The sequence below is a fragment of the Acinetobacter sp. N1-1 genome, from assembly GCF_056711485.1.
This window is the reverse complement of record NZ_JBWXUO010000012.1, coordinates 1,902,307-1,959,977: the sequence shown is the minus strand read 5'-3', so window position 1 is coordinate 1,959,977 and position 57,671 is coordinate 1,902,307. Positions and strand designations below refer to the sequence as shown.

The window sequence follows — 57,671 nt, the reverse complement described above, 5'->3', positions numbered from 1 at the left end:
ATTTAAATAATTTACCTGTTGTCCCATTTAAATTAAGTGGCAATGAAGTGGGTGATGTTGTTTTAGCGATTGGTAATCCATTTGGAGTTGGTCAAACAGTAACACAGGGAATTATATCTGCGCTCGGTCGCTCAGATTTAGGTATAAATACTTATGAAGATTTTATTCAAACAGATGCTGCAATTAACCCTGGTAACTCAGGTGGTGCATTAATTGATGTCGCAGGAAATTTAATTGGTGTGAATACTGCAATTTTTTCTCAGTCTGGAGGCTCACTCGGAATTGGTTTTGCTATTCCTGCAAAGGTTTGTCAGCATGTCTTTAATTCTATTTTGAAAGATGGAAAAGTTATTAGAGGGTGGTTAGGGCTAAGTTTGGCACCACCAACATATAATGATGATGTGAATACTGTGCCTAATGGTGTTGTGATCGCAAATATTTTACCAAATGGGCCAGCGGCACAAGCTGGGCTTGAACATGGTGATCGAATTGTTAAAGTAAATAATACAGCGATTAATTCTGCATCACATTTAATAAATTATGTTGCATTGCAAGCACCAAATACGATTGTAAAAGTTGAGATTATTCGAGATAACCAACCTTTAACATTAGATGTTGTTGTAGGTGAGAGAGCGCCACAAAGAAACACCTCGCAATATATTCCTTTGCCAAAATCTTCGCGTTAATTTAATTATAATATATGCTCATTAAGAATGATGAGCATATAAATTATTGTGATGCAGTTTCCAAAAATATAAAATAATTAAGGTTGATTTAATACTTTGGTGTATTCTTTTGTAAAGAAATATAAAAAATGCTTTTATTCATTTAAGACTTAGATAATATTTATAAATATAAAAATGGTGTAAATCATCATTCAAGTAGAAAAAATTGCAATATAACAATTAGCTTTAATGTAAATCTAGGAAACAGTAAGTTTATGTCTAATAAGCAAATCTACCAACTGACAATAACAACTTTGAATCATCCTTATGCAATTACAAAAAGTGCGGAAACACTTAAAGCATTTTATGTAAATGAGCAGCAGGAAGTAGAGTGTTCTGATAAAGAGTATAAGATTTTACTTAAATTAATATCAATCAGTGATCGTGATATTGCAAACTGGCATAATAACTGTGCGCGTATCAAAAAGCTTCTGTCAAAAGAAAATATACCTTATATATTTGATATCCAACTATTAGATATTCACAATGTTACGAAATATAAGAAAACAGTATTGAATACAAGTATACATAAACAACAAGTATTTGAAGGTGAATATCATTTTACTCAGCAAGATGAGGATTTTTTCTTGCAAATGTATAATGCAAAAGCGTCTTAAAATATTTTACTTATAAAAAAAGCCAGTTATAACTGGCTTTTTTTATTGGAAAAAATTAACTCTCGACTTGAATGCCTGCAACAAGCCAGTCTTGTTGTGAGTTTATAGGTTTTACAAAGTGCCAAATTTCGGAGAATGGTTTAGGTGAGCTATTTAGGTCTTCTGAAACCATACCAGTAAAGCGTACACTTGCAATATATTGACCGTTTTCAGTTGCAGTATCTGCAAGTGTTGCTGTTAGGTTTTCGAACTCCGCAACATCTTGTTCTTGATTTGCCATAACATCTTGGTACATAGAGTTATACAGATCATTCGTAAGATAACGGCGAATCTCTTCAATGTTCTTTGCACTGTTAATAGACTGAATATGATTGAAACGCTGGCGAGCAACGCGCAAAAATGAAGCTTGTTCAGTACCATCAGGTAATTGATTACCATTGTTTGTGAAAGGAGCTTGAGTATTCATACTTGTTCCACCGTCAACATTTTGTCCAAAAATATTGGTGTTGTTATCATTTGTTGTAGAGTTTGATCCAAATGATGAACCACCATTATTGTTTGGTGAGTAAGGATTATTATTACTCTCTAATTTTTTTTTTGCGCTCATTTTACGGAAAATGAAGAATCCTGCACCTGCAATTAAAATAATCCACAACCATGGTAAACCACCTGATTTTTTCTCTGCAGGTTGTTCAGCTTGTTGTTGCTGATTATTATTCTGCGTTGCAGTTGCATCGTTTGCACTTGCTGTACCAGTATTTGAAGCATTGCCATTATTGGCAGGAGCTGCATGGTTATTATCTGCAAGCGCATGTGTTGCAAGCGCGCCGACAGCAGCACCTGCGGCACCTGCAGCTACCATCTTACCAATACCTGAACCTTTTTGTTGCTGTGGTTGAGGTGCTGTGTTGTTGTAACTTGGGCTAGGCTGTGGTCTAACACGTTGTTGTTGCTGAATAGACTGACTTGGTGCGACTGAACGTTGCATGCCTTGGCTTCTGCCACCACCTGCACGTTTTGCATCGACCAACGGCGAAACCACCAAAGTTGCCATTAAAATACTTGCAACTAAGCCACGTTGGCGTAATTTCATTAATTTTTCCTATAATTAAAAATTAAAGTGAGTAGGTTATATTTATGAAGGCAAAGTAAATAAAATTCAATAGCTAATCGTAAATTTTGTTAGTAGAAATGAAACAATATTTTGAAAATATTATTATTAATTAAGGTTATATAAATAGTTTAAAAAATAAAATTATATGTTTTAAATAGTTTTTGTGTTGTGCTGTATAGATGGCTATAAGAACTATATGTGTCTATACAGCGTGTTTGTGGGTCTATTTCAAGAAGCCGAAAATAAACTTTAATGTCATTTTTCGAGTTGTAGCGCTTCAGCAAGTGCTTCGTGTAGTCTTGCAACAGCAATTACTTTTACACCACGAATAGGTTTTTGTGGTGCATTTGCTCTTGGAACAATAATATATTCAAAACCATGCTTTATTGCTTCTTTTAATCTTTCTTGTCCGTTAGGAACTGGGCGTATTTCTCCTGAAAGTCCTACTTCACCAAAAACAGCTAGTTGTTGAGGTAGTGCTTTACCTCTTAAACTTGACGCACATGCAAGTAGCACAGCAAGGTCGGATCCTGTTTCAGTAATTTTTAATCCACCCACAATGTTTACATATACATCTTGTCCTGTGGTTTGAATACCACCATGTCTGTGCATTACAGCAAGGAGCATATTAAGTCGGTTTTGATCTAATCCTAGAGAAACGCGCCTTGCTTGGCCATGAGCATCATCAACGAGAGCTTGTACCTCAACCAAAAGTGGGCGTGTTCCTTCACGACTAATCATTACAACAGAACCAGGAATGGCTTCATCATAACGACTGAGAAAAATGGCAGATGGGTTTGAAACCTCTTTTAACCCTTTGTCTGTCATACCAAAAACGCCGAGCTCATTTACCGCACCAAAACGGTTTTTTACTGCACGAATCATACGATAGCGTGAGTCGGATTGCCCTTCAAAATATAAAACGCAATCTACCATATGCTCGAGTACTCGAGGCCCTGCAAGAGCACCTTCTTTAGTAACATGACCAACAATAAAAAGGGCTGTACCACTGTTTTTAGCAAAACGAGTAAGAAGTGCAGCAGACTCACGAATTTGGGATACGCCACCAGGTGCAGACTGTAAGGTTTCGGTATAAAGCGTTTGAATTGAGTCAAGTATAGCAACGGCAGGGCGTTCTTGTGCCAGCACTTCACAGATACGTTCTACGCATGTTTCTGCCATTACTTTAAGATGGGTTGTTGGTAAGTCTAGTCGTTGAGCACGTAAAGCAACTTGAGATAATGATTCTTCGCCCGTTACATATAAAGCTGAGCGTTGGCTATTTGCCATATAAGTTGCAGTTTGTAATAAGATAGTAGATTTGCCAATGCCAGGGTCACCGCCAATGAGTACTACAGAACCAGTGACAAGTCCACCACCAAGTACTCTATCAAATTCACTAATACCTGTAACAAGCCTTGATTCTTGTGAGATAGAAACTTGATTTAATGTTGTAATATTTGATGCTTGACCTGCATAGCCACCACTGACTTTAGGGCGCGCACGATGAGGTATTGCCGTTTCTAAACGAACTTCGAGTAAGCTATTCCATTCACCACACTCGCCACATTGTCCTGCCCATTTAGAGTGATCTGAACCACATTGTTCACAGCGATATACGGTTTTAACTTTACTCATATAACTTTTTTACTCAATCTTGATACATCTTTTTCAGGTGCAGAGTATAACGAAAAATGTCAGATAGTTTTCAGTTTTACTTTTATTTCTAGCATATTCAATTAAGTGAAATTGCGTAAATTTTCTAATTTGATCAGTAAAATAAGAGAATTTTAGACTTTTTTAAGTAGAAATTATGATTTTATTTTTATTTTTTGACGAAATTACGGTAAGTTTGCTCAATTGTTTTTAAAAGCTATTAAAAAATGTCTGATCAGAATATTAATGGTTCTCATCACAGTGGAGAATTGCAGAAGAGTTTATCAAATCGACATCTACAACTGATTGCAATTGGTGGTGCGATAGGAACAGGACTTTTTATGGGCTCAGGAAAAACGATTTCTTTAGCTGGCCCATCTATTTTATTTATTTACATGATTATTGGTGTGATGGTATTTTTCGTCATGCGTGCTTTAGGTGAGTTGCTACTCTCTAATTTAGAATATAAATCATTTATTGATATTACGACAGATCTTATAGGCCCTTGGGCAGGCTACTTTATTGGCTGGACATATTGGTTGTGTTGGATATCAATAGGTATTGCAGATTTATCAGCGATTATTAACTATCTGCAATTTTTTAATAATGGGGTGCCATTTAGCCCTCAAGAAAGTGCATTTATCTGTGTTGCATCTATTTTCTTCATTATGGGACTGAATTTAGTTACCGTGAAGCTCTTTGGGGAAATGGAATTTTGGTTTTCTCTTGTTAAGATTGTTGCAATTGTCGTACTTATTGCCGTGGGCTTGTGGATGGTCTTTATCGGCTTTACATCGACTTCTGGTGATATTGCATCATTTACACATTTATGGAATAACGGTGGTTTATTTCCTAAAGGCTTAGATGGATTTTTAGCAGGCTTTCAAATTGCAATGTTTGCTTTTGTTGGTGTGGAACTGGTCGGAACAACAGCTGCCGAAACGCACGACCCAGAACGTAATTTACCAAAAGCAGTCAACTCTATTCCTGTGCGTATTATTATTTTTTATGTTGTATCGCTCATGATAGTGATGTCTGTAACACCGTGGAATCATGTCAATCCAAATATGAGCCCATTTGTTAGCCTGTTTAGTCAAGCAGGTATTGCTGCTGCAGCAATTATTATGAATTTGGTAGTGCTTTCATCTGTAATGTCATCAATGAATAGTGGTGTTTTCTCAACGAGCCGTATGCTGTTTGGTTTATCTAGAGAAGGGCAAGGGCCAAAACTATTTGGAAAGTTGACTTCACGTCATGTTCCTGCCAATGCACTTTATTTTTCTGCACTGTGTTTACTTGGTGGTGCTGCATTACAGTATTTTGTTCCTGATACAGTGAAAGCATTTACTCTTGCAACCACACTTTCAACCGTTTTATTCATTTGTGTCTGGTTAATGATTATTTGGAGTTATATTATTTATTATAAGACACGACCACAACTTCATGCACAGTCGAAATTCAAAATGCCAGGTGGGTTATTTACCTGTTGGATTGTGATTTTATTTTTTATCACGATGTTATATGTATTGTCACTTGAGCCCGATACATTTGAAGCATTAAAAGTGAGTCCAGTGTGGTTTATTATTTTATGTATTGGTTATTTCTTTTTAAAACCAAGAAAATAATATTACCATTTTAAGATATTTAAAAAGACATTAAAGCTGAAATCTAAGATTTAAAAGCCTTTTGCATCAATGTATACTGCATTGAACGATGATAAAAAGGTAAGGTTATGCGCAGTCTAATAGGCGTAATGAGCTTAGTGGTATTTGTGAGTTTAACGGGCTGTGGTCAAACTGGTGCATTACAGCTTACGAGTGATCCACATTTAGATAAAAGACCTAAGTATTTACTTTGGCACAACAAGCAAGGTGATGTGAAAGCAGATGAAGCATCTAAAGCAAATTCTGAATCATTAGCAACACCAAGATATTAATTTTAAAGGATTTTATGATGACATTTAACCGCATTCAAGGGGTTTTGCATGCTGAGCACTGCTCTTTAGAGCAAGTTGCACAAGAGTTTGGTACACCGTTATATGTATATTCTAAAGCTGCTTTTGAAAAACATTATAATGAGCTAGATAAGGCATTCTCTTATATAGACCATCAAATTTGCTATGCAGTAAAGTCAAACTCTAATTTAGCGGTTTTAAATGTACTATCTAAGCTTGGAGCAGGGTTTGATATTGTTACAGGTGGTGAGTTAGCACGTGTACTTGCCGCAGGTGGCGATCCCAAAAAAGTTGTTTTTTCAGGTTTAGGCAAATCTGAAGCAGATATTCAAAAGGCGTTAGAGGTTGGTATTGCATGTTTTAATGTAGAGTCACATGCTGAACTTGACCGTATAGAAAAAGTAGCTGCAAAGCTGAATGTCAAAGCTCCAATTTCATTGCGTGTAAATCCTGATGTAGATGCCAATACACATCCATATATTTCTACAGGATTAAAAGAAAATAAATTTGGTATTCAAAGTGATGCTGTATATGAAACATATACATATGCAAAACAATTACCACATCTAGAAATTATTGGTATTGATTGCCATATCGGTTCACAGCTAACGGAAACGCAACCATTTGAAGATGCTTTAGCTCGTTTGATGGTGATGATTGAAGAGTTGAAAAAGTTAGGTATAGAGCTTAAGCATATTGATATTGGTGGTGGTTTAGGTGTTGTATATAAAGATGAAACACCACCTACAGTAGAAGAGTTTGCTCAAGCATTAAAGCCTGCTTTAGAAAAACTGGGCTTAAAAGTGTTTATGGAACCGGGTCGTAGCATTAGTGCAAATGCAGGTGTACTTTTAACAAAAGTAGATTTATTAAAGCCAACGAGCCATCGTAATTTTGCGATTGTCGATGCTGCAATGAATGATCTTATTCGTCCGTCATTGTATCAAGCATGGATGGATGTTCAGTCTGTAACTGAGCCTAAAAAGTCGAAATCTAAAGTTTGGGATATCGTAGGCGCAATTTGTGAGACAGGCGACTTTCTAGCAAAAGACCGTAAACTTACTTTAAAAGAGAATGATACGCTTGCAGTGTTTGGTGCAGGCGCATATGGGTTTGTCATGAGTTCAAACTATAATACGCGTGGTCGTGCTGCCGAGGTGATGGTGGAAGGTCATAAAGCGCATTTGATTCGTGAGCGTGAAACGATTGAGTCATTGTGGGAAAGAGAACGTTTATTGCCTGAGGAATAAAAAGTGTTACTTGAATTTACAAAAATGCATGGTCTTGGTAATGACTTCATGGTGGTGGATCTTATTAGTCAAAAGGCTGAATTAGATACTCTAACCATTCAGCGATTAGCAGATCGGCATTTTGGTATAGGCTTTGATCAGCTTCTTATTGTTGAAGCACCAGATTTACCTAATGTTGACTTTAAATATCGCATTTATAATTCAGATGGCTCAGAGGTAGAGCAGTGTGGTAATGGCGTACGTTGTTTTGCAAAGTTTGTCCATGACCGTAAACTTACACGTAAAACAAAAATTCGTGTTCAAACCAAGTCGGGTATTGTAGAGCCTGAACTTGGTCCGAATGGTTGGGTGCGTGTAAATATGGGTATGCCTAAGTTCTTGCCGAATGAAATTCCTTTTGAGGCTGAAGAGCAGGAAGAGCTTTATGATTTGTCATTGGCAGATGGCTTAATTGTAAAAATTGATGTGGTGAATATGGGGAATCCACATGCAGTGACGGTTGTTCCTGATGTGCTTAATGTAGATGTACCGTTGCTTGGTCCACAAATTGAAAGGCATGTGCGTTTTCCTCAACGTGTGAATGCTGGTTTCTTGCAAATTTTAGATGAAAAGCATGCACGTTTACGTGTATTTGAACGAGGTGTTGGTGAGACACTGGCATGCGGTACAGGTGCATGTGCAGCAGCAGTGAGTGCCATGCGCCGTGGTCTTCTTGCAAGTGAGGTTGAAATTGAGCTTGCAGGTGGGCGTTTGCACATCGCTTGGAAAGAAGGCGGTGTTGTTTGGATGACAGGTCCAACAGCAACCGTTTATGAAGGGCGTTTAGACTTACGCTATTTCCAAGGTTAAGTTAAATACATTTAAAAAAGCACTGTTCTACAGTGCTTTTTCTTTGAGTTAGGGAAATACGTGTGGATACAGTATGGCATTGGTTAGAAAATTGGTTAATTTCGCGTAGAAATCAGAACCAATCTATACAGACAATTCAGGCATACTCAAGAGATGTCACAGATTTCTTAAAGTTTTGTGAGGCAAAAAAGCTAGATATTTATGCGATTGAAACATCGGATTTACGTGAGTTTTTAACTTTTAAAGTTGAACAGGGTCGTTTAGGCCGGAGTAGTTTACAACGTCAACTCAGTGCAATTCGACAGTTTATGAAGTGGGTGAGTGAAAACCATTTAATTTCTCAGAATATTACCAAAGACTTTCAACTGAAACGCCATGCAAGACCATTGCCGGGGTTAGTCGACCCTGAAACGATTATTCAAATTTTAGAGCAGCCTGCACCAGAGAGTGAAGTACAGCGTCAACTTTGGCTGAGAGATAAAGCACTGTTAGAGCTGTTGTATTCAAGTGGTATTCGCTTATCTGAGATTCAAGGATTAACTTTTAAAGATATCGATTTTCAACGTAAATTGATTCGTATTACGGGTAAAGGCAATAAAACACGTATTGTACCATTTGGTGAAAGTGCAAAAAGTGCAATTGTGACATGGTTGCAGGTTTATCAGCTTTGGAAAGGAAAATTTAAACCAGATGATGCTGTATTTATTTCCCAACATAGTGGAGAGGCCTTGGGTGTAAGACAAATTGAAAAGCGTGTGAAATTTCAAGCACAGCGAGCTGGTGTAAATGTCGATTTACATCCGCACTTACTTCGACATTGTTTTGCAAGCCATTTACTGTCGGGTAGTGGAGATTTGCGTGCTATACAGGAAATGCTTGGGCATAGTAATTTAGCTACAACGCAAATTTATACTCATCTAGACTTTGACCGATTGGCTTCGGTATATGATCAAGCACATCCACGTGCGCAAAAGGTCAAAGTAGACACTTAGTTATTGATGTTGTGATAACAGATCTAAAAGATGTGCGTGTACGTTTGCCCATTCACCAGCAGTGATGCTATACATGACGGTATCTCGAATCGTGCCATCTTTTCGCAAGGCATCGCCGCGAATGACACCATCTTTTTTTGCCCCTAGTCGTTCAATTGCTTTTTGACTTTTTAGGTTGAAAATATCTGTACGTAGTGCAACAACATGACATTGCAATGTTTCAAAGGCATGTTTCATAAGAAGTAGTTTGCATGTTGTATTAACATGTGTACGTTGGACAGATTTTACATACCATGTATAGCCAATTTCCACACGTCTGACAGAAGCTAAAATGTCATGATAACTGGTTGTGCCCACAATTTTTTGTTGTGTTTCATCAATAATAACGAAGGGGAAGCGTGTGCCTTCTGCACGTTGTTGTAAGGCGAGCTCAATGTATTCTTTGACTTGAGTAAAATGGGGTGTTGATGTAATTCTAAGCTTCCATAATTCACCATCTTTACAAGCTTCTATAAGTCCTGCTTCATGTGAAAAGTCTAATGGCTCAATTCGAATATTGTTCATACGAAGTTGTATAGGTGATACGAAGCTCATGATGAATCCTTATATTTTATAATGGAAGTTGATAGCTCTGTTTAATAATTTGGCTAGGTAAGTCAGTTTTGACACTGGTAATGCCATTTTTTTTGGTGAGATGTCCCGACTGGAATTTTCGGTAACTTTCTAAATCAGGAACAACGACTTTTAGCATAGCATCGCACTCACCTAAAATAATATAGCATTCCATGACTTGTGGAAGCTCTTTCATTGCTTCGATAAAAAGATCGATAGTTTCTGCATCTTGCCCAATGAGCCAAATACGCGAAAAAAGAATGAGCTGTAAGCCAACCTTTTGAGGGTCTACAAGAGTGGTATAGCTTTGAATAATATTCGCTTCTTCTAAGATTTTAACCCGCCGTAAACAAGAAGATGGGGAGAGTCCAACGTGCTTGGCAAGGTCGTTATTTTGAATTCTTCCATTTGCTTGTAACTGTCGAATAATATTTTTATCGATTCTATCTAAGTTTACTAAAACATTTGATGACTTAAATTTCATTTTTTCGCAGATAATTCTAAAAATATGAATAATTATAGAATATTTGAAAGCCTATTTTATAAAGAAATTTAGATAATACGCACATTCAGGGGCAATAATCTGGGAAATGCAAATGTCTGATTTAATTTTATTTACGCTAACAATAATTCCATTGGTATTTACACCTGGCCCAGATATGATTTTTATCTTGTCACAAGTTGTAGGTAAGGATGCAAAAGCAGGGGTAATGGCAACACTTGGCGTATGCTGTGGTTATCTGATTCATTCTATTTTGGTTGCTTTAGGAATATCTGCGATTATTATTTCTTATCCTCTATTGTTTGATGCCATTCGCTATATTGGTGTTGCATACTTATTGTTTTTAGCTTTTCAGTTGTTTAAAACAGCATTTTCAAAAAATAAAGAGCTTCAATTAAATAAAAAAGTAGTTAAGAGTCCTATTAAAAAAGGTTTTTTTACAGCACTGCTTAACCCTAAAGGAATGCTTATTTACTTTGCAATTTTACCGCAGTTTATGCATCAGAATGGAAATACGGTGGTGCAAGGCTTAAGTCTATCTTTTATTTTTATTGGGCTGTGTTTTGTGGTGTATTCAAGTTTAAGTATGTTGATTGGAAAATTTGTGCGTCGTACTCAATTTGATGTAACAAAGCAAAAATGGGTTGATGTTGGCTCAGGAACAATGATTATGCTTGCTGCAACATGGTTGATTGCACATTAAAGAAATTATTATTTTTGAGTAATTTAGACTTTTTATTTTATATTTATACAGTGAATTGTTTTTATGTTTCATATCAGAAAAACTGATGTTATTGTTGAGAATCTAACCATTAAATTTTAACTAACATATTGTTTAATATATGTAAAACTTATACTTGATGATTTTAAAGTCTAAAAAATGATTTTTTTTATGTCTATAAACGTATGTTTTTTTACCCAAAATGACATATGAACAAGAATTGTGACTTGACCAGAAGATAGTGCGCAATGCAAGATAGGCAATGTAAAGACAAACTTAAAAAGCATTTTGCTTTTTCCCTCCATATCATTTAAACATAGCCGAGGATTACATGAAGGCTCTTGTTGCTGTCAAACGTGTTGTAGATGCCAATGTAAAAGTTCGCATTAAGTCGGACAACAGTGGTGTTGATTTAACTAACGTTAAAATGTCCATTAACCCGTTTTGTGAGATTGCTGTTGAAGAAGCAGTACGTCTAAAAGAAAAAGGGGTTGTTTCTGAAATTGTGGTTGTGTCTGTTGGAGCAAAAGAAGCTCAAGAACAATTACGTTCATCTATGGCATTGGGTGCAGACCGTGCAATTTTAGTTGAAACAAATGATGAAATTGGTGCTTTAGAAGTTGCAAAAGTACTAAAAGGTATTGTTGCTGAAGAAAAGCCTGAACTTGTACTACTTGGTAAACAAGCTATTGATGATGACTCAAATCAAGTGGGTCAGATGCTTTCTGCATTAATGGGATCGGGACAAGCTACATTTGCATCTCAAATTAATATTGAGGGTGGTAAAGCACAAGTTACGCGTGAAATTGATGGTGGTTTGCAAACAATCGAATTATCACTTCCTGCGGTAATTACATCTGACTTGCGTTTAAATGAGCCACGTTATGTAAAACTACCTGACATTATGAAAGCACGTAAGAAGCAGTTAGATGTGAAGTCACCTGCGGACTATGGTGTGGCAACAGGTACTAAGCTGAAAACTATTAAAGTTGAAAACCCACCTGAGCGTAAAGCTGGCGTACAAGTTTCCTCTGTAGATGAACTTGTTGAAAAGCTTAAAAACGAAGCGAAAGTGATCTAATACAAGGGATAGAACATGAGTATTTTGGTAATCGCTGATCACGACAACAAAGCACTTGGTGGTGCGACTTTAAATGTTGTTGCAGCAGCACAAAAAATTGGCAGTGATATTACAGTATTGGTTGCAGGTCATGGTGCAAATGCAGTCGCAGAGCAAGCTGCAAAAGTTGCAGGTGTAACGAAAGTTATTCTTGCAGATCAAGCTGTATATGCACATCAGCTTGCAGAGAATGTTGCAGCACTTGTTGCTAAAATTGCAAAAAGCTATTCACATGTTTTAGCTGCTTCAACAACAACGGGTAAAAATATTTTACCGCGCGTTGCTGCACTATTAGATGTAAGCATGGTGACAGATATTATCGCTGTTGAATCTGCGAATACTTTTAAACGCCCAATTTATGCAGGTAATGCGATTGCAACTGTGCAGTCTGATGAGGCAATCATTTTAGGCACTGTACGTACAACAGCTTTTGAAGCAGTTGCAAACGATACAGGAAGTGCATCTGTTGAGTCTGTTGCAGATGCAGAAAATGCCGGTGTTTCTACATTTGTATCTGAAGAGATTCTTGAGTCGGAGCGTCCTGAGCTTGCAGCGGCACGTGTGGTTGTTTCTGGTGGTCGTGGTGTTGGTTCTGCAGAAAACTATCATACAGTACTTGATCCTTTGGCAGATAAGCTAGGTGCAGCACAAGGTGCTTCTCGTGCTGCTGTAGATGCAGGTTTTGTACCGAATGATATGCAAGTAGGTCAAACAGGTAAAATTGTTGCCCCTGAGCTTTATATCGCTGTTGGTATTTCAGGTGCAATTCAGCATTTAGCTGGTATGAAAGACTCTAAAGTGATTGTTGCTATTAATAAAGATGAAGAGGCACCAATTAATGCAGTTGCCGACTACTGGTTAGTGGGTGATTTAAATGAAGTTGTTCCTGAGTTAGTATCAAAAATCTAAACAGCGGATAATTTAAAATGCCTCATTATGAGGCATTTTTTATGTATGCTTACAATAAAATATAAGCCTTAGAAAACGATCAACTTTTTTTGTAAAAAATATTACATTTTCTAGCCAAAAAAATAGATGAACTTGATGTTTCGGCACACAAATAAAATGGCAAATATGTTAAAATTGCGCGTTATGTTTTTAATTTTAGTTTGAGATTTTGAACTAAATTCTCTCTGATTTTTTGAAGATCCATGATTAGTCAAACTAATCAAAAAACAAGGAGTATGCATGAGCGTATCGGAAATAAGACCGATTGCCATTGAGGATGAACTCAAGCACTCGTATCTAGATTATGCAATGAGTGTGATTGTATCGCGTGCATTACCAGATGTGAGAGATGGCCTTAAACCCGTTCATCGTCGTGTGCTTTATGCTATGCACGAGCTGGGCAATGACTATAACAAAGCCTATAAAAAATCTGCACGTGTGGTCGGTGATGTAATTGGTAAATATCATCCACATGGCGATTCGGCTGTTTATGAAACAATTGTACGTATGGCGCAAGATTTCAGCCTACGTTATCAACTTGTAGATGGTCAAGGAAACTTTGGTTCTATTGATGGTGACAGCGCTGCTGCCATGCGTTATACCGAAGTTCGTATGACGCGTCTCGCACATGAGCTATTGGCTGACTTAGAGAAAGATACGGTAGATTGGGAAGATAACTACGACGGTTCTGAGCGTATTCCACAAGTTTTACCAACACGTATTCCTAATTTACTTATAAATGGTGCAGCAGGTATTGCCGTTGGTATGGCAACCAATATGGCACCACATAACATGACAGAAGTTATTCATGCATGTCTTGCTTATGCAGATAATCCTAATATTTCTGTTGAAGGTTTGATGGAGCATGTAACGGGGCCAGATTTTCCAACAGGTGGTATTATCTATGGTAAATCAGGTATTGTAGATGCTTACCGTACGGGTAAAGGGCGTTTACATATTCGTGGTAAATACCATTTTGAAGAAGACAACAAAGGTCGTACTACAATTGTCTTTACTGAAATTCCATATCAAGTAAATAAAGCAAAAGTGATTGAACGTATTGCTGAGCTTGTAAAAGAGAAAAAAATAGAAGGAATTTCGGAACTTCGCGATGAAACTGACAAAGACGGTATGCGCATCGCCATTGATTTAAAACGTGGTGAAAATGCAGAAGTTGTTGTTAATAATTTATTCTTAAATACTCAACTTGAGAACTCTTTCAGTATCAATATGGTTTGTCTAGATAATGGACAACCAAAGTTAATGAACTTAAAAGATATCATTGCTGCATTTATTCGTCATCGCCAAGAAGTGGTAACACGTCGTACGATGTTCGAATTGCGTAAAGCACGTGAACGTGGGCATATCTTAGAAGGTTTAACAGTTGCTTTAGCAAATATTGATGCAGTGATTGAAACGATTCGCTCATCTGGAAATCCTGCACAAGCACGTGAACGTTTGTTAGAGCGTGAGTGGGCAGCGGGAAGTGTTGTTGCATTACTTGAAAAAGCAGGTTCTATTTCCGTACGTCCAGATGAGATTGAAGGTGAAGACCCAAGTCGTCCATTTGGCTTAACTCATAATGTTTATAGATTATCTCCTGCACAAGTTGGTGCAATTTTAGAATTACGCTTGCACCGCCTAACAGGTTTGGAGCAAGATAAACTGCATGCAGAATATAGTGAAATTTTGTCACAAATTGCAGAACTGACAGCAATTTTGAATGATTTTAATCTATTGATGAACGTGATTCGTGAAGAACTTGCACAAGTGTTGCAACAGTATGGCGATGCACGCCGTACCGATATTGTCGAATCGCGAATAGATTTTTGTCGTGAAGACTTAATTCCTGAAGAGCAAATTGTTTTAACGGTTTCTCAAACAGGTTATGCAAAAACACAGCCTCTTTCAGACTATCAAGCACAGCGCCGTGGCGGTCGTGGTAAGTCTGCAACATCGATGAAAGATGACGATATTATTCAGCATCTCATTGTGACTTCAAACCATTCAACTGTGTTGTGCTTTACCAATGTAGGTAAAGTTTATCGTTTGAAAGCATTTGAAGTGCCACAAGCCTCTCGAGGAGCAAAAGGTCGCCCAATCGTGAACTTATTGCCACTTGAGCTAAATGAAACGATTACTGCAATTTTACCTGTAAAAGATTTCCCAGAAGATCATTATGTATTTATGGCGACAGCTTCAGGTACAGTAAAACGTGTAGATCTTTCTCAGTTTAGTAATGTGCGTTCAAATGGCTTGCGTGCAATTGAGCTAAATGAAGAAGATACGCTTATAGGCGTTGCAATTACCGATGGTAAACAACAAATTATGTTGTTCTCAAACGAAGGTAAAGCAATCCGTTTTGCTGAAACAGATGTACGTGCTATGGGGCGTACTGCACGCGGTGTACGTGGTATGCGTGTAACACTTGCAAATGCAGCTACAGATAGTGAAGACATCGATTCTGATGTAGATGATGCAAATGATGATGCCTCAGATGATTCTAGCGAACTTAATTTAATCAGTCGTATTGTTTCTTTGGTTGTTGTGCCAGAAAATGGTGAAGTGCTTTGTGCTTGTGCGAAAGGTTATGGTAAGAGAACGCCTGTCGATGACTTCCCAACGAAGAAACGTGGCGGTAAGGGCATTATTGCAATTAAAACCAGTGAGCGAAATGGTGAGTTAGTTGGTGCAGTATCTATTGATGAGAGCAAAGAAATGCTTCTTATCTCAGATGGTGGCACACTCGTACGTACACGTGCTTCAGAGGTTGCAACAACTGGAAGAAATGCACAGGGTGTACGTCTAATTCGCTTACAAGAAGAGGTTCTTGTAGGAGTCGTATCTATCGAAGCAGTTATCAGTGATGATGAGGATGAAGACATTATTTCTGACGAGAGTGAAGCTGTAGTCGAACAGGTTGACTCTTCTGCTGTAGAAAAAACTCAAGAGTAATCTAATATCATTATAAAAAAGGAAGCAAATTGCTTCCTTTTTTGTTTAAAGCACTTAGTTAATCATGCTCTTTTATAATCTTTTGTAGAACTCGCGCAAGTACATCAAATTCATTATGTAGAGGCGTACTTTTACGTGTAACCAAAGAGATGGTTCTATTCGGTGCATTTTCAATACGTTTTACTTGTAAATCTGGGTGGTACTGTAAGATATTTCGGTTTAAAGAAATTTCAGGCAGTAGAGTATAACCAAGATTTGAAGAAACCATTTCAATAAGTGTTGGTAATGAACTTGCTTTTAAGCGATGATCGGACTTTCGGTCGCCAATAGGGCAAACACTCAACACATGATCACGTAAGCAATGACCTTCTTCAAGTAGCATTAGGCGTGACATTTCCAAATCATCTAAAGCATTTGCTTGTGTACATGCCTTATCTTGCTTGTTGTATACTAATACAAGATCTTCTTGAAAAATTTCTGCGACTTTAAGACCACGTGTATCAAAAGGTAAAGCAAGAATAATCATGTCTAGACTACCATGCTCTAATTTTTCAACAATTTTCTCACTTTGCGCTTCATGTAGGTGTAATTGAATCTTTGGAAGCTGTTGATGTACTTCATCTAGTAACTTGGTAAGAATAAATGGAGCAATAGTTGGAATAATTCCAAGATGAAGATCACCTGTGAGGGGCTCGCTCATTTCACGGCTCAAACGCATTAGGTCTTGTGCATCTGCAAGTAAAACACGCGCACGACCAACAACTTGTTCACCAAGAGGGGTTAAACGTACATTTTGTCGATCTCGCTCAACCAAGACACCACCAAGAAGGCGCTCTAGCTCCATAATGCCACCTGACAGTGTAGACTGTGTGACAAAAGATCTGCGTGCAGCTTCGGTAAAATGTAATGTTTCAGACAGGGTGACTAAATAAGAAAGCTGTCTTAAAGAAGGTAGTGCAGCCATAATGTCCTAATATTCTTTTTAAGATTTAAAGTGGTGTACGAATAAGTTACTTAACTGTGGGATAAGCTCAGTAGGAATATCATGCCCCATTCTTGAAATTAATTCAAACTTAGCACCGTTTATTGCTTTTGCAACGGCTCTTCCATGTTTGGCTGGAAGTAGTTTGTCACATTCACCATGTAAAACGAGTGTTGGTTGTGTAATTTTTTTATCCCACTTCTGTAAGGAGCCTGTACATAGTATTGCTAAAAGTTGCTGAAGTACACCCGTAGGTGCATAAGAGCGCTGATAAGCAATTTTAGATATTCTACGGATATCTGCAACGTTTATATAGTTGGGAGAACCAATAATTTTTGCAATTTTGATGTTATGTTGAATAACATCTTCTTCGTGTGCCGATTTTGCTCGTCCAAAGAACATTTGTAACTGTTTTAGTCCTGGTGGAGGAAGAAAACGTTGATTATTGCTTGTGAAAAGTAATCCTATTTTTTTGACATATTGCGGATATTTGGCAGCTAAGATTTGGGCAATCATGCCTCCCATAGATGCACCAATCACATAACATGCAGATATGTCCAAATGTTTAAGTACCTCAACTGCATCATCGGCCATGTCTTCGAGAGAGTAGCTTGCAGGTGGGTTTTTCAAACCAAGTTTGAAGCGAATCATTATTTTAAGAAGATTAGGTTTTATGGGAGATAGTTTTGTTTTTGAGGAAAGACCAATATCTCTGTTGTCAAACCGCACAACGTAAAAACCTTGTTGAATGAGTGCCTGACAAAATTCATTTGGCCAATGGATCATCTGTCCACCTAAACCCATAATCAGTAAAATACATGGATGATTTGGATTGCCTCCCGCTTCGACATGAATTGATACGCCATTTTTCATGTTTACCACGGTCTCACTCATAAAATCTGTATAAGGCGATGGCTGAAAAAGGTCTAAGCGGGTCGTCTGCATGTATATATTACCTAAAGTTATTTTTCTATCTTCTTATGATAGTTGCTTCTCAATTTGAGGTGGAATCCAGTCAGGTACGAGTTTTGTTAAAACCATGCGCTGTTTTGCAGCAGTTACACCAAGTAGAATGAAACCCATTAAGTTATTTTCTGAATCAAATGCTTTTGCAATGAGACCATCGTCTAAATTTTCATTTGTCCATGTGAGCCCAATTGAGTTTTGTGGTGGAAGAATTGTAAGTGATGCTGTAGGTGTTTTTATCGCAATAGGCATTGCAGGGTAGTGTAAATGGGTTGGTATGCCTGATAGGGTTTTTGCAAGAGCTTTCGCTTGCTGCATAATTGGCATGACATAAGGAAGCACAAGTCCATTAATCTCTAAACAATCGCCCATAGCATAAATATGTGGTTGATTGGTTTCGAGTAAAGAATTGGTTTTAATTCCTCGATTAGATTCGATACCTGCTATTTTTGCAAGTGCTGTATTGGGTTGTAATCCAATCGCACATAAAACGGCATCATATTGAACTTGATTATTTTTATTGGTTGTTAGGTAGTCTGCTTGTATATCTTTAACTGTAGTATCACACATAAACTGAATACCAAGAGAAGATAGTCGCTCTTGAAAAACATGTGCAATATTTTCAGGTAGTAAGCCTTTTAAAAGGCAATTATTTTTTTCAATAACAGTAACGTGATGTCCTGACTGTTGTAAGTCATGTGCAAATTCACAGCCAATGAGTCCACCACCAACAATTGCAATACGCTTTTCAGTGTTTGTATCAATAAAAGATCGGAAAGCAATATAGTCTTGTAAGGAGTTTACACGATAAACAGCGGGTTGATTTCTGAAGATATCAGGCTGCATTGCTGTTGCGCCTACGGCTAGAACGAGCTTACTATAAGTTAAAGTTACTGTTTGATTATCTTTTACATAGAAAATTTCATGTTTCTCAGCATCAATTTTTTCGACAGTCGCATGTGTTTCAATATGCATGTTTAATTGCGCTGCCATTTTTTCTGCTTGAGCTAGTGCAATCTTTTCAGGCTGTTTTTTTGTGGCAAATGCATTTGAAAGTGTTGGCTTTGCATAGTTTTGTGCATCATCTGCGCTAATCATGATGAGTGACTGTTCTTGATCCTGTTTGCGTAGCTCACGTGCTAGGGTGTAGCCTGCCATGCCTGAACCAATAATTATAATTGGATGTGTCATATAAGATCCTCATCATTGTATAAAAAAGAAAGACCATGTTGAAACATGGTCTAACGGAAGCTTGAAATCAAACTTCAATCATTTCAAAGTCAACTTTAGTTACACCACAGTCAGGGCATGTCCAATCTTCGGGGATATCTTCCCACTTTGTTCCTGCTGCGATACCATCTTCTGGCCATCCTTCAGCTTCGTCATAGATAAAACCACAAACGATGCATTGATATTTTTTCATAAGTTTCTCCAAGTGCTGATGGGGAATTAGAACAAGTGCCTGTCAGCAAATTGTCGTATCTTTAGGTAATTATACTGTGTCTAAGTATAAATATTGCAGCAGATTTTCACTATGTTTATGAGAAAAGTAAAGTAGATCATTCTCTTATGGTTATGTGACTAAAACTTTAAATTAGTTTTTAGGCTATATTTGTGGTTAAAACAAACATTTAAGAGATAAAACGGAGTTTTTTGTTAAAAAGCTAGTCGAGCAGATAGTTTTTTATTGGATTGACACATAAAATTAGGGCAATTTGTTTTATTTTTTGAAGACGATGAACCTTACAGAAACCCTTTGGTCACACATTCGTACTGTACCTGACTTCCCACGCTCAGGGATTTGTTTTTATGATTTAACTCCTTTATTTTTAGATCAGATTGACGCGCTTACAGATGCTTTAATACAGAGTATGCCTGAAGAAAAGCTCGCATTGGTTGATAGCTTTATGGCTGTTGAGGCTAGAGGTTTTGTACTGGCAAGCTTTTTGGCACAGCGCTTAAATAAGGGATTAATTTTGGTTCGCAAGGCAGGAAAGCTTCCACCTCCTGTTGTTGGTGTTGAATACAGCTTAGAATATGGTACTGACAAATTAGAGCTTTCAGCGAATATTCAACCACAAAAAGTCATTTTAGTTGATGATGTATTGGCAACAGGTGGAACGCTAAGAGCAACACAGCAGTTAGCAGAAAAAAGTAAACTTGATGTGCTTGGTACATCTGTACTATTAGATTTAGAACTGTTAAATGCACCACTAGATATGGATGTTTGGTCGGTACTACAGGAAAGTTCTAAGCCATAACTTTTAAGAAGAAAGCCAATTCTTTGATTGGCTTTCTATATATGAAAATTTTCTTTTAGAAAAACAATAAGCTTATTAATGTTTTCAGGGTGTTCTAAGCGGTGATATCCACCTGAATGCGTTTCAATAAACATGAAATGCTCTAGAAAACGTTGGGTTTTATGCATATCTACAAGTTCATCGCCGAGTTCTAGGTAAGCAACTTGTGGAATGTCATGATTTAAATCAGCTTCCTCTAGTTTAGGATAATCCTCTCTAAATGTTGGGGTTAGACTAGGGTTGGCCACAATCGTAGGAAGTTGAAATAGGTAAGACATTTTGAGTGCCCAATAGCCGCCAATACCATGACCAATGAGTAAGTCTGGTTTTATTTTTTGAATTGTGTCCTCGTAAAAGTGTTGTACAGTTTCAAAGTTTAAGTTTCTATAATCAACATTAATACAAAACTTATTTTTAGATGCAATTAAATGAAATTTTGTTGACTCTTTTGATGAATCAAGTCCATGTAAAAATAATATTTTAATATCGTATGTCTTCATTTATAAGTACATCTAGTAAGAGTATTGATGACAAACTATATTTTTAATTATAGTTAACCGTGTTTTGAGTCATTTTAAGAAAAAAACTGACCTTTGAAAGCTAGCAAATAGTCTAAGGGTAGTAAAAAATGAATATTTTTTGCGTTCTTAGTCAAGAATAGATTAGAAATGAAAGTGAATTCTGCTATTCTATAAAACTTCTTTTTTATTATTTTTTAGAGGCAGAGATGACGCAAAAAAACGCTCAGTCGAGTTCTGAACAAGCTATTTCCGAAAACGATTTAATTGCACAGCGTCATGCCAAGTTAAAACAGATTCAAGAGCAAGCCAAGGAAAGTGGTGTAAGCCCTTGGCCAAATAGTTTTAAACGTGAACATTATGCAGCTGATCTACAAAAAGAATTCGAAAATAAAGATAAAGCTGAAATTGAGGCATCTGAACGTGTATATGTAAAGGTTGCTGGACGTATTATGTTGAACCGTGGTTCTTTTATGGTTTTGCAAGATATGACAGGGCGTATACAGTTATATGTTGATCGTAAAGGCTTACCAAAAGAGCAACTCAACGCAATTAAAAGCTTAGATTTAGGTGATATCGTTGCTGCAACAGGCTACATTGGTCGTTCAGGTAAGGGTGATTTATATGTTCACTTAGAAGCATTTGAGTTACTGACAAAATCATTGCGCCCATTACCAGATAAGTTTCATGGTTTAAATGATACGGAAGCGAAATACCGTAAGCGTTATTTAGATCTGATTGTAAATGAAGAAACACGTAAGACCTTTGAAATTCGTGCACAAGTTGTTGCAGGGATTCGTCAGTACTTGGTTGCTGAGCGTTTTATGGAAGTTGAAACGCCAATGATGCATATTATTCCAGGTGGTGCTTCAGCAAAACCATTCGTAACGCATCATAATGCGCTAGATATGGACTTATTTTTACGTATTGCACCTGAGTTGTACTTAAAACGTCTTGTTGTTGGTGGTTTTGAACGTGTATTTGAAATTAACCGTAACTTCAGAAATGAAGGGGTTTCTACACGTCATAATCCTGAATTTACCATGATCGAATTCTATCAAGCATATGCTGATTATAAAGATCTAATGCAATTGACTGAAAATATGCTTGAAAAATTGGCAATAGATATTTTAGGTACAACGGATTTACCGTATGGCGATGAAGTTTATAGCTTTAAAGGCCCATTTAAAAAAATCTCTATGTTTGATGCAATTTTAGAGCATAACCCAAGCTTTACTGCAGAAAATGTTGCAGATCGTGAATTCCTTGCGAACTATGTACGTGAAACTTTAAAAGAAGAAGTGAAGCCAAGTTTTGGTTTAGGTAGACTTCAAACCATCGTATTTGAAGAAACTGTTGAAACTGAGTTAAGACAGCCTACATTTATTACAGAATATCCTGCGGAAACTTCACCACTTGCACGCCGTAATGATGATAACCCACATGTAACAGACCGTTTTGAGTTCTTTATTGGTGGTCGTGAGTTGGCAAATGGTTTCAGCGAGTTGAATGATCCGATTGATCAAGCTGAACGTTTCCAAGCACAAGTTGAAGAAAAAGATGCGGGTGATGATGAGGCAATGCACTATGATGCAGATTTTATTGAAGCACTTGAGTATGGTTTACCACCAACAGCAGGGCAAGGTATTGGTATTGACCGTTTGGTAATGCTATTTGCAAATGCACCAAGTATTCGTGATGTATTGCTATTCCCACATATGCGCCGTAAAGATGTTTAACTTATAGCATATGTGTGTAAAAGCCCTCTTTCAGAGGGCTTTTTATTGGTTTACTAGATTATAGTTATAAAAACAATCGGTTTTGTACTTATTGAATTGTCATATATGCTGTTTTTATTTTTATAGGCAATTAAATGGCAAAGACAATACACTCATTAAATACGCTGCTGACAGAAATGCAGTTACCCCATGAGCTGATACAGGGTAATGAAAAACTTGATCAAGTAGTTGAGATGAAAGGTTTTATCGAAGCATTAACTTTATTACAACAGCAGTGGCATTAGAGAAAAAATTTATTTATTTGTCATGATTAAAATTTATTATGGAAGTCTAATATTCTAAGAATGAATTTTAATGTTAAAACAGATATTTGCTTTTTTAATCAGTGCAATAATGTATGCGACAGTCGCTGCAAATCCGTTGGTTATTGCACATCGTGGTGGTACGGCAGATGCTCCTGAGAATACAATCAATACAATACAACAAGCTTTAAATAATAAGGCTGATATTATATGGATCACGGTACAACTGACTAAAGATAAAGTTCCTGTATTATATAGACCTTCAAACTTATCAAGTCTTACCGATGGTCAAGGCTTGGTTTCTTGGTATGATTATAATCAGCTAGAAAAACTAAATGTTGCGTATACTTTCAATCAACAGCATCAAGTAGATTTGCATGAAAAAATACCAACATTAGAACAGGTTTTAGACCATTTCCCCAACACACGATTTTTTATAGATATTAAGTCCCCTGATGCCAATCCAACCGAAATTGGGCATGTTCTAGAGCAGGTCGTTACAAAGAATCATGCAGAAAATAAAATTCTTTTTTATTCGACAAATAGTGCGTTTTTAGACCATCTTCCAGTGAGTTTGCATAAATTTGAAACAAGAGATGAAACACGAAGCTTACTCACTCATATTTTACTCTCAGATGGTCAATGTCCGATTGATAAGCAAAATAATCATTCAAAATGGTATGGGTTTGAGTTAAGACGTAAGGTAGATGTAGTTGAGAAATTTACTTTGGGTGAGGGGCATACAGCAGCTGAATTGGTTTGGAATAAAGCGGCGGTAAAGTGTTTGCGTTCGGGAGGTGCATCGGTCGTATTATTCGGTGTAAATAATCCTAAAGATTATAAACTAGCGAAAAAACTACATGCTGATGCAGTAATGGTCGATTCTTTAGTAGATTTTAATCATAAAAAGTAGTATTTCTCGCTTTAACAATCGTGTGTTAAAGCGAGAAATATGTTAATTTTCTTTTTCTTCTATCGTTTCTTTAGGAAGTAATGGTATATCCATGATACGTGTAACTAAAAGCTGATCTATTTTGTAGTGATCTACATCAACCACTTCAAATTTAAAACCATTAAATTCTACAAAATCTGCTGGACGTGGTACTTTGCGTAATTTATACATCATAAAGCCTGCAACAGTTTCATAGTTTTCTTCATCGGGCATTTCATCAATATCTAAAGAGTGTTTCATGTCTTCAATAGGAGTACTGCCTTCGATGAGCCAAGAGCTATTATCACGTTTAATAATCTGTTGCTCTTCATCCATTGGTGTGACCCAATCACCCATTACGGTACTCATAACATCACTTAAGCTAATAACACCAACGACCCAAGCATATTCATTGATGACAACTGCAAACTTCTCTTTACTCGCACGGAATCGGTCTAAGACTTCTGAGAGTGTTAGCGTATCTGGAATTGTTAAGACTGTACGAATAGTAGATTCATTTAATTGGTTGATCTTTTGATTGTTTAGAATTCTTACCAAAATATCTTTAGCATCAACATAACCAATGACTTGGTCTATACTTTCATTACAAACTAAAAACTTAGAAAATGGATACTCGGCAAGTTTTTGACGAATACTTTCTTCAGATTCATTCAATGTAAAGAAAATAACATTTTCACGTGTTGTCATACTTGAAGGTACAGTTCGTTCTTCAAGCTCGAAAACATTTTCAATAAAGTGATGTTCTTGTTTGAGTAAAACACCTGCTTGAGCACCTGCTTCCATGACTGCTGCAATATCATCAAAGGTAATATTGTCTTCACGAATCGTATTTACTTTAAAAATACGAAATAAGAAGTTTGTAATTGAGTTGATGATCCAAGCCAGTGGCTTACATATTTTGATATAAATAAGCGTGGGTTTAATCACTGACATCGCAATTTTTTCAGGAGCGATCATTGCGAGGCGTTTTGGCATAAAGTCGGCAAATAGAATAAATGCCAATGTTACAAATAGGAATGATAAACCGAAAGCCGCGTTTTCAATCCAAGCACCTTCAAAAAAGTGATTTAAGATTCTAAGAGATAGCTCACGAAAAGCTGGTTCACCAACAATACCACCTAAAATTGCAGCTGCATTTAAGCCAATTTGTGATGCTGCAAAAAAATCAGCAGATTGCTCTTGAATATCAAGGACTTTTTTAGCACGCTCATCACCAGACTCTGCTAAAATTTTTAATTTAACTTTTCTTGCGCCTGCTAAAGCAATTTCAGCAAGGGCTAAAAAACCACCTCCTACAATGAGGAAGATGACAATAATCATACTTTGGAAAAAGCTCACAATGCACCTGTGTTTATAAGTTTGGCATCATTTAGTTTGTTTTTAACACAAAATCATGCAAGTTGGTAAGAGATACCAACTCTTAAAATAATTAATAATGTAAATTTTTTGAGTGATTGGCATACAATTCACGATTCTCTTCTTCAACCATTTGGCGAGCAACATATAAGATCAGCTGTCTTAACCAACGATGAGCAGGGTGATGGTGAAGTAAAGGACACCACGCCATTTTTAGTTCAATATCAGGAATGTAAAATGGTGGTTCTTTAAGCACTAAACCTTGATGCTTTGCCTGCTGTCTTGCAATACGTGTTGGTAACGTTGCAATTAGATCGACATTTTTTGTAAGTAGAGCAGGCATTTGATAGTGTCTTGTAAATATTGAAATTTTACGCTTTTGACCAATTCGTTCTAAAGCTTGGTCAATCCAGCCTAAGCCCGCTTGTTTATCTGGGTTTACACCAAAGCCAATTCCCATTCCTGTTTTAGATACCCAAATATGATGTGCATCTAAATAATTTTTAAGATTTAAATTATGGATATTGGCATGATTAGGGTTGAGTAAACATGAAAAACTATCACGCCATACAAGTACTTGATGAAAGCTTTGCGGTATTTCATTAAAGCGGTTAATTGCCAGATCGACTTTTCCTTGCTCCATATCTCGATATGAAACATCGCTTGGTGTTAAAAAGTCTAATACAACATTTGGCGCTTCTGACCGTAAAGCTTTAACAAGCCGTGGTACAAGTGTTGCTTCGGCATAATCAGAAGTCATAATTCTAAAAACGCGATTACTTTTATATGGTCTAAATTCTGTACGTGGCTCTAAAATCATTGATAAATCTGAAAGCACATCACGAACACGTGGTTGAAGCTCTAAAGCTCTTTCAGTAGGTGTCATGCCTTCAGATGAACGAATGAGTAAAGGATCGTTAAATAGTGTACGTAAACGACGGAGAATATTACTCATTGCAGGTTGCGTTACACCCAATTGTTCAGCGGCGCGAGTGACATTTTTCTCACGTAATAATACGTCGAGATAAATAAGTAAATTTAAATCAACTCGCTCAAGATTCATAAAATAAATACCGCTTTTAAAGCCATAAAACTAATTGATATTATGCCATAAGAGAAGTTATTTGTGTGAAAAATAGAAAATATGGGGCTATTTTTACTAGGACTATGGCTATTGGCTAAGTTAATTGGTTCTCACAGTTATATCGCTTTTAATTCTATGAGTTAAATAATATTCATTTTGCATAGAATTGACTATTTCAATAGATATTATTTACACGATATATGTATACTAAATTGATTTAAAATGTAAAGTATTTGCATTTATGTAGTAAGAGATATGTTAAATATAACATGAATAATAAGCATATATTTTCTGTGGATGTAATTAGAGGATTTTCAATTATTCTTGTTCTTTTGCACCATTTTAATATTCCATATAAATTACATTTAGCTTGGTTTAATATTTTATGCCGTAATGGAAATTATGGTGTAACAATGTTCTTTGTAGTTTCTGGATTTCTAATTACGCGTAATAGTCTTAATAGATATGGAGATATTTCAAGTATTGAATTTAAGGATTTTTATATTCGACGAGCAGCAAGAATTCTACCATGCTTATTTTTATTATTTGCATTAGTATCATTACTTGTTTGGGCGAATTTTCCGGTCTTTATAAATCATGAACCTAATGGTATACATGTTTCTTATGCAGTGACTATTTTAGCGGCTATCACATTTTGTATGAATATTTTGGTTATTCATTATGGTTGGGTTAATTACGTATTAGGTGTTTTGTGGTCTTTGTCTATTGAAGAAGTATTTTATATTTTATTTCCAGTTATATGTTTTGTTCTAAAGAAGCGTCAGTATATAAGTATTCTATTAGCTTTTACAATTTTGTATTCTATATATTATAGATCTATTTTTTATTTAAATACTAATGAAGCATATTTATATCATTATTTTTCAAGTTTTGATGCAATCGCAATAGGATGTTTATTAGGTCTATTTTTTGATGAGAACAAATATAGTTATTTTTTTTATAATATTAGATATATTATTATTTTATCAATGGTTTTTTTATATTGTTATACACCAATAAAGTTGGTGAGTACTTGGAGTATGACAGTATTTTCTATTTTAACAACACTGTTAATTTTTTCTTTACAGAATAGGCAAGGCACCAAAAAAATATTTTATCCATTTATATGGTTAGGTCATCGAAGTTATGAAATTTATTTATTTCATTTAATTATACTTGGATTGATTAAGATGAATTATATTCCAAATACAACTAATAATTTAACAAAATGGTTTATATGCATTCTCTATTTGTGTTTAAGCATGATCTTAGGTGCATTGATTGAAAAATATTATTCACGTCCAATGAATCAAAGAATTAGATCAAAATTTATAAAACTAAGTTGATACCTCAAATAAGGTATCAACTTTTATATTAAGAAAGGTGATTTTTTAATTTTATTTTCTGTAAGGCTGAAAGTAAGTATTGTTGATCAGATGAAGTTAAATGTTTAACTTTAACTTCATTTATAAAATCATTTTGATTAAAAATATAGCTGGGGTTTGTTTTTAGTGTCAAAGCGATTTCTTTTATCATTTGTACAGTAAGATTAGAAATATGTGTTCTTACATGGTCTAAACTTTCAGGGTGTAATTGAATATTTGGTTCTGAGAGCCAATCGGCAATATAACGATACTGTATTGCTTTTGCGACATTCATTTGTGCCACAATAAATGGTTTAACGCTTTCTGTATCTAACCCTTCTATATCTGCAATATTGAGTGTTTTTTCAAGAACTTTTTGTTCTTGATCTAAAACCTCTATAGGTTGATGTGTCTGATATTTATTGGCAGCTACATCTGGCATGAATGCCAAACGTTGGTTCATTAAATTAAATAAAGGTAAGGACGTTTGTGCAAAAGTATGCACTGAAAATAGAACAGAGCAGAGAAAAACAAATAATTTATACATAATAAGTACTTAAAGGTAGAATCTGAATATAGCAATATTTTTACTGTGTTAAAGCTATTCTATCTATTGAAACAAGAGGTCGAAATAATGATTTCGACCTCTTATTATTAGCTACTGACCAAATCGACTTAGGTTCTCTTCTGGGCGAGGTGTTAGAATTTCAACACCTGTATCCGTGACTAAAAGCGTATGCTCATATTGTGCAGACAATTTATGATCTTTGGTCACAACTGTCCATTTGTCACCTAATGTTTTTGTCTGCCAAACACCTGCATTTACCATTGGTTCGATGGTGAATGTCATACCTGCTTCAAGGCGCATACCGGTATTTTTCTGACCATAATGAAGAATTTGTGGTTCATCATGGAATGTTAGACCAATACCATGACCACAGTATTCACGAACGACACTGAATCTCTCAGATTCAACATATTTTTGAATAACTGCGCCAATATCGCCAACATAAGCGCCTGGTTTTACGGTTTCAATGCCGCGATAAAGGGCTTCTTGTGCCACAGTACAAAGGCGATTTGCTAAAATTGAAGTTTCACCACCAACAACATACATCATGTTTGTATCACCATGATATCCATCTTTGATTACAGTGACATCAATGTTTAGAATATCTCCATTTTTTAATTTTTTATTTTCAGATGGAATACCATGACAAACAACATGGTTAACAGAGGTGCAAATAGAATGCTGAAATGCAGCACGACCTGGTGCAGCACCATAGCCTAAACATGCTGGAATTGCATTTTGAACATTCACAATATAATCATGACAGATTTGATCTAATTCAAGCGTGCTCACCCCAGCCTTGATATGAGGTTTAATCATATCAAGCACCTCTGCCGCCAAACGTCCCGCCACACGCATTTTTTCAATTTCATCTGGTGTTTTGATTAGTCGACGCGGAGCTTCGTAAGTACTATTCATGATCTCTAAAAACTTTTGGTAATTTGTGTATGACTATGGTATAAATACGCACCCGTTTTATCAAATGCTTTTCGTGAATAAATTGATATTCTCATAAGTAAATGGCAAGACGTTAAGAAAAAATCCGCACATATGTCGACACATTGCTCTGGGTGCCCAAAGTTGGGTGGAGAATGAGGACATATGGAGGCCTAACCCAAATTTAAAGGTATTAAAATGGCAGATTATAACGTAGGTATGCGCGACCTTCTTCAAGCAGGCGCACACTTCGGTCACCAAACACGTTTCTGGAACCCAAAAATGCGTCAATACATTTTTGGTGCACGTAATAAAATTCACATCATTAACCTTGAGCATACTGTTCCTGCGTTAAATGATGCTTTGAACTATGCAAACCAATTGGCTAGCAAAAAGAACAAAGTTTTATTTGTGGGTACAAAACGTGCTGCTGCAAGCATCATCCGTGAACAAGCTCAACGCGCTGGTCAACCATATGTAGATCACCGTTGGTTAGGTGGTATGTTGACGAACTGGAAAACACTTCGCCAATCTATCAACCGTTTAAAAGACCTTCAAGTTCAATCACAAGATGGTACTTTTGCTAAACTTACTAAACGTGAAGCATTAGAACGTACTCGTGAAATGGAAAAACTTGAGCGTGCTTTAGGCGGCGTTAAAAACATGGGTGGTTTACCTGACGCATTATTTGTAATTGACGTTGATCACGAAGCAATTGCAATTAAAGAAGCTAAAAACCTTGGTATTCCTGTAATCGGTATCGTTGATACAAACTCTAACCCAGATAATGTTGACTATATCATTCCTGGTAATGATGATGCGATCCGTGCAGTAACACTTTATGCTTCTGCAATGGCTGATGCGATTCTTGCTGGTAAAGAATACGCTCAAACTCAAGCGAATGCTCAAGCTAAAAATGAAGAAGCAAAAGAAGCTGCTTCTGAGGCTTAATGCGTTTTGACGTAAGCTTGTCATTTTTGCGACATGTAACGATGGCAAATTAAGCGTCGAGAGAAAGCAAACGGCCCATATCTTTTTTGGGCCGTTTTTCTTAAAAGATTTACTTTCTACCTTATTTAGGAGAATAACATGACTGCAATTACTGCAAGCATGGTAAAAGAATTACGTGACCGTACTGGTCTTGCAATGATGGAATGCAAAAAAGCTTTAACAGAAGCGAATGGTGATGTCGAAGTTGCGATTGATAACCTTCGTAAATCTGGTCAAGCAAAAGCTGCTAAAAAAGCGGGTAACATTGCTGCTGATGGTGCAATTACAATTGTTCAAAATGGTAATAAAGCTGTATTAGTAGAAGTAAATTGCCAAACTGACTTTGTTGCAAAAGACGAAAACTTTGCAAAATTCTCTAACCAAGTAGCTGAAATTGTTTTAGCGACTGGTGAAACTGATGCTGCGAAACTTGCTGAAGTTAAGTTTGATGAAACTCAAACTGTTGAAGAAGCACGTATTGCATTGGTTCAAAAAATTGGTGAAAATATCCAAATTCGTCGTGCAAAAATTGTTGAAGGCGAAAACCTAGCTGTTTATAAGCATGGTCTAAAAATTGGTGTTGTTGTATCTTACACTGGTGATGCAGATACTGGTAAAGGTCTAGCAATGCACATTGCTGCATTCAACCCTGTTGCAGTAAATGCAGAATCTGTTCCTGCTGAGCTTGTTGCAAAAGAAAAAGAAATTGCTGAAGCAAAAGCAATTGAATCTGGTAAGCCTGCAAACATCGTTGAAAAAATGGTTACTGGTTCAGTTGAAAAATACTTGAACGAAGTTACGCTTGAGCGTCAAATGTATGTAATCGACAACGACAAGAAAGTTGCTGATGTTCTTAAATCTACAGGTACGACTGTAGCACAATTCGTTCGCTTTGAAGTAGGCGAAGGAATTGAGAAAAAAGCAGAATTAAGCTTCGCTGAAGAAGTTGCTGCTGCACAAGCTGGCGCTAAATAATTTAGCCTAGTAAAAAAAGCCCCGTTATTGGGGCTTTTTTTATATAATATTGGTGTGTTCAGAGGTTGTTGAAATGAATAATAATAAAAATATTATTATATTAATTTTAGTTTTAATTATAGGTATTTTTGCATATAAATCTTTTCAAAAGATGCATCAGCCACAGCCTAAAACAAATATTGTTTATGAGCGACCACAAGCTAAGCAAAATGCATTTGGAAATGAAACAATTCAGCAAGCTTATAAGAATCGTCAGAGTAATGTTGTTGTTGAAGGTAAGGGTGTTGTTAAGAAGGTATTACGTACAGATAATGATGGTTCTCGCCATCAAAAATTTATTCTAGATGTTGGAAATAAAATTACGATTCTCGTTGCACATAATATAGACCTTGCATCTGAGATCCCTAAATTAGCAGTTGGTGATACCGTTAAATTTAAGGGAGAGTATGAATATAATGAAAAGGGAGGTGTTTTACACTGGACACACAAAGACCCACGTCATAAGCATGAAGATGGATGGCTAAATACTGCTGGTGCGATATATCAATAGTTTAGATAAAATTAAAGCCACAAATTCAGTGGCTTACGTCAAATATAATATAAAAGAGATTACTATAATAAAGTTTTTCCGTGAAATATAATTATGAGTTTGGTCCATCTACGCGTTCGATACTTACTTTCGCTGTACCTTCATTTGTTAGACCAATACGTTTAGCTGCACCATATGAAAGGTCTAAGACACGATTACCATGAAATGGACCTCTGTCATTGACTTTAACCACAACGCTACGACCATTATCTTTATTAGTTACACGGATATAACAGTTAAGGGGAAGGCTTCGATGAGCGGCAGTGAGTGCATTCATATCGAATGTTTCACCATTGGCAGTTTTTCGACCATGGAATTGACGACCATACCAAGATGCAATACCTGTTTGTGTAAAGCGGCGTACTGTGTTCGATGCAACCGTATTTAAGCGATCGATCATTGATGGCTCATCTTTAGGTACAGTTACTTTTGATGCAAGTGTCTGAGTACGGATACGGTCTTCAGAATTCGAAAATCGATTAAAAGATGGAATGTATCTGTTTGAATCATTGTCACGATTAACAACACGTGCGGCTAGGTTTTCACTTTCGTTATCAGCATTATTGAAAGATGATTGAACTAAGTCGGCTTGGGTTTGTGACAGTACTAACCCGAAGGTTACTGCCACAAGGGCTTTCACGGGGAAGCGCATGAATAATCTCCTAGAAGAGTTTTATTTTTCAATATAAATCATTGAAAAATAATAACATCTGTCTATAAATAGACTTCTGCTACTGTATTTGACGTAGCATGAATGATATGCGTCAAATACAATCAGTGTCTACTTGACTATACGGTATAGTTACAAAAAGTCTGAAGTTAGGAGTTTTTTTGATTATATTTTAACCTAATTTGTAATTAAATATTTCAAAATTGGTATTTGAAAGCTAGTTTTAATATTTAATCTCATTACCTAATAGCCATACAGCTGTTGCATACATACGGCTACGATTGTAAGTCGTGATAACCTGAAAGTTCGGGTAGGTAATATAATAAATTGGGCCATATTCCCCTTGTAATTGTATTAAACTAACAAGCTCTAAGTCGTCTATTTTTACTAAAGGGTCGATGGGTTGAACTCCTTGCTCTTTAAGTAATCCATAAGGTAAAGGATTACTTAAATTTTGTGAGATCACGGTATCTGGATTATTCCCTTTATATTGCGCAAGAAATCCAATAGGCTGATCTTTTTGCCAACCTTGTTGTGCTAAATAGTTCGCAATTGAAGCAATTGCATCTGGTGCAGAGTTTCTTAAGTCGACATGACCATTTCCATCATAGTCAACACCATATTTTGCAATGTTACTTGGCATAAATTGAGGATAACCAACAGCACCTGCATATGAGCCTGTAATTGAAGAAATAGCATCTCCATCTTTGTATGCCCATGCGATGAGCGCACCTAATTCATCACTAAAGTAATCAGCACGTTTAGGATAACCAAATGCAAGTGTTGCAAGCGCATCACGGGTGATGATTGATCCTTTATTGCTACCAAATCCAGTTTCTACACCAAGTATTCCTAAAATGATAGATTGAGGAACACCAAATTGTTGTTCTGCACGTTGTAGTGCATCAGCATACTGATTTTTAAATTGAATTCCTTTTTGAATGGTTCCTGAAGTTAAAAACATACTTTGGTATTGATACCATGGTTTGCTTTCTCCTGGGCGTTGCATAATACTTAAAATATTTGGGCGTGCTTTTGCATCAGCCATTGCTTGGTCAATTTGATCTGAACTCAAGCCATATTTTTGCATTGCATTTTGTTTAAAGGCATTGTAGTTAGGTGCATTTATAAAATCATTTGCCTGACAAAAAGAGGTACAAAAAAAAGCAGTACTTAAAATAGTAATGTATTGACCAATTTTATTGAGTTTTTCTAGCCACATAGTTTTTCCAATATATTATCGATGTGTATGTATCGACATCACAATTCCAAATGTTGTCATGAGTGTAATAATTGCTGTTCCGCCATAACTCATAAATGGTAAAGGTACGCCTACGACGGGTAAAATACCACTGACCATTCCTGCATTAACAAATACATATACAAAAAATGACAAACCATAAGTGCTTGCAAGTAAGCGTCCATAGTTGTGAAAAGAATTCATTCCAATTTGAAAGGTTCGACAAATAATTGCGAAATATAGAAGAATGAGTAAGGTTACACCGATAAGTCCAAATTCTTCTGAATATGCAGCAATGACGAAGTCGGTATGCCCTTCGGGGAGGAAGTGTAAATGGGATTGTGTTCCATTTAGAAAACCTTTACCTGAAAAGCCACCTGATCCTATTGCTGTTTTAGATTGAATAATATTCCAACCTGTACCAAGTGCATCTGCTTCAGGATTTAAAAGAGTAAATACACGTTGTTTTTGGTAATCATGTAATAAAAATTCCCAAGCGATAGGAATAACAATACCCGCTGCTGCGATTGCTGCTGCAATAAGTTTCCATGATAAACCACTTAAGAACAACACAAAAATACCACTTGCTAAAACAAGAAGAGATGTACCTAAATCAGGCTGTTCAGCAATAAGAATAAAAGGAACGAAAATGAGAATGAGAGTAAAAAAAACACTTTTAAAACTAGGTGGAAGAGGGTATCTAGTTAGAAACCATGCTGCCATCATTGGCATACCAATTTTCATAAACTCACTAGGCTGAACACTTCCTATACCAGGGATATTAAGCCATCGCTGTGCACCTAAACGAATTTCACCAACGGCTTTGACTGCCGCTAAGCAAACAATGCCAAATATATAAAAATAAGGTGAGAATGTTTGGAACACTTTTGGTGGAATTTGTGCAATGACAATCATAACAACAAAGCCAATACCAAAACTAATTGCTTGTTTTGTTACAAGTCCCATATCTTGAGCAGATGCACTGTACAGGACAACAAGACCTAAGGATGCACAAAGGAATAGGAATAAAAAAAGCCATGGATCAACATGAATTTTTTGCCAACGTGATGGGCGCATTGCTGTACTAAGACCATCACGCGGTGCTTGTCGTAAGAATTTATATTGTGGGCTTGGTGGCATAATATTATCTTAGTAGGTGATGATCAGCATAGCTGAATGCTAACATGATCAAGATATTTTCTTATCTGATAAATACAAAAAAATAGCAGAAATTAGGGAGTGTTAAAGAATAGCTGGTCATGATGGTATGCAATAATTTTTAACTCTTCCTTATTCAAACGAGGAATAATTTTGTCTATTGCAATATGAACAGCTTTAGTAATGCCTGTACAGCCAATATCAGCTGCTTTTCTTTTAATCATGCCTAAGTCAAGTGTTTGATAAAAGTCATGCATATAATAACGAATGGTTTCATCTGCAAAGAGTTTGTAGTGTTCAGCGAGTAATAATAAATCGACTTTTTCTCCTTTTTTAAGTTGAGAAAAGTTTTCTTTTAGATTAATGGTAATGTGGGATTCTAATTGCTCACCAACATAGTGCTGTTCATCTACTTTAAATAGGCTTTTTTTTGAGAATTGAATGGATTGCTGAACTGTTTTATTAGGGGCTTTGCCAAGTAGCTGTTTAAGTAATACAGAGACACTTGACTCAATAAAATGAGCTAGTTTTTCTGCAATATCCCGCTTTTCGTTTTTTGGAAAGTCTTCGATGACATTAATAAGAAGAGCTTGAATAATTTCTTTATTAATGAGCAAGGCAATATCATTTCTTAATGGGTAGAGTTCTTCTGAGTCATTTTTTTTTCGAATAATTTCTTGAATTTTTGTGAGTAAAATGGTGGATGGAATAAAACCAAAATGTGCCATGAATTTATCACTCTGTTAGTGGCATAAAATGGTTTGTATTATAAGAATAAATAAGCGATGAAGTATATAAAAATTCAGAGATATCCTTCATATTTAAAGCATATCTCTATTTACTTATGTAGATTATTGTCTAGATAGGCGTAGGGGAGTTTGAGGAAGCCATGATAGGTGAGAAACACGGCAAGGATTAATGTCTAAACCACCTCTCCGTGTATATGCTGCATAAACCATTAACTTGCTTGGCTGAAGATTTTGCCAAATTTCTGCAAACATTTGTTCTACACATTGTTCGTGAAAGCCATTATGTTGTCTAAAAGAAATGATATAGGCTAAAAGGCTTTCATGAGAGATTTTTTTACCTTCATATCTAATAAAAACTGTTCCCCAGTCAGGTTGTCCTGTAACAGGGCAGTTACTACGTAATAAATTTGAATATAAATATTCTTCAGTTTCTTGACCTGATGTTGAGTCTAATTCAAGTAGTGATGCATCAGGGTGCTGTGATAGCTTCTGCGGTGCTAAATGATCTAAGCAAGTGCCTTCAGGTTGATTTACTAATAAGTCATTTGGATGGATGAGCTCTAAAGTAATCAGTGCTTGAGCAGCTTGAGAAAGATCTTTTTCAATAGTTTGAATTAATTCATTATTATTTGCAAAGCAGGTGAAATTTAGGCTGTTAAAATACAGTTTTAAAGACTTGGACTCAATTAAATATTTGGAGCTAGCAGGAATATTTAAGCGCCCAATTGCAACTTGTGGAATATGCTGTGAATTTAGCCATGATAGCTCAAAAACATGCCACCAATCATTGCCCTGTTGCACTTCTGATATAGAAGCATATGCCTCGCGAGATGGCTCGCGAGGAATTGGAAATAAAATATCAGGTTGATATTGGGTAGGATATTGGGTTTCTTTACCTAGTAAAGACTGTTCGACACTCATTCACGTATTCCTGAACCACGAGATAATAAATAGTAAGCAAATGCATAAAAAATTGCGCAAAATAGTGTAATGACAAGTAACGATGTTGTCACGTTTACATCACTATGCCCTAAAATCCCATAACGAAATGCATTGACCATGTATACAATAGGATTAATTAAAGAAAGTTTCTGCCAAAAAGGACTAAGTGTACTAATTGCATAGAATACTCCACCAAGATAGGTGAGCGGTGTAAGTACGAATGTTGGAACAATTGATATATCATCAAAAGAGCGTGCATATACAGCATTAATAAAGCCAGCAATAGAAAAAAGAAGACTTGTAATAATGACTGTATAAATGGTAATGAAAATGTTATGTATTTCAAGATGGGTGAAAAAAAGGCTGACAATAGTAACAATTAAACCAACCAATACACCTCGGCAAATTCCACCAATCACATAGCCCCAAAGCACTAATGAGAGTGGTACGGGACTTGTAATTAGCTCCTCAATACTTTTTTGAAACTTGGCACTAAAGAAACTTGAACACACATTAGAATAACTGTTGGTGATGACAGACATCATAATTAGGCCTGGTACAATGAATTGCATGTAGCTAAAGCCACCCATTTCTCCAATACGTGAGCCGACTAAGTTGCCAAAAATCACAAAATATAAGCTCATTGTAATTGCAGGTGGTAGAAGTGTTTGTGGCCAAATGCGCATAAAACGTCTGACTTCTTTGGTTACGAGTGTCCAAAGCGCGATCCAGAGCTGATTCATATTCATGAAGATGCTCCTTGTAAGTTTTTCTCTACCATTTTAACAAATAGCTCTTCTAATCGGTTCGATTTATTGCGCATACTTCGGACTTTTATACCTAATGCTTCAAAAAGTTGGAAAAGTTCATTGAGAGCATGCGCTTTGTCCATTGTTACTTCTAAAGTCATGCTATCTACTAAATTGAACTGAATACCAATAATTTCGATAGATACGGGTTCAATAGCTTCTTCTAAATCAAAAATAAAGGTTTCTTCATTCAATTGGCTTAGAAAGCTTTTCATTGAAGTATCTTCTTTAATAACGCCATGGTCGATAATTGCAATGCGCCTGCATAGCATTTCTGCTTCTTCTAAGTAGTGTGTAGTAAGAATGATGGCAGTACCATTTTCATTCATTTCGCTTAGAAACTCCCACATAGAGCGTCGAAGTTCAATATCTACGCCTGCGGTGGGTTCATCTAAAATAAGTAATTTTGGTTCATGCATCATTGCTCGTGCAATCATTAAGCGGCGTTTCATGCCACCAGAGAGCATTCTTGCTTGCATGTTTCTTTTAGACCACAAGCCTAATTTTTCTAAGTAATGCTCTGCACGTTTCTCTGCAATTTTTTTTGGAATACCGTAGTAGCCGGCTTGAGTAACTAAAATATCAAAGGTCTTTTCGAAGTGACCGAAATTAAACTCTTGAGGGACGACACCTAAACATTGCTTTGCTTGTGATGGATGTGTATCTAAGTCATGACCAAATATTTCTATATTGCCAGCTGTTTTTTGGGTTAATGAGCTAATGATGCCTATAGTTGTTGATTTACCTGCGCCGTTAGGACCAAGTAGCGCATAAAATTCACCCTCAGGTACCTTTAAATTGACACCTTTGAGTGCCTCAAAACCATTTTTATAGGTTTTCGATAACTCGTGAAGCATTAAAGCATCAGTCATGAATTTCTCACGTTATAATTAGATACGATATATTGTGATTGATTATTTTCAATAAACCAAGTAGTCATGTTGTAATTCAGACTTTCTAAAAAATAACGATTAAATGATATACATAAGGATTTATTAATAATTGAATAGACTGTATTTTCCATTTTTTTTTGTTATTATGGCGTCGAAAATATAATAACGCGCCTATAGCTTAACTGGATAGAGTACAGGTTTCCGAAGCCTGTGGAGTGGGTTCGAGTCCCGCTGGGCGTACCAATTGACAATCCCAACTCTTCTCAAAAACATTGAAATATAAAGAATACAGCGTAACTTGTTATCATGATTTCTCGTAATTTTTGCGATAAGTGGCTAATCATGAAAAATGGGTACCGTAAACAAATACATATTAATCCTGTAGTTTCGAATTTTAAAATTTACATCCATGTAATTTTTAAAAATATAACCATTAATTATGAGTGACTAGCTTCTAGTGCCTGTCTTAAATATGTATCTAGTTCGGTTTGCTTTAATAGCCATTGAACATAGTCTTTAGGTAAATCTGCAATGGCTGTACCTTTATGTTTTCCAAAATTAAGCATTTTGGGAATACGTGCTTCTTCAGAAGCTTTATAAAGTTCTTCGATATTATTTACACCTGTATGTGCAATAATATGCATTAGAATATTTGCAGTTAAAATAATATCAGCGTCTGCTCTATGAGCACCTTTTAGTAATTCTCTTGCTTTTGAACTGCCTTTACTAATTTGATAAATAAGCGCTGAAATATTATGTGCTTCTGCATCTGGCCATATAGCACGTGCAAGAGCTAGGGTACAAACAGGCTTAATATTTGTAGTATCTACTCCACAGCAAGAAATTGCTTTAATGTCATAATCAATATTATGCCCAATGATATATGTTGTTTCTTTTGGTAGTTGAAACTCAGTATAAAAAGGCTGTTGTTCAAGATCGGATTCTAAAATATGGTGAACAGCCATAGATGCATATGAAATTGGTTCACCAACTTGATAAAATTGATCAAAAATCTGATCTTTATATAGCGTGAGTTTTCCCGCATTGAGCTCAATAGGTGCATAAGCAATTTCTATTGGGAGGCCATTTAAGTTGTGTGTTTCAGTATCTAATATAATGCTTCGCATACGTTTAAAAGGTCTAAAATTTTATCTTATATATTAGCATTTTTATAATATTGAGACATGAAATAAAAATTTTCTGTCACTCTAGAAAAATCTAAGCCAAAAATGTTTGTGTTCTTTAATATAATAAATTACGAGTATTGATTAATTTATTTTAAAGAATCATATATTTAAACATAAAATTAGAATTTATAAAATATATAATTGAAAAAACTAATTAATGTATAAAGATGAAAGACTTTTATTGCATCTTAATGAAACTTCATGCAAAAAATAATAAAAGTTCGTGTTAGAATAAACTTCGATTTTAGCACGGCTTAAAAGCCCTAATTAATAGGACCCTCGCTAATGTTTGACAACATCTCAATTTCTGAATTTGATCCAGAATTAGCAAAAGCAATTTCTTCTGAAGATGCTCGTCAAGAAGCTCATATTGAACTTATTGCATCTGAAAACTACTGTTCTCCTGCTGTTATGGAAGCACAAGGCAGTAAATTAACAAATAAATATGCAGAAGGTTATCCTGGTAAGCGTTATTACGGTGGTTGCGAATACGTAGATGTAATCGAACAAATGGCGATTGACCGTGCAAAAGAACTTTTTGGTGCTGATTATGCAAACGTTCAGCCACATGCAGGTTCACAAGCTAATGCAGCAGTATATTTAGCATTACTTAATCCAGGTGATACTGTTCTTGGTATGAGTCTTGCACATGGTGGGCATTTAACGCACGGTTCTAAAGTAAACTTTTCGGGTAAGACATATAACGCGGTTCAATATGGCTTAAATCCGGAAACTGGTGAAATTGATTATGAAGAAGTAGAGCGTTTAGCATTAGAGCATAAGCCTCGTATGATTCTTGCAGGTTTTTCTGCATATAGTCGTATTGTTGATTGGCAACGTTTCCGTGATATTGCAGATAAAGTAGGTGCGTACTTATTTGTAGATATGGCTCATGTTGCTGGTTTGGTTGCTGCTGGTGTTTATCCAAACCCTGTGCAAATTGCAGATGTAACAACAACAACAACACATAAAACATTACGTGGTCCGCGTTCAGGTCTTATTCTTGCGAAAGCAAATGAAGAGATTGAAAAGAAACTACAGTCAGCAGTATTCCCTGGTAATCAAGGTGGTCCATTGGTTCACGCGATTGCAGGTAAAGCCGTTTGCTTTAAAGAAGCAATGACGCCTGAATATAAAGTTTACCAACAACAAGTTGTTAAAAATGCGAAGGCAATGGGCGAAGTTCTAATGGAACGTGGTTATGAAGTTGTATCTGGTGGTACAGATAACCATTTATTACTTGTTTCTTTAATTAAACAAGATATTACAGGTAAAGAAGCAGATGCATGGTTAGGTTCTGCACATATTACTGTAAATAAAAACTCTGTTCCAAATGACCCACGTTCTCCGTTTGTAACATCAGGTATTCGTGTTGGTACACCTGCTGTGACTACACGTGGTTTTGGTGAAGGCGAAGTAAGAGACCTTGCTCATTGGATTGCTGATATTCTTGACAGTAAAGGTGATGACGCTGTAATTGCTGCGGTAAAAGATAAAGTGTCAGAAGTATGTGCTAAATTCCCTGTATATGCTCATTAATTATTAGTATAGACGCAAATAAAAAACGGTCATTTTGACCGTTTTTTATTTTAATAGTGAATTATGGGTGTTGAGGGCTAGGAGGTGTAAATGCAAGGGCACATTTACCAGTAAAGTTCTGACCAGCAATATTTACGCTTTTAGATGAAGGGTCTGTGCTACATACGCTTGATAATTCAGGTTCATCGCCTTTGAGTGCTTTACTTGGTTTAGCAGGGATAAATTGCGCTTGGCAAGTACCATTCCAAAGAATACCATTTGCTGCAAAAGAAGCAGGCGCACCTACAGTTTTTCCTCGACAAACTTGTGCAAAACGCTGTGGATTGTAGTTATTTTCATTATGCTCACGTGCTTGAGCCATTGTTGCTAGACCAAGCCCAAGGCTTGCACATAATGCAGCGGTTAAAATTTTATTTTTCATTGCTATTATTCCTTATGTGATCTGTTTGTATTTAGATTTTAATGCGTAAATTTAGTATAAAAAAACAGCATAGTGATGTCACCCATTTTTAGTAAAATAAATGTACTTCTTTGTGAACAAATGATATTAAATGCAAATACATGCTATTTTGTGTGATTTCGATAAAATGAAAATGTATTTCTAAAAAGCATCTTTCAAGTAATATTTCTGCTATAATATTGGGTCTTTTTTATTTCTGACGCTAATATTATGCATTATCCTAAAGTTTACGATGTTATCGTTATTGGTGGTGGTCACGCTGGTACGGAGGCCGCACTTGCAGCAGCTCGTATGGGCCGACAGACGTTGCTACTGACTCATAATATTGAGACTTTAGGGCAGATGAGCTGTAACCCTGCAATTGGTGGTATTGGAAAATCTCACTTAGTTCGTGAAATTGATGCATTGGGCGGAGCAATGGGGCTTGCAGCAGATAAGGCAGGTATTCAATTTCGTATTTTAAACTCTAGAAAGGGTGCAGCAGTAAGAGCAACACGCGCGCAAGCTGACCGCGTATTATATAAAGCTGCGATTAGAGATACTTTAGAAAACCAAAAAAACTTAGATATTTTTCAGCAAGCTGCTGATGACATTATTGTTGAAGGTAATACTGTTAAGGGTGTTGTTACTCAAATGGGTATCCATTTTGAAACCAAAACCGTAGTATTAACAACAGGTACATTTTTGGGTGGTGTTATCCATATTGGCTTGCAAAAATCGAGTGGTGGTCGTGCAGGAGATCCACCCTCAATTGCATTAGCAGATCGACTTAGAGAACTACAATTACCCGTTGGTCGTTTAAAAACAGGTACACCACCACGTATTGATGCACGTTCTGTTGATTTTTCTGTAATGACAGCACAACCTGGTGATTTTCCATCACCAACAATGTCATTTATGGGCGATGCATCTATGCATCCAGAACAAGTGAATTGTTATATTACACATACCAATGAACAAACTCATGACATTATTCGTAGTGGCTTAGATCGTTCGCCAATGTATACAGGTGTAATTGAAGGTGTAGGTCCTCGTTATTGTCCTTCTATTGAAGATAAGATTCATCGTTTCGCAGATAAAGATTCCCATCAGGTATTTATTGAACCTGAAGGTCTAACTACACATGAGTTATATCCAAATGGTATTTCTACTTCGCTTCCATTTGATGTTCAATTTAAATTGGTTCGTTCAATCCGTGGTATGGAAAATGCACATATCTTACGGCCAGGTTATGCAATTGAATATGACTATTTTAATCCGCAAGCATTAAAATTTACGTTAGAAACGAAAGCCATTAATAGCTTATATTTTGCTGGTCAAATTAATGGTACAACGGGTTATGAAGAGGCGGGTGCTCAAGGTCTTCTTGCAGGATTAAATGCAGCGCGCCGTGCGTGGGAACAAGAGGAATGGACACCAAAACGTGATGAGGCCTATATGGGTGTTCTGGTTGATGACTTGATTACGCTTGGTACTAAAGAACCATATCGTATGTTCACTTCACGTGCTGAATATCGTTTAATGCTTCGTGAAGATAATGCGGATCAGCGTTTAACAGCTATTGGACGTGAGATGGGTCTTGTGGATGATACAAGATGGTCAGCTTATTGTGAGAAAATGGAAGCAGTTGAAACTGAGACAGCAAGATTGCAACATCTATGGGCAGCACCGAATAACCCAATGGGTAAAAAATTCGTAGAAATGACTGGTGCAGATTTAAGTAAAGAGTGTAGTGCAATTGATCTCTTAAAGCGTCCAAAAGTAAACTTTAAGCAAATTGCAGAACTTACAGGTTCTGAGGTAACAGAGCAAGTAGGTGAGCAAATCGAAATTGCTGTAAAATATGCAGGATATATTAACCGTCAACAAGATGATGTTGCTCAGTTAAAACGTTTAGAAGAAACTAAAATTCCTGTTGATTTTGATTATGATATTGTTTCAGGTCTTTCAAGAGAAATTACTCAAAAGTTAAAGGCTGTTCGGCCAGAAACTTTAGCACAAGCAAATCGTATTCCTGGTGTAACGCCAGCAGCAGTACAATTAATTATGATTACGATTCGTAAAAATAATAGTTCGCGTAAAATTGCATAAACTTTTAAAAAACCTGCATTATTGTGCAGGTTTTTCTTCTTCTACTTCATATACTTGTTGTGCTACTATATATGGTTCTATATGAAGAATTTTTTTGCCAAAGCTTCTGAGCCACCATACGAGTTGAGAAGTGAAAGGTACTGTTGCAGAAACTTCAACAATATTTTCATCTATAGGCTCAATTTTTTGGTCTAGGCTTAATTTACTTTCGTAAAAAGTCTGAGCCGTATTTTCAGTCATTTTGAGTTTAAGCTGAATATTTTTTGTAGGCTGATCATAGTTAACTCTAAAACCAAGTGCACCTGATTCTATATATTCATCAATGTTAAAATTAGCAGGGTGTAATGCACGACGATCTAATACGATAGCTGATTTAAATCGATGGAGCGCAAAAGTACGAACATCTGATTTGTCATGCCGAGTACAGATAAGATAAATAATTGCTCCTTTTTGCACGAGAGCCAAAGGATTGAGTATATAAGTTTTATTTTCCCCCTGATTTCTACGTGCCTGATAAATACATTCTAGTTGTTTATCTTGTAGTAATCCCTCATAAATTACTTGTTGAGCAGTTTTATTGACAATAGGTGGTATAAGTGGTTGCGATGCAGGTACGATACGTACGCGATTAATCCACTGTCTCACATTATTTTGTGTAGATAAGCTATGTCTTGCTAAATCAAACCAAGGGTTCATTTCTTCAATTAAGCTTTGTGGTAGTAGATGTCTTAGGTGTTCCTCAACCATCATAAAAGTAACAGCTTGGGAGCTTGTCATCTGTGGTAGGCTTTGAATAGGTGCATTTGCTTGCCAACGCCATCCCTGAGGTATCTCTCCATTATTTTCGATAGGGAATCGTTGGGCAAGTTGGTTTAAATCACGTTGAATAGTACGTAAACTGATGGCAATACCTTCTCGTTCTAATATTTCTTGTAGTGTTCTAGTACCAGTCCATGTGCCCGCTGTAAGCCGAGATAAAATTTGCCATTGTCGGTATAAGCTGTTGGAGGTGTCTTTTTCTTGTGTAGACATAATTGATGAATAATTAAGTGAAAATGTTAGATTGTGTTTTAAAATATTACGCTAAAAAGATGAGAGGAGGCTAGTAGATTTTAATATGATACTTAAAGGTGAGGGTGACTTTATCAAATAATAAAGCCACCTCGTTAGTTATTCATCATCATCAAATTGATTGTAATACTCAGGCGATAAGTTACTAAATCGAGTATATTGACCCTCAAAAGCAAGTCTAACAGTGCCAATAGGTCCATTACGCTGTTTACCAATAATAATTTCAGCAGTACCAGCTTCTTTAGATTCTTTATTATAGACTTCATCTCTATAAATAAACATAATTAAATCGGCATCTTGTTCAATTGCTCCTGATTCACGTAAATCTGACATAACAGGACGCTTATTTGGTCGATTTTCCAAACTACGGTTGAGCTGAGATAGTGCGACAACAGGGCAGTTCATTTCTTTTGCCAATGCTTTTAGGCTTCGAGAAATTTCTGAAATCTCACCAACACGGTTGTCACCCATACCAGGTACTTTCATAAGCTGTAAGTAATCGACCATAATACAGCCAAGTTTTCCACCATGTTGTTTTGCAATTCTACGCGCACGTGCTCTTAATTCTGTTGGTGGAAGAGCAGAGGAGTCATCTATATACAGTGATTTTTCTTGTAGCTGTAAAATTGTTCCTGTTACTTTTGACCATTCATCACTGTCTAGTTTTCCTGAGCGAAGATGCCCCTGATGTACTTTGCCATAAGAAGAAATCAAACGCATTGCAATTGAGTCGGCAGGCATTTCCATAGAGTAGACTAATGCAGGCAAATCTGAGTTAAATAAAACACTTTCAATGAGGTTCATTGCAAATGTTGTTTTACCCATAGATGGACGTGCAGCAACAATAATAAGGTCTCCTGCTTGCATACCAGATGTTTTATTATCTAGCTCTAAAAACCCTGTAGAAAGCCCTGTAATATTGCCTTCCATTTGGGAGAGCTCACTCAGTTTATTAAATACGTCTGAAACAACGGAAGTGATTGGTTTTGGACCTGCACTCTTTTTATTGTTGTTATGCTGTTCAGCAATAGAAAAAATATTTGTTTCGGCAAGATCGAGCAAGTCTGAAACAGTACGACCTTTTGTATCATAAGCATTGAGTAAAATTTCATTACTTGCTTTGATCATGCTACGTAATGTAGCAAATTCTTTAATTTTATGGGCGTATGTTTCTAAATTGTAGAAACTAGAAGGTGAGTCTGACATTAATTGCATTAGATAGTCTTCTCCACCTACAGTATCAAGTAGACTCTGTTTTGTTAGCCAGTCATGAACCAATACAGCATCATATGGAGAGTTATCTTTTGCAAGTTTATCTATTGCACGAAAGATGTATTTATGACGTGTTGCGTAGAAATCTTCTTCAGTGAGTGTATCACCAACTTGCTCAAATGATTCGGCAACAGTCATTAATGCTGCAAGTACAGCCTGCTCAATAGCCAAGTTATGGGGTGGTGTACGAAACTCTTTGAGTTGATTTGACTCTAATGAGTTTTTGTTATCATTTTTTAATGATGATGGTGCAAGTGGGGCATTCGCCTGAGACATAAATAACCTTAGCGTTCATATAGAAAAGCAGAGAGTTGGACGAGTTATTTTAACGAGAAATGATACAAAATTATAGAACTATAAAAACAAAAAAAGAGCATGCAAAGGCATGCTCTTTTTTATGCAGATAAATTACTCAGAAACGATAGTAACGAGAACTTCTGCAACAACATCATGATGCAATTGGATTGCGATGTTGAATTCACCAGTGTGGCGAAGCGCACCATTTGGTAAACGAACTTCAGCACGGTCAACATTTAGACCAGCATTTGTTAAAGCATCAGCGATATCGCGAGTACCGATAGAACCGAATAGTTTACCTTCATCACCAGCTTTTGCAGTGATAACGATGTTTACTTCGTTTAATTGGTCAGCACGTGCTTGAGCAGCAGCTAAAACTGCAGCTTCTTCTTTTTCAAGTTCAGCACGACGAGCTTCAAAAGCAGCTGTGTTTGCTTCAGTAGCAGCAACAGCTTTACCTTGAGGAATTAAGAAGTTACGACCATAACCAGCTTTAACAGCTACTTTGTCGCCTAATTTACCAAGGTTTTTAATGCGTTGTAATAAGATAACGTCCACAGCTCACCTCACTTATGGTTGTCAGTGTACGGAATCAAAGCCAAGAAACGAGCTTGTTTAACAGCAAGCGCTAATTGACGTTGATAACGTGCTTTTGTACCAGTGATACGGCTAGGAACGATCTTGCCGTTTTCAGTGATATACTGTTTTAAAGTATCGATATCTTTATAGTCGATGTATGCAACATTCTCAGCTGTAAAGCGGCAGAACTTGCGACGACGGTAAAAACGTGCCATTGATGTTCTCCTTAAGCTTCAGCAGATTCTTGAGTTGCTTGTTGTGCTTCTTCACGTTGAGCTTTACGCGCACGTTTTTCTTCAGCACTTTTAGCAAGCAAAGATTCTTCTGTAATTGCATTATCACGACGGATAACTAAATTACGAATAATTGCATCGTTGTAACGGAATAATTCGTTTAATTCGTCAAGCGTAGTTTGACCACATTCAACGTTCATTAGAATGTAGTGTGCTTTATGAATTTTATTGATTGGGTAAGCCAATTGGCGACGGCCCCAATCTTCTAAACGGTGAATTTGACCTTCAGCTTCTTTGATGTGAGAGATATAGCGTTCAACCATACCTACCACTTGATCGCTTTGGTCTGGGTGTACCAGAATTACGATTTCGTAGTGACGCATTGTCAGCTCCTTACGGTTTATGCAGCTTTTAAATAAAATATTAATTAAAAGCAAGGAGTCATACTGCGATTACAGTATGTCGCAAAAGCGAGTTGTGGATTTTATATAGTTTTTTATCAAAATTCAAGGTTAATTTGCTTTAAGATAGAGTGAAGCAGCACTCTATCTTAAATTAGAAAATAGGTAAGAATGGTGCGGGAGATTGGTAGCTAAAGCTAAAACTAATACTTAATGCTGTAATTAAAATCACAGAATAAAGAAAATAGCGTTTTGCCCAAATTTTCTCACCTTCATTATCCATTTTTTTGAAGCCAATAATGGATAAATATAACCAATAAAAACAAAGTGCATTAAAAGTAATTAAGAAAAAAACATTTGTATAGTGAAAACAATATAAGCCATTTAATACAGCTGTAAACAGTATCACATATATTAAACATTCTAATTTTGTTCGAGCAATTGAACGTGCAACAGGCAAAATAGGGATGCCTGCGCGTTTATAGTCATCAAAACGATAAATCGCAATTCCCCAAGAGTGAGGCATTTGCCATAAACCATAGGCAAGGAATACAAGTAATGCTGCAATATCAAATTGATGTGCAACAGCTGTATAGCCTATAACAGGTGGGCAAGCACCTGAAATACTGCCAATAACTGTTTGGTGAATTGATGTTCTTTTAGACCATAAACTATAAAAGAATACATAAACAATGAAACCAAGTACTGCAAAACTAAAAGCATAGATATTTGTAAAGTACCATAAGATAGCCAAGCCAATACTACCTAGAACAAAAGCAAAACATAATGCGATAGATGGTTTGATAACTTTAGTGACCAATGCACGATTTTGTGTGCGTTGCATTTTAGGGTCAATATCTTGGTCAATGAAATTGTTTACAACACACCCAGATGCTACAACTAATGTTGTACCTATAAGAGTGAGTAGAAGTAACAGGATATTCACAGAGCCTTGGGTGGCTAAAAAGAAGCCACCCAAAGTGGTAACGAAGTTACCAAATAGAATCCCTGGTTTTGTCAGGAATATATATTGTTTCAGCATGACAACCAGTTTAGATCATCATGTTGTAATGTAAGTAGTTCATTACCCAAACAGAACCAATAAGAAGAATTGCAACTGTTAAAATTGTGTAAATAAAAGCAATTACATTCCAACTTTGTTCTTCTGATGAGTTCATGTGTAGGAAGAAAATCAACTGTACAAGAACTTGAACAATACCTGTAATACCTACCACTGAAAGCAATAGAGTATGGCTAAATCCACCTGTCATCACCATACCAAATGGGATAATGGTAAGGATAATAGAAAGGATAAAACCGATAGTGTATTGCTTTAAGCTACCATGTGATTGATTATGACTCATGAGATAACTCCCATTAAGTAAACAACACTGAATACACAGATCCATACAATATCAAGGAAATGCCAAAATAGACTTAAGCATGCAAGACGGCGTGTATTAGGAAGTGTTAAACCATTTTTCTTAATTTGGAAAATTAAGACAAGCATCCATACAAGTCCAGAAGTTACATGGATACCATGCGTTCCAACTAGTGTAAAGAAAGCTGATAGGAAAGCACTATGTGTTGGACCATGACCTGCCATAACTAAGTGATGGAACTCATTAACTTCCATACCAATAAAAGCAGCACCGAACAGGAAGGTGATAATTAGCCATGTAATTACACCGCTTGCATTGTTTTTATATCGTGCAAGAACCGCAAAGCCAAATGTTACAGAAGAGATCAAAAGTGCAAATGTTTCAACTAAAACATAGCTTAGTGATTCACTGAATAGTTCAGTTGGAGTTGGTGTACCTGCTGGTACATGTGTATGTAAAACAACATAGGCAATGAAGAGTGTACCAAATAGGATAAGATCACTCATCAAGTATGCCCAGAAACCAAAGACAGTGATATCAGTATCATCGTGGTGATGATTATCATGTCCATGTTGATGAAGTACTTCAGCCATTGTTTTAGTCCTTCTTCAAATGTTTTTCTAAAAGGGCATAGCGTTCATTTTCAATACGTTCTACTTCTGCAGCAGGAACATAGTAGTCCACTTTTTTAGTGTATGAACTTCTAATGAACGTAATGATAGTTGAGGCAAATGCGACAACCACTAACCACCAAATATGCCAAACTAATGCAAAGCCCATAAGGGTAATTAGCAATGCTAGAACAATACCTGCAGCTCGGTTAGTCGGCATATGAATGTCTTCATACTTTTCTGGTTTGATATAGGCAACACCATTCTCTTTGTCCAACCAGAAACGATCGATATGTTCACCATTTGGAATATAAGCAAAGTTATAAAATGGTGCAGGAGAAGATGTTGACCATTCAAATGTACGGCCATCCCATGCATCGCCAGTATAGTCAATATTATCATTACGCTGTAAGTAGCCAACGACAATTTGCATTACAAAGCAAAGAATACCAATTGCGACAAGGACTGCACCAATCATTGCAATTGATAGATACGGTGTCCATTCTGGGTTGTCATATGTGTTTAAACGACGTGTCATACCCATGAAGCCAAGGATATATAATGGCATAAATGCAAAGTAGAAACCGAAGAACCAGAACCAAAAAGATGCTTTGCCCCATGCTTCATTTAATTTCCAACCAAACATTTTTGGCCACCAAAATACAATGGCTGCAAATAATGCAAAGACCACACCACCAATAATTACATTGTGGAAGTGTGCGATAAGGAATAGTGAGTTATGTACTAAGAAATCTGCTGGTGGAACGGCCATAAGTACACCTGTTAAACCACCAATACCAAAAGTCACTAGGAATCCAAGTGTCCAAAGCATTGGCGATGTAAAAGTAATACGACCTTTATACATGGTAAATAACCATGAGAACATTTTTACACCAGTTGGAATTGCAATTACCATTGTCATAATACCGAAGAAGGCATTGACATTTGCTCCTGCACCCATAGTAAAGAAATGGTGTAACCAAACTACTAATGAAAGTACAGCAATTGCAACTGTGGCATATACCATAGTTTTATAGCCAAAGAGTGCTTTACGTGAGAAAGTAGGAACAATTTCAGAGTAAACACCAAAGGCTGGTAATACGAGGATATAAACTTCTGGGTGACCCCATGTCCAAATTAAGTTTACGTAGAGCATAGGACTACCGCCTAACTCATTCGTAAAGAAGTGGAAGTCAAAATAGCGGTCTAGCGTTAACATTGCTAATGTTGCTGTCAACACAGGGAATGTTGCAAGTACAAGGACAGAGAACATGAATGCTGTCCATGTAAAGATTGGCATATCCATCAGCTTCATACCTGGCGCACGCATTTTGATAATGGTGGCTAAGAAATTGACAGCTGTGAGTAGTGTACCTAATCCCGATATTTGTAATGACCAAATATAGTAATCGACCCCAACCCCAGGAGAATATTGGATACCAGAGAGAGGAGGGTATGCCATCCATCCTGTTGCTGCAAACTCACCAACAACTAAAGATGCCATAACTAGCCCTGCTGCACCAGCAAAAGCCCAAAAACTGAAAGAGTTTAGTAACGGAAAGGCAACATCACGGGCACCAATTTGTAATGGAACTGCGATATTGATTAATCCTGCTACCAGTCCCATTGCTACGAAAAAGATCATAATCACACCGTGTGCAGTAAAGATCTGATCATAGTGGTCTGGATGTAAGTAACCAGGGTTACCATTGCTTGCAAGGAATAGTTGAAGTCGCATCATAAATGCATCTGCAAAGCCACGAAGTAGCATAATTACAGAAACAAATATGTACATGATGCCTATTTTCTTATGGTCTACAGATGTAAACCACTCTTTCCAAAGGTATCCCCACTTTTTAAAGTAGGTAATTCCGCCAAGAACAGCGATTGCTCCAATTGCCATAATAATAGCTGTGACAATTACAATCGGTTCTTTAGGAACTGCACCCCAGCCAAGTTTACCTAATAGCATATCCATATTTTATTCTCCTGCAGAAGCCATGTGTTGCATGTTAGCGTGAGAAGAATCCGCTTGCCCTGCACCATGATAATTGCTCATGTATTTGTCGATGACTTTTCTGAACAATTGTGGTTCAACTGAAGAATAATATGTTACTGGATTCGGTTTTGTAGGGTATGGACCCATACGTTCAGCTTCTTCAGCAATTGCTTTTTCTTCAGGAGTTTTTGCATCAGCAAGCATACCCTCGATTTGGTGTTTAGAACGCTCACCATCACGTAGGTTTTGCAATGTTTCAAAGTCCAAAGTGCTTTTTTGAATCGCAGTAGTATTATCTTCTGTACCTTTTCCAGCTTTTACATCGCTTACCCATTTATCAAATTCTGATTGAGTAATGCTATGTGCTTTAAAGTGCATTTGAGAGAAGCCATAACCACTGTAGTTTGAAGAGAAACCACGGAATATGCCTGTTTCATTCGACAGAACATGTAGGTGGGTTTGCATACCTGCCATTGCATAAATCTGACCTGCTAACTGCGGAATGAAAAAAGAATTCATTGTAAAGTCAGAGGTGATATGGAAATGTACTGGAGTCTGTTCAGGGAAACGAATTTCATTAACAGTAGCAATTTGTTGTTCTGGATATACAAATACCCATTTATATGGTTCCGCAATCACTTGAATGTCTAAAGTCTTTTTATCTGACTCAGCACTTAGAGGGCGGTATGGGTCATATTGGTGAGAACCCCACCAAGCAATCCATGCTAAAATAGCGATAATAATTATAGGGACGCCCCAAACAACAATTTCAATTGATGTTGAGTGAGCCCATGTAGGCTTATAGTCTGCATCTTTATTTGACGCGCGATATTTCCAACCAAACCAAAGTGCCATAATGATAGATGGGATTACCACCAATAGCATAAGGTAGATCGCAGTCATCATGAGGCCACTAAGACCTGCTGCAACTGGACCTTTTGAGTTTAGAAGTACTAAATCACCACCACACCCTGTTAGAAGTGTAGAAATCGCAGATAAAGACAATACAGCTAATATTGTTTGTCTCATTTTACAACCTCGGTGAAGAGTCCCATTTATATTTTATAAGAACGGGATAGCGATTATAGTGACGGATGTCTTTAAAAGTCAGTGACACCGCTACTTTATAAGGCATTATGCCTTATATTAAGTAGGTACGCTACATTTACGAGGTGTAAAAAAAGACAATTTAAATCCAACATAAAAAGTTGGATTTTTAAAAAAAATACTAAATTTTACATAAAAAACAACATGTTGCTTGTTTTTTTGTGTATTAAAATTATTTTCCTTTTGTTTGTTTTTTATTCATTTTTGTGGCTTTTGTAACTTTTGTTTTGGCTAATCTATCGTGTAATGTCTGTCTTTTATTACTAAAGCCTAGAGCGTAATCTAAAATAGTAATAATAGGCATTGCAAATAGATTTAATATAATAAAAACAATGCTTCGGATTAAAAAAATTCGAGTTAAATTTACGTGCTTTTCTGTTTCTGCATCAACAATTTTAATTTTAGTAATGAGCTTGCCAATACTTTGTCCTTTGTAATTTAGTAAAATAGCTTGAACAATGAGCATTACAATGATGTATATTCCCATTGCTTGCCAGCCTTGAACTGGAATTGCATTGAGAAGTTGCTGTTGCACTTCAGGGCTAAAACTGCTTCCTTGAAACTTTTGAAGTTGATTTGCTGCTTCTTTGGTTAAAAAGAATGATGGCAACATAAATGCGGGTAGCCATAGTAATAAATCTATGATTTTTGCTAATGCACGACTATTAATTGTTGCCAGAGTTGTACTTTGATGTACAAAGTTATACTCATCATCTGTAGTTTGTTGAATCTCTTTTCGTGTGTAGCCTTCTGGTTCATATTTAAGCTTGCCGCGTGTAAGTTCGCCAAGAGGATGCCATTCATTCATGCCACTATGCCATGCTAAGTCAGTCAGTAGCACTTGTTGTGTTGCTAGCATTTGGTTGACTTGTTCTAATGTATAAGGTCCAGCTTGCTGATTGTTACGTGCTAAATAAATTTGCATAATGACTATCTCAAAATAAAAAAGACCCTATAAAGGGTCTTTTTAACATGTTTTTAAGCTAACTAAAAGTTATTTAACTTCTTCATTGGCTAGGAAGAACCACGTGTCAAGTACAGAGTCAGGGTTTAGAGATACAGACTCGATTCCTTGCTCCATTAACCAACGTGCAAGATCTGGGTGATCTGAAGGGCCTTGTCCACAAATACCAACATATTTTCCTGCTTTACGACATGCTTGAATTGCCATAGAAAGAAGTGTTTTAACAGCCTCATCTCGTTCATCAAAGAGTTGAGATACAATGCCTGAGTCACGATCTAGACCAAGTGTTAATTGTGTTAGGTCATTAGAGCCAATAGAGAATCCATCAAAATGCTCTAAGAATTGGTCAGCTAATAGTGCATTTGTTGGTAACTCACACATCATAATAACTTTTAGGCCATTTTCACCACGTTTTAGACCATTTTCTGCAAGTAGCTCAATAACACGTGCTGCTTCTTTTACTGTACGTACAAATGGGATCATAATTTGAACATTAGTTAGACCCATTTCGTCACGAACTTTCTTCAATGCACGGCATTCAAGTTCAAAGCAGTCACGGAAGTTATCAGAAACATAACGACTCGCACCACGGAAACCTAGCATTGGGTTTTCTTCTTCAGGCTCGTAAAGCTTACCACCAATAAGGTTGGCATATTCGTTTGATTTGAAGTCAGACATACGAACAATAACAGGCTTGTCACCGAATGCTGCTGCAAGAGTAGATACGCCCTCTACAATTTTTTCAACGTAGAATTCTACAGGTGAGTTATATCCTGCTGTACGTGCAGCAACTGCAGCACGTGTTTCACGAGGTAGACTGTCAATGTTTAGTAATGCTTTAGGATGAACGCCAATCATACGGTTAATGATGAATTCAAGACGTGCTAACCCAATACCTTCATTTGGAACTTGAGCAAAGTCAAATGCGCGATCTGGGTTACCAACATTCATCATAATTTTGAATGGGAGTTTAGGCATAGATTCAATTGAATTACGTTGAATCTCAAAGTCTAATAGACCTTCGTAAATGAAACCTGTGTCGCCTTCAGCACAAGAAACGGTAACAGCTTGACCATCTTTTAAAAGTTCAGTTGCATTACCACAGCCTACAATTGCAGGAACACCTAATTCTCGTGCGATAATTGCAGCGTGACATGTACGACCACCACGGTTTGTGACGATTGCCGCAGCACGTTTCATGACTGGTTCCCAGTCTGGATCTGTCATGTCTGAAACAAGAACATCACCTGGTTGTACTTTATCCATTTCATCAATTGATGTCACGATACGTACTTTACCTGAGCCAATACGTTGTCCGATAGAACGGCCTTCAGCAATAACATTACCTTTTTGTTTAAGTAGGTAACGTTCCATTGTACTTGCATTTTGACGGCTTTTTACTGTTTCAGGACGTGCTTGTACGATGTATAAACGACCATCATCGCCATCTTTTGCCCATTCAATATCCATTGGTGAGCCATAATGTGCTTCAATGATCATTGCTTGTTTTGCAAGTTCGTGTAGTTCTTGATCTGTTAAAGAGAATTCTTGGCGATCTTGCTTTTCAACATCTACAATAGAAACAGATTTACCAGCAGACGCATCTGTACTATAAATCATTTTCTGATGTTTAGAGCCAAGGTTACGACGAACCACTGCATGTTTTTCATTTTGTAATAGTGGTTTAGACAAGTAGAATTCATCTGGGTTTACAGCACCCTGTACAACCATTTCGCCAAGACCATATGATGAGGTAATAAAGACAACATCACGGAATCCAGATTCAGTATCTAGTGTAAACATTACACCAGCCGCACCTGTTTCAGAGCGAACCATACGTTGAATACCTGCTGAAAGTGCAACAAGTTTATGGTCGAAGCCTTGGTGTACACGATATGCGATTGCACGATCGTTAAATAAAGAAGCAAACACTTCTTTAATGGCAATTAAAATATTGTCAATGCCACGAATATTTAGGAATGTTTCTTGTTGTCCTGCAAATGATGCATCAGGTAAATCTTCGGCAGTTGCAGAAGAGCGTACAGCAACAGCAATATCTGGGTTACCACTAGAGAGTGTAGCAAATGCTTCGCGAACATCTTTTTCAAGAGATGCCGTTAATGGTGTATCAATAATCCATTGGCGGATTTTAGCACCTGTTTCTGCAAGTGCGATAACATTGTCAACATCAAGTTGATCGAGTTCTGCTTGAATTTTTGCATTTAAGCCACTTTGCTCAAGAAATTCACGATATGCTGCAGCAGTTGTGGCAAAACCACCTGGTACAGATACACCTGCATTAGAAAGGTGGCTGATCATTTCTCCTAAAGATGAGTTTTTCCCACCTACGAGTTCAACGTCATGCTTTCCTAATTTTTCTAGACCAATTACGCGCGATTCCAAAGTAGTCTCTCCACTTCTGCAGTATGTGATTCGTTATCTGCTCATGTTAAAAACATAAAAGAGCTTAGCTTTTTGGTGTGAAGCAAGCCATTGTTATGTAAGATGGCTTACTATAAAGAATATAGCGGCTTAAAACAAATATTTGAGGAGTTTTTTGATGCCTGAAAGTAAACAAATTGAAAGAAGTGTGTTTTTTATTTCCGATGGCACGGCAATTACAGCAGAGACTTTAGGTCATTCACTGTTAGCACAGTTCCCTAATGTTGATTTTGATGTGCGTATTATTCCTTATATTTCTTCTGAAGAAGCCGCTTTAAGAGTCGTTGAAGAGGTTAATGCTTGTGCGCAGGAAAAAGGCAAATTGCCATTGGTTTTTGATACTTTGGTTGACCCAAATGTTAGAAATATTATTAATACTGCAAATGCGGTAAACCTAGATGTATTTGAAGGTTTAATTAGTAAGCTTGAACAAGAGCTAGAAACATCGCCAACCACGCTGATTGGTCAAACTCATGCTGTAACTGATACTGAGTATTATAAAGCGAGGATAGATGCTGTCCACTTCGCACTTGATAATGATGATGGTGCGCGTACAAGACATTATGATAAAGCAGATATTATTTTAATTGGTGTTTCTCGTTCGGGTAAAACACCAACCTCCGTTTATTTATCACTACAATTTGGTATTCGTGTTGCGAATTATCCGCTAACAGAAGAAGATTTGGATGATAATCGCTTGCCGAAAGTGTTAAGAGAACATAAGCATAAGCTTTTTGGTTTAATGATAGATGCAGATCGTTTGGTTGCGATTAGAACAGAGCGCCGAGCAGGTAGTCGTTATGCGAGTTATAACCAATGTCAAATGGAGTTGCGCGCTGTAGAAGGAATCTACATTTCTGAAGGTATTCCTTATTTGAATGTTTCAGAAATGTCTATTGAAGAAATATCGACTCGTATATTGCAAATTACAGGTTTGAAACGCCGTATTAGCTAATATTAAGAAACAAAAGGGGAATAAATGAATACTACGAGTAGTCATTTTTAAGGAAGTCTACTCGTTACATACTTACAGCTATTTTCAATCAGATTAATTCTTAATGGTTATACTTTCTTGGTTATGTCATGTTGTAGCGATATCGATCTAAGTTTCTAACTGATGAATATTTTGTACCTGAGATTGGGGTTGCCTCAAGGTTTGATTATGTACAAGTATGTCATGCTAAAAAATAGAAGTGATTTATATAAGTTTCTTTACATCTCTTTGGATAAATTGATATCAATTTTCATGGTGTATTAAGTAAGATAATTCTATATGTGAACGGTAGCGCAACTTTCGTATTTGCATATGTGATGATGATTGGTTAAATATAATACTGCTTAATGTTGTTTAGTAACATTAAGCGAGTGATTTGAGTGTATTACTCGGGGATAATTTCTCCACACAGTGAGCTGTGCCAAGAGTGACTATAACCCCATGTACGGTAGCCAAGAGTGTCTATGTGAATTTGCCCAGATTCGTATACACCGAGTCCCATGTTAAATGCTTTACCATTTTGTTGCCAAAAACGACATAGTTTCATTTTAGTATTATGAATGAGGATTTCATCTTCTGGTGTTGGCTGTTCAGGGCCTATTCTAAAGTCGATAGCAGCATTTTTTACATGACTTGATGTTTTGGCTCCACCTGCACATTTATTTAAGAAAGGAGATCTATAACTAGATGTTACTTCAACATTGGGAATAATACCTTGTTGGTGTAAATAATTTAGTAGTTTGAGTGTTGGGACTGCATTTTGCCATACCTCTGCTGGTGGCACTTCATATTCTGTATAATTACATTGTTGCCAATCTCTCGCAGAGCGGAGCATTTGATAATCAGGAACAATAAAATCTGCCTGATTTCGGCTCAAAAAAGCTTTATATGAGTTTACAAGTTGTTGATGATCAACCTGATTTAACCATACGACATATGTTTCAG

The 57,671-nt window shown here is 36.6% G+C and carries 57 protein-coding genes and 1 tRNA gene (2 of these 58 only partly in view); 23 read left to right on the top strand and 35 right to left on the bottom strand.

All coding sequences use genetic code 11. From position 1 onward, the window contains the following. Together AC1MPL_RS09690 and AC1MPL_RS09685 are read left to right on the top strand one after the other, a co-directional pair. Positions 1 to 686: the 3' portion of a S1C family serine protease gene (locus tag AC1MPL_RS09690; RefSeq protein ID WP_479765677.1), read on the top strand. The gene continues 526 nt to the left of window position 1, outside the view; only the last 686 of its 1,212 coding nucleotides appear in the window; the start codon falls outside the window, past its left edge; its stop codon occupies positions 684 to 686. A 254-nt stretch (positions 687 to 940) separates the two neighbouring features. Next, positions 941 to 1,342: a hypothetical protein gene (locus tag AC1MPL_RS09685; RefSeq protein ID WP_479765675.1), complete on the top strand. Its 402-nt coding sequence runs from the start codon at positions 941 to 943 to the stop codon at positions 1,340 to 1,342. A gap of 55 nt (positions 1,343 to 1,397) precedes the next feature. On the opposite strand, the gene AC1MPL_RS09680 is transcribed toward AC1MPL_RS09685, so the two are convergent. Further along, positions 1,398 to 2,435, bottom strand: coding sequence for a Tim44 domain-containing protein (locus AC1MPL_RS09680; protein WP_479765673.1), 1,038 nt, complete (start codon positions 2,433 to 2,435; stop codon positions 1,398 to 1,400). Between the two features lie 276 nt (positions 2,436 to 2,711). Continuing rightward, on the bottom strand, positions 2,712 to 4,094 hold the full coding sequence (gene radA / locus AC1MPL_RS09675; protein WP_479765671.1) for a DNA repair protein RadA: 1,383 nt from the start codon (positions 4,092 to 4,094) through the stop codon (positions 2,712 to 2,714). A 245-nt stretch (positions 4,095 to 4,339) separates the two neighbouring features. Here radA and AC1MPL_RS09670 point away from each other — a divergent pair, with 245 nt between their 5' ends. From AC1MPL_RS09670 to AC1MPL_RS09650, 5 genes are all read left to right on the top strand, one after another. Beyond that, on the top strand, positions 4,340 to 5,737 hold the full coding sequence (locus AC1MPL_RS09670; protein WP_479765669.1) for an amino acid permease: 1,398 nt from the start codon (positions 4,340 to 4,342) through the stop codon (positions 5,735 to 5,737). A gap of 107 nt (positions 5,738 to 5,844) precedes the next feature. Further along, positions 5,845 to 6,048, top strand: a complete 204-nt coding sequence (locus tag AC1MPL_RS09665) for an LPS translocon maturation chaperone LptM (protein ID WP_479765667.1) — start codon at positions 5,845 to 5,847, stop codon at positions 6,046 to 6,048. 17 nt (positions 6,049 to 6,065) lie between these two features. After that, positions 6,066 to 7,316 carry a diaminopimelate decarboxylase gene (lysA, locus tag AC1MPL_RS09660; protein ID WP_479765665.1) on the top strand — a complete coding sequence of 417 codons (1,251 nt, stop codon included), beginning with the start codon at positions 6,066 to 6,068 and terminating at the stop codon, positions 7,314 to 7,316. Between the two features lie 3 nt (positions 7,317 to 7,319). Next, on the top strand, positions 7,320 to 8,165 hold the full coding sequence (gene dapF / locus AC1MPL_RS09655) for a diaminopimelate epimerase (RefSeq protein WP_479765663.1): 846 nt from the start codon (positions 7,320 to 7,322) through the stop codon (positions 8,163 to 8,165). Between the two features lie 62 nt (positions 8,166 to 8,227). Further along, complete coding sequence (locus AC1MPL_RS09650) at positions 8,228 to 9,157, top strand: tyrosine recombinase XerC (RefSeq protein ID WP_479765661.1); 930 nt, start codon at positions 8,228 to 8,230, stop codon at positions 9,155 to 9,157. On the opposite strand, the gene AC1MPL_RS09645 is transcribed toward AC1MPL_RS09650, so the two are convergent. Both AC1MPL_RS09645 and AC1MPL_RS09640 read right to left on the bottom strand, forming a co-directional pair. Next, the gene (locus AC1MPL_RS09645) at positions 9,158 to 9,751 is read right to left on the bottom strand and encodes a GNAT family N-acetyltransferase (protein ID WP_479765659.1); all 594 of its coding nucleotides are present in this window, start codon (positions 9,749 to 9,751) and stop codon (positions 9,158 to 9,160) included. Between the two features lie 16 nt (positions 9,752 to 9,767). Beyond that, positions 9,768 to 10,253, bottom strand: coding sequence for an Lrp/AsnC family transcriptional regulator (locus tag AC1MPL_RS09640; protein ID WP_479765657.1), 486 nt, complete (start codon positions 10,251 to 10,253; stop codon positions 9,768 to 9,770). Between the two features lie 112 nt (positions 10,254 to 10,365). Here AC1MPL_RS09640 and AC1MPL_RS09635 point away from each other — a divergent pair, with 112 nt between their 5' ends. From AC1MPL_RS09635 to gyrA, 4 genes are all read left to right on the top strand, one after another. Beyond that, complete coding sequence (locus AC1MPL_RS09635) at positions 10,366 to 10,974, top strand: LysE family translocator (protein WP_479765655.1); 609 nt, start codon at positions 10,366 to 10,368, stop codon at positions 10,972 to 10,974. 349 nt (positions 10,975 to 11,323) lie between these two features. After that, on the top strand, positions 11,324 to 12,073 hold the full coding sequence (locus AC1MPL_RS09630) for an electron transfer flavoprotein subunit beta/FixA family protein (RefSeq protein ID WP_479765653.1): 750 nt from the start codon (positions 11,324 to 11,326) through the stop codon (positions 12,071 to 12,073). A gap of 15 nt (positions 12,074 to 12,088) precedes the next feature. Continuing rightward, positions 12,089 to 13,021 carry an electron transfer flavoprotein subunit alpha/FixB family protein gene (locus AC1MPL_RS09625; protein ID WP_479765651.1) on the top strand — a complete coding sequence of 311 codons (933 nt, stop codon included), beginning with the start codon at positions 12,089 to 12,091 and terminating at the stop codon, positions 13,019 to 13,021. Positions 13,022 to 13,300: 279 nt separating this feature from the next. After that, positions 13,301 to 16,015, top strand: a complete 2,715-nt coding sequence (gene gyrA, locus AC1MPL_RS09620) for a DNA gyrase subunit A (protein WP_479765649.1) — start codon at positions 13,301 to 13,303, stop codon at positions 16,013 to 16,015. Positions 16,016 to 16,073: 58 nt separating this feature from the next. On the opposite strand, the gene oxyR is transcribed toward gyrA, so the two are convergent. From oxyR to rubA, 4 genes are all read right to left on the bottom strand, one after another. Further along, the gene (gene oxyR / locus AC1MPL_RS09615) at positions 16,074 to 16,979 is read right to left on the bottom strand and encodes a LysR family transcriptional regulator OxyR (RefSeq protein WP_479765647.1); all 906 of its coding nucleotides are present in this window, start codon (positions 16,977 to 16,979) and stop codon (positions 16,074 to 16,076) included. Between the two features lie 18 nt (positions 16,980 to 16,997). Continuing rightward, complete coding sequence (locus tag AC1MPL_RS09610) at positions 16,998 to 17,942, bottom strand: alpha/beta fold hydrolase (protein ID WP_479765645.1); 945 nt, start codon at positions 17,940 to 17,942, stop codon at positions 16,998 to 17,000. Positions 17,943 to 17,975: 33 nt separating this feature from the next. After that, complete coding sequence (locus AC1MPL_RS09605) at positions 17,976 to 19,154, bottom strand: FAD-dependent oxidoreductase (protein WP_479765643.1); 1,179 nt, start codon at positions 19,152 to 19,154, stop codon at positions 17,976 to 17,978. Between the two features lie 67 nt (positions 19,155 to 19,221). After that, positions 19,222 to 19,386, bottom strand: a complete 165-nt coding sequence (gene rubA / locus AC1MPL_RS09600) for a rubredoxin RubA (protein WP_023271732.1) — start codon at positions 19,384 to 19,386, stop codon at positions 19,222 to 19,224. Between the two features lie 313 nt (positions 19,387 to 19,699). Here rubA and AC1MPL_RS09595 point away from each other — a divergent pair, with 313 nt between their 5' ends. Further along, on the top strand, positions 19,700 to 20,224 hold the full coding sequence (locus AC1MPL_RS09595; protein ID WP_479765641.1) for an adenine phosphoribosyltransferase: 525 nt from the start codon (positions 19,700 to 19,702) through the stop codon (positions 20,222 to 20,224). A 35-nt stretch (positions 20,225 to 20,259) separates the two neighbouring features. Here the strand turns inward: AC1MPL_RS09595 and AC1MPL_RS09590 are convergent, their stop codons facing one another. Further along, a complete protein-coding gene (locus tag AC1MPL_RS09590; protein ID WP_479765639.1) occupies positions 20,260 to 20,763 on the bottom strand; it encodes a YqiA/YcfP family alpha/beta fold hydrolase in 504 nt (167 codons plus the stop codon). A gap of 227 nt (positions 20,764 to 20,990) precedes the next feature. Here AC1MPL_RS09590 and lysS point away from each other — a divergent pair, with 227 nt between their 5' ends. From lysS to AC1MPL_RS09575, 3 genes are all read left to right on the top strand, one after another. Further along, positions 20,991 to 22,520, top strand: a complete 1,530-nt coding sequence (gene lysS, locus AC1MPL_RS09585) for a lysine--tRNA ligase (RefSeq protein ID WP_479765637.1) — start codon at positions 20,991 to 20,993, stop codon at positions 22,518 to 22,520. A 134-nt stretch (positions 22,521 to 22,654) separates the two neighbouring features. Next, on the top strand, positions 22,655 to 22,804 hold the full coding sequence (locus AC1MPL_RS09580; RefSeq protein WP_479765635.1) for a hypothetical protein: 150 nt from the start codon (positions 22,655 to 22,657) through the stop codon (positions 22,802 to 22,804). A gap of 109 nt (positions 22,805 to 22,913) precedes the next feature. Beyond that, positions 22,914 to 23,735, top strand: a complete 822-nt coding sequence (locus tag AC1MPL_RS09575; protein WP_479765633.1) for a glycerophosphodiester phosphodiesterase family protein — start codon at positions 22,914 to 22,916, stop codon at positions 23,733 to 23,735. A gap of 42 nt (positions 23,736 to 23,777) precedes the next feature. Here the strand turns inward: AC1MPL_RS09575 and paeA are convergent, their stop codons facing one another. Together paeA and AC1MPL_RS09565 are read right to left on the bottom strand one after the other, a co-directional pair. After that, positions 23,778 to 25,112, bottom strand: a complete 1,335-nt coding sequence (gene paeA / locus AC1MPL_RS09570; RefSeq protein WP_479765631.1) for a polyamine export protein PaeA — start codon at positions 25,110 to 25,112, stop codon at positions 23,778 to 23,780. Positions 25,113 to 25,203: 91 nt separating this feature from the next. Further along, positions 25,204 to 26,193 (bottom strand): LysR family transcriptional regulator, encoded by a 990-nt coding sequence (locus tag AC1MPL_RS09565; RefSeq protein ID WP_479765629.1) that lies wholly within the window; start codon positions 26,191 to 26,193, stop codon positions 25,204 to 25,206. Between the two features lie 290 nt (positions 26,194 to 26,483). Here AC1MPL_RS09565 and AC1MPL_RS09560 point away from each other — a divergent pair, with 290 nt between their 5' ends. Then, a complete protein-coding gene (locus AC1MPL_RS09560) occupies positions 26,484 to 27,560 on the top strand; it encodes an acyltransferase family protein (protein ID WP_479765627.1) in 1,077 nt (358 codons plus the stop codon). Positions 27,561 to 27,588: 28 nt separating this feature from the next. Here AC1MPL_RS09560 and AC1MPL_RS09555 read toward each other — a convergent pair whose 3' ends face one another. Together AC1MPL_RS09555 and map are read right to left on the bottom strand one after the other, a co-directional pair. Next, positions 27,589 to 28,125 (bottom strand): chorismate mutase, encoded by a 537-nt coding sequence (locus AC1MPL_RS09555; RefSeq protein ID WP_479765625.1) that lies wholly within the window; start codon positions 28,123 to 28,125, stop codon positions 27,589 to 27,591. 111 nt (positions 28,126 to 28,236) lie between these two features. Further along, the gene (map, locus tag AC1MPL_RS09550; protein ID WP_479765623.1) at positions 28,237 to 29,064 is read right to left on the bottom strand and encodes a type I methionyl aminopeptidase; all 828 of its coding nucleotides are present in this window, start codon (positions 29,062 to 29,064) and stop codon (positions 28,237 to 28,239) included. A gap of 216 nt (positions 29,065 to 29,280) precedes the next feature. On the opposite strand from map, the gene rpsB reads away from it, so the two are divergent. The 3 genes from rpsB (at position 29,281) to AC1MPL_RS09535 (ending at position 31,597) form a co-directional block, all read left to right on the top strand. Then, entirely contained in the window at positions 29,281 to 30,033 is a 753-nt protein-coding gene (gene rpsB / locus AC1MPL_RS09545) for a 30S ribosomal protein S2 (RefSeq protein WP_479765621.1), read from the top strand. A 138-nt stretch (positions 30,034 to 30,171) separates the two neighbouring features. Next, entirely contained in the window at positions 30,172 to 31,047 is an 876-nt protein-coding gene (gene tsf / locus AC1MPL_RS09540; protein ID WP_479765619.1) for a translation elongation factor Ts, read from the top strand. 73 nt (positions 31,048 to 31,120) lie between these two features. Continuing rightward, positions 31,121 to 31,597 carry a DUF3465 domain-containing protein gene (locus tag AC1MPL_RS09535; RefSeq protein ID WP_479765617.1) on the top strand — a complete coding sequence of 159 codons (477 nt, stop codon included), beginning with the start codon at positions 31,121 to 31,123 and terminating at the stop codon, positions 31,595 to 31,597. Positions 31,598 to 31,688: 91 nt separating this feature from the next. Here the strand turns inward: AC1MPL_RS09535 and AC1MPL_RS09530 are convergent, their stop codons facing one another. The 7 genes from AC1MPL_RS09530 to AC1MPL_RS09500 form a co-directional block, all read right to left on the bottom strand. After that, positions 31,689 to 32,288 carry a septal ring lytic transglycosylase RlpA family protein gene (locus tag AC1MPL_RS09530; RefSeq protein WP_479765615.1) on the bottom strand — a complete coding sequence of 200 codons (600 nt, stop codon included), beginning with the start codon at positions 32,286 to 32,288 and terminating at the stop codon, positions 31,689 to 31,691. Positions 32,289 to 32,529: 241 nt separating this feature from the next. Continuing rightward, entirely contained in the window at positions 32,530 to 33,528 is a 999-nt protein-coding gene (gene mltB / locus AC1MPL_RS09525; protein ID WP_479765613.1) for a lytic murein transglycosylase B, read from the bottom strand. 15 nt (positions 33,529 to 33,543) lie between these two features. Further along, positions 33,544 to 34,686 carry a rod shape-determining protein RodA gene (gene rodA / locus AC1MPL_RS09520; RefSeq protein ID WP_479765611.1) on the bottom strand — a complete coding sequence of 381 codons (1,143 nt, stop codon included), beginning with the start codon at positions 34,684 to 34,686 and terminating at the stop codon, positions 33,544 to 33,546. A gap of 92 nt (positions 34,687 to 34,778) precedes the next feature. Then, complete coding sequence (locus AC1MPL_RS09515) at positions 34,779 to 35,432, bottom strand: hypothetical protein (protein ID WP_479765609.1); 654 nt, start codon at positions 35,430 to 35,432, stop codon at positions 34,779 to 34,781. Between the two features lie 123 nt (positions 35,433 to 35,555). Continuing rightward, positions 35,556 to 36,374 carry an NADPH-dependent 7-cyano-7-deazaguanine reductase QueF gene (gene queF, locus AC1MPL_RS09510; protein WP_479765607.1) on the bottom strand — a complete coding sequence of 273 codons (819 nt, stop codon included), beginning with the start codon at positions 36,372 to 36,374 and terminating at the stop codon, positions 35,556 to 35,558. After that, positions 36,371 to 37,144 carry an ABC transporter permease gene (locus tag AC1MPL_RS09505; protein ID WP_479765605.1) on the bottom strand — a complete coding sequence of 258 codons (774 nt, stop codon included), beginning with the start codon at positions 37,142 to 37,144 and terminating at the stop codon, positions 36,371 to 36,373. Before AC1MPL_RS09505 ends, queF begins: the two co-directional genes overlap by 4 nt. Beyond that, complete coding sequence (locus AC1MPL_RS09500; protein ID WP_479765603.1) at positions 37,141 to 38,076, bottom strand: ABC transporter ATP-binding protein; 936 nt, start codon at positions 38,074 to 38,076, stop codon at positions 37,141 to 37,143. Before AC1MPL_RS09500 ends, AC1MPL_RS09505 begins: the two co-directional genes overlap by 4 nt. Positions 38,077 to 38,264: 188 nt before the next feature. Here AC1MPL_RS09500 and AC1MPL_RS09495 point away from each other — a divergent pair. Beyond that, a tRNA-Arg gene (locus AC1MPL_RS09495) sits at positions 38,265 to 38,340 on the top strand. 194 nt (positions 38,341 to 38,534) lie between these two features. On the opposite strand, the gene AC1MPL_RS09490 is transcribed toward AC1MPL_RS09495, so the two are convergent. Further along, positions 38,535 to 39,224: a putative quorum-sensing-regulated virulence factor gene (locus AC1MPL_RS09490; RefSeq protein ID WP_479765602.1), complete on the bottom strand. Its 690-nt coding sequence runs from the start codon at positions 39,222 to 39,224 to the stop codon at positions 38,535 to 38,537. Positions 39,225 to 39,569: 345 nt separating this feature from the next. On the opposite strand from AC1MPL_RS09490, the gene glyA reads away from it, so the two are divergent. Beyond that, complete coding sequence (gene glyA / locus AC1MPL_RS09485) at positions 39,570 to 40,823, top strand: serine hydroxymethyltransferase (RefSeq protein ID WP_479765601.1); 1,254 nt, start codon at positions 39,570 to 39,572, stop codon at positions 40,821 to 40,823. A 61-nt stretch (positions 40,824 to 40,884) separates the two neighbouring features. Here the strand turns inward: glyA and AC1MPL_RS09480 are convergent, their stop codons facing one another. Next, positions 40,885 to 41,244 carry a hypothetical protein gene (locus tag AC1MPL_RS09480; RefSeq protein WP_479765599.1) on the bottom strand — a complete coding sequence of 120 codons (360 nt, stop codon included), beginning with the start codon at positions 41,242 to 41,244 and terminating at the stop codon, positions 40,885 to 40,887. A gap of 249 nt (positions 41,245 to 41,493) precedes the next feature. Here AC1MPL_RS09480 and mnmG point away from each other — a divergent pair, with 249 nt between their 5' ends. Next, positions 41,494 to 43,374, top strand: coding sequence for a tRNA uridine-5-carboxymethylaminomethyl(34) synthesis enzyme MnmG (gene mnmG, locus AC1MPL_RS09475; RefSeq protein ID WP_479765598.1), 1,881 nt, complete (start codon positions 41,494 to 41,496; stop codon positions 43,372 to 43,374). A gap of 18 nt (positions 43,375 to 43,392) precedes the next feature. On the opposite strand, the gene AC1MPL_RS09470 is transcribed toward mnmG, so the two are convergent. From AC1MPL_RS09470 to ppsA, 12 genes are all read right to left on the bottom strand, one after another. Beyond that, a complete protein-coding gene (locus AC1MPL_RS09470) occupies positions 43,393 to 44,406 on the bottom strand; it encodes a helix-turn-helix transcriptional regulator (RefSeq protein ID WP_479765596.1) in 1,014 nt (337 codons plus the stop codon). Between the two features lie 138 nt (positions 44,407 to 44,544). After that, positions 44,545 to 45,993, bottom strand: a complete 1,449-nt coding sequence (dnaB, locus tag AC1MPL_RS09465; protein WP_479765595.1) for a replicative DNA helicase — start codon at positions 45,991 to 45,993, stop codon at positions 44,545 to 44,547. Between the two features lie 132 nt (positions 45,994 to 46,125). After that, positions 46,126 to 46,572: a 50S ribosomal protein L9 gene (gene rplI / locus AC1MPL_RS09460; protein ID WP_237414058.1), complete on the bottom strand. Its 447-nt coding sequence runs from the start codon at positions 46,570 to 46,572 to the stop codon at positions 46,126 to 46,128. A gap of 8 nt (positions 46,573 to 46,580) precedes the next feature. Further along, a complete protein-coding gene (gene rpsR, locus AC1MPL_RS09455) occupies positions 46,581 to 46,808 on the bottom strand; it encodes a 30S ribosomal protein S18 (protein WP_023271761.1) in 228 nt (75 codons plus the stop codon). An 11-nt stretch (positions 46,809 to 46,819) separates the two neighbouring features. Then, positions 46,820 to 47,209, bottom strand: a complete 390-nt coding sequence (rpsF, locus tag AC1MPL_RS09450; protein WP_023271762.1) for a 30S ribosomal protein S6 — start codon at positions 47,207 to 47,209, stop codon at positions 46,820 to 46,822. Positions 47,210 to 47,381: 172 nt separating this feature from the next. Beyond that, positions 47,382 to 48,269: a heme o synthase gene (gene cyoE, locus AC1MPL_RS09445; RefSeq protein WP_479765593.1), complete on the bottom strand. Its 888-nt coding sequence runs from the start codon at positions 48,267 to 48,269 to the stop codon at positions 47,382 to 47,384. A gap of 10 nt (positions 48,270 to 48,279) precedes the next feature. Continuing rightward, the gene (cyoD, locus tag AC1MPL_RS09440; RefSeq protein WP_479765592.1) at positions 48,280 to 48,591 is read right to left on the bottom strand and encodes a cytochrome o ubiquinol oxidase subunit IV; all 312 of its coding nucleotides are present in this window, start codon (positions 48,589 to 48,591) and stop codon (positions 48,280 to 48,282) included. Then, the gene (gene cyoC / locus AC1MPL_RS09435; RefSeq protein ID WP_479765590.1) at positions 48,588 to 49,202 is read right to left on the bottom strand and encodes a cytochrome o ubiquinol oxidase subunit III; all 615 of its coding nucleotides are present in this window, start codon (positions 49,200 to 49,202) and stop codon (positions 48,588 to 48,590) included. Before cyoC ends, cyoD begins: the two co-directional genes overlap by 4 nt. A 4-nt stretch (positions 49,203 to 49,206) precedes the next feature. After that, entirely contained in the window at positions 49,207 to 51,198 is a 1,992-nt protein-coding gene (cyoB, locus tag AC1MPL_RS09430; protein WP_479765589.1) for a cytochrome o ubiquinol oxidase subunit I, read from the bottom strand. A 3-nt stretch (positions 51,199 to 51,201) separates the two neighbouring features. After that, positions 51,202 to 52,248 carry a ubiquinol oxidase subunit II gene (gene cyoA, locus AC1MPL_RS09425; RefSeq protein ID WP_479765588.1) on the bottom strand — a complete coding sequence of 349 codons (1,047 nt, stop codon included), beginning with the start codon at positions 52,246 to 52,248 and terminating at the stop codon, positions 51,202 to 51,204. A gap of 250 nt (positions 52,249 to 52,498) precedes the next feature. Beyond that, a complete protein-coding gene (locus tag AC1MPL_RS09420) occupies positions 52,499 to 53,251 on the bottom strand; it encodes an RDD family protein (RefSeq protein ID WP_479765587.1) in 753 nt (250 codons plus the stop codon). Positions 53,252 to 53,320: 69 nt separating this feature from the next. After that, a complete protein-coding gene (gene ppsA, locus AC1MPL_RS09415; RefSeq protein WP_479765585.1) occupies positions 53,321 to 55,693 on the bottom strand; it encodes a phosphoenolpyruvate synthase in 2,373 nt (790 codons plus the stop codon). 157 nt (positions 55,694 to 55,850) lie between these two features. Between ppsA and ppsR the strand changes: the two genes are divergently transcribed. Beyond that, positions 55,851 to 56,687 (top strand): posphoenolpyruvate synthetase regulatory kinase/phosphorylase PpsR, encoded by an 837-nt coding sequence (gene ppsR / locus AC1MPL_RS09410; RefSeq protein ID WP_479765584.1) that lies wholly within the window; start codon positions 55,851 to 55,853, stop codon positions 56,685 to 56,687. A 424-nt stretch (positions 56,688 to 57,111) separates the two neighbouring features. Here the strand turns inward: ppsR and AC1MPL_RS09405 are convergent, their stop codons facing one another. Next, positions 57,112 to 57,671 carry the 3' portion of a D-Ala-D-Ala carboxypeptidase family metallohydrolase gene (locus tag AC1MPL_RS09405; protein ID WP_479765583.1) on the bottom strand. The gene runs 202 nt beyond the window's last position, so 560 of the gene's 762 nt are visible here — the last part of the coding sequence; the start codon falls outside the window, past its right edge; its stop codon occupies positions 57,112 to 57,114.

Coding starts and splice junctions, on each gene's coding strand:
- AC1MPL_RS09685 (WP_479765675.1), top strand. CDS start 941: ATGTCTAATAAGCAAATCTACCAACTGACAATAACAACTTTGAATCAT.
- AC1MPL_RS09680 (WP_479765673.1), bottom strand. CDS start 2,435: ATGAAATTACGCCAACGTGGCTTAGTTGCAAGTATTTTAATGGCAACT.
- radA (WP_479765671.1), bottom strand. CDS start 4,094: ATGAGTAAAGTTAAAACCGTATATCGCTGTGAACAATGTGGTTCAGAT.
- AC1MPL_RS09670 (WP_479765669.1), top strand. CDS start 4,340: ATGTCTGATCAGAATATTAATGGTTCTCATCACAGTGGAGAATTGCAG.
- AC1MPL_RS09665 (WP_479765667.1), top strand. CDS start 5,845: ATGCGCAGTCTAATAGGCGTAATGAGCTTAGTGGTATTTGTGAGTTTA.
- lysA (WP_479765665.1), top strand. CDS start 6,066: ATGACATTTAACCGCATTCAAGGGGTTTTGCATGCTGAGCACTGCTCT.
- AC1MPL_RS09645 (WP_479765659.1), bottom strand. CDS start 9,751: ATGAGCTTCGTATCACCTATACAACTTCGTATGAACAATATTCGAATT.
- AC1MPL_RS09640 (WP_479765657.1), bottom strand. CDS start 10,253: ATGAAATTTAAGTCATCAAATGTTTTAGTAAACTTAGATAGAATCGAT.
- AC1MPL_RS09635 (WP_479765655.1), top strand. CDS start 10,366: ATGTCTGATTTAATTTTATTTACGCTAACAATAATTCCATTGGTATTT.
- AC1MPL_RS09630 (WP_479765653.1), top strand. CDS start 11,324: ATGAAGGCTCTTGTTGCTGTCAAACGTGTTGTAGATGCCAATGTAAAA.
- AC1MPL_RS09625 (WP_479765651.1), top strand. CDS start 12,089: ATGAGTATTTTGGTAATCGCTGATCACGACAACAAAGCACTTGGTGGT.
- gyrA (WP_479765649.1), top strand. CDS start 13,301: ATGAGCGTATCGGAAATAAGACCGATTGCCATTGAGGATGAACTCAAG.
- oxyR (WP_479765647.1), bottom strand. CDS start 16,979: ATGGCTGCACTACCTTCTTTAAGACAGCTTTCTTATTTAGTCACCCTG.
- AC1MPL_RS09610 (WP_479765645.1), bottom strand. CDS start 17,942: ATGCAGACGACCCGCTTAGACCTTTTTCAGCCATCGCCTTATACAGAT.
- AC1MPL_RS09605 (WP_479765643.1), bottom strand. CDS start 19,154: ATGACACATCCAATTATAATTATTGGTTCAGGCATGGCAGGCTACACC.
- rubA (WP_023271732.1), bottom strand. CDS start 19,386: ATGAAAAAATATCAATGCATCGTTTGTGGTTTTATCTATGACGAAGCT.
- AC1MPL_RS09595 (WP_479765641.1), top strand. CDS start 19,700: ATGAACCTTACAGAAACCCTTTGGTCACACATTCGTACTGTACCTGAC.
- AC1MPL_RS09590 (WP_479765639.1), bottom strand. CDS start 20,763: ATGAAGACATACGATATTAAAATATTATTTTTACATGGACTTGATTCA.
- lysS (WP_479765637.1), top strand. CDS start 20,991: ATGACGCAAAAAAACGCTCAGTCGAGTTCTGAACAAGCTATTTCCGAA.
- AC1MPL_RS09580 (WP_479765635.1), top strand. CDS start 22,655: ATGGCAAAGACAATACACTCATTAAATACGCTGCTGACAGAAATGCAG.
- AC1MPL_RS09575 (WP_479765633.1), top strand. CDS start 22,914: ATGTATGCGACAGTCGCTGCAAATCCGTTGGTTATTGCACATCGTGGT.
- AC1MPL_RS09565 (WP_479765629.1), bottom strand. CDS start 26,193: ATGAATCTTGAGCGAGTTGATTTAAATTTACTTATTTATCTCGACGTA.
- AC1MPL_RS09560 (WP_479765627.1), top strand. CDS start 26,484: ATGAATAATAAGCATATATTTTCTGTGGATGTAATTAGAGGATTTTCA.
- AC1MPL_RS09555 (WP_479765625.1), bottom strand. CDS start 28,125: ATGTATAAATTATTTGTTTTTCTCTGCTCTGTTCTATTTTCAGTGCAT.
- map (WP_479765623.1), bottom strand. CDS start 29,064: ATGAATAGTACTTACGAAGCTCCGCGTCGACTAATCAAAACACCAGAT.
- rpsB (WP_479765621.1), top strand. CDS start 29,281: ATGGCAGATTATAACGTAGGTATGCGCGACCTTCTTCAAGCAGGCGCA.
- tsf (WP_479765619.1), top strand. CDS start 30,172: ATGACTGCAATTACTGCAAGCATGGTAAAAGAATTACGTGACCGTACT.
- AC1MPL_RS09535 (WP_479765617.1), top strand. CDS start 31,121: ATGAATAATAATAAAAATATTATTATATTAATTTTAGTTTTAATTATA.
- AC1MPL_RS09530 (WP_479765615.1), bottom strand. CDS start 32,288: ATGCGCTTCCCCGTGAAAGCCCTTGTGGCAGTAACCTTCGGGTTAGTA.
- mltB (WP_479765613.1), bottom strand. CDS start 33,528: ATGTGGCTAGAAAAACTCAATAAAATTGGTCAATACATTACTATTTTA.
- rodA (WP_479765611.1), bottom strand. CDS start 34,686: ATGCCACCAAGCCCACAATATAAATTCTTACGACAAGCACCGCGTGAT.
- AC1MPL_RS09515 (WP_479765609.1), bottom strand. CDS start 35,432: ATGGCACATTTTGGTTTTATTCCATCCACCATTTTACTCACAAAAATT.
- queF (WP_479765607.1), bottom strand. CDS start 36,374: ATGAGTGTCGAACAGTCTTTACTAGGTAAAGAAACCCAATATCCTACC.
- AC1MPL_RS09505 (WP_479765605.1), bottom strand. CDS start 37,144: ATGAATATGAATCAGCTCTGGATCGCGCTTTGGACACTCGTAACCAAA.
- AC1MPL_RS09500 (WP_479765603.1), bottom strand. CDS start 38,076: ATGACTGATGCTTTAATGCTTCACGAGTTATCGAAAACCTATAAAAAT.
- AC1MPL_RS09490 (WP_479765602.1), bottom strand. CDS start 39,224: ATGCGAAGCATTATATTAGATACTGAAACACACAACTTAAATGGCCTC.
- glyA (WP_479765601.1), top strand. CDS start 39,570: ATGTTTGACAACATCTCAATTTCTGAATTTGATCCAGAATTAGCAAAA.
- AC1MPL_RS09480 (WP_479765599.1), bottom strand. CDS start 41,244: ATGAAAAATAAAATTTTAACCGCTGCATTATGTGCAAGCCTTGGGCTT.
- mnmG (WP_479765598.1), top strand. CDS start 41,494: ATGCATTATCCTAAAGTTTACGATGTTATCGTTATTGGTGGTGGTCAC.
- AC1MPL_RS09470 (WP_479765596.1), bottom strand. CDS start 44,406: ATGTCTACACAAGAAAAAGACACCTCCAACAGCTTATACCGACAATGG.
- dnaB (WP_479765595.1), bottom strand. CDS start 45,993: ATGTCTCAGGCGAATGCCCCACTTGCACCATCATCATTAAAAAATGAT.
- rpsR (WP_023271761.1), bottom strand. CDS start 46,808: ATGGCACGTTTTTACCGTCGTCGCAAGTTCTGCCGCTTTACAGCTGAG.
- rpsF (WP_023271762.1), bottom strand. CDS start 47,209: ATGCGTCACTACGAAATCGTAATTCTGGTACACCCAGACCAAAGCGAT.
- cyoE (WP_479765593.1), bottom strand. CDS start 48,269: ATGCTGAAACAATATATATTCCTGACAAAACCAGGGATTCTATTTGGT.
- cyoD (WP_479765592.1), bottom strand. CDS start 48,591: ATGAGTCATAATCAATCACATGGTAGCTTAAAGCAATACACTATCGGT.
- cyoC (WP_479765590.1), bottom strand. CDS start 49,202: ATGGCTGAAGTACTTCATCAACATGGACATGATAATCATCACCACGAT.
- cyoB (WP_479765589.1), bottom strand. CDS start 51,198: ATGGATATGCTATTAGGTAAACTTGGCTGGGGTGCAGTTCCTAAAGAA.
- cyoA (WP_479765588.1), bottom strand. CDS start 52,248: ATGAGACAAACAATATTAGCTGTATTGTCTTTATCTGCGATTTCTACA.
- AC1MPL_RS09420 (WP_479765587.1), bottom strand. CDS start 53,251: ATGCAAATTTATTTAGCACGTAACAATCAGCAAGCTGGACCTTATACA.
- ppsR (WP_479765584.1), top strand. CDS start 55,851: ATGCCTGAAAGTAAACAAATTGAAAGAAGTGTGTTTTTTATTTCCGAT.